Origin of the sequence: Paenibacillus pasadenensis DSM 19293 (genome assembly GCF_000422485.1) — a bacterium.
Lineage (GTDB): Bacteria > Bacillota > Bacilli > Paenibacillales > Paenibacillaceae > Paenibacillus_O > Paenibacillus_O pasadenensis.
Window position 1 is genome coordinate 1 of record NZ_AULW01000058.1, and the last position, 55,661, is coordinate 55,661.

Annotated in this window: 64 protein-coding genes, 1 rRNA gene and 1 other annotated feature (1 of these 66 running past the window's edge); of the genes, 60 read left to right on the forward strand and 5 right to left on the reverse strand. The window is 60.6% G+C overall.

The features are described from left to right. The first annotated feature begins 72 nt into the window (after positions 1–72). The 7 genes from rrf (at position 73) to clpC (ending at position 7,756) form a co-directional block, all read left to right on the forward strand. Positions 73–189: ribosomal RNA gene (rrf, locus tag H582_RS0108275) — 5S ribosomal RNA — on the forward strand. A 138-nt stretch (positions 190–327) separates the two neighbouring features. Further along, positions 328–1,440, forward strand: a complete 1,113-nt coding sequence (locus H582_RS0108280) for a threonine aldolase family protein (protein WP_028598162.1) — start codon at positions 328–330, stop codon at positions 1,438–1,440. Between the two features lie 154 nt (positions 1,441–1,594). Then, positions 1,595–2,809, forward strand: coding sequence for a GNAT family N-acetyltransferase (locus H582_RS0108285; RefSeq protein ID WP_028598163.1), 1,215 nt, complete (start codon positions 1,595–1,597; stop codon positions 2,807–2,809). A gap of 320 nt (positions 2,810–3,129) precedes the next feature. Beyond that, positions 3,130–3,594, forward strand: a complete 465-nt coding sequence (locus H582_RS0108290) for a CtsR family transcriptional regulator (RefSeq protein WP_028598164.1) — start codon at positions 3,130–3,132, stop codon at positions 3,592–3,594. A 24-nt stretch (positions 3,595–3,618) separates the two neighbouring features. Next, positions 3,619–4,152, forward strand: coding sequence for a protein-arginine kinase activator protein McsA (locus tag H582_RS0108295; RefSeq protein WP_028598165.1), 534 nt, complete (start codon positions 3,619–3,621; stop codon positions 4,150–4,152). A gap of 59 nt (positions 4,153–4,211) precedes the next feature. Further along, positions 4,212–5,297, forward strand: coding sequence for a protein-arginine kinase McsB (locus H582_RS0108300; protein WP_028598166.1), 1,086 nt, complete (start codon positions 4,212–4,214; stop codon positions 5,295–5,297). Further along, positions 5,294–7,756, forward strand: coding sequence for an ATP-dependent protease ATP-binding subunit ClpC (gene clpC / locus H582_RS0108305; protein WP_028598167.1), 2,463 nt, complete (start codon positions 5,294–5,296; stop codon positions 7,754–7,756). The genes H582_RS0108300 and clpC overlap by 4 nt, the downstream gene beginning before the upstream one ends. Before the next feature lie 159 nt (positions 7,757–7,915). Here the strand turns inward: clpC and H582_RS31705 are convergent, their stop codons facing one another. After that, a complete protein-coding gene (locus tag H582_RS31705) occupies positions 7,916–8,080 on the reverse strand; it encodes a hypothetical protein (protein WP_153782737.1) in 165 nt (54 codons plus the stop codon). A 345-nt stretch (positions 8,081–8,425) separates the two neighbouring features. Here H582_RS31705 and H582_RS0108315 point away from each other — a divergent pair, with 345 nt between their 5' ends. The 4 genes from H582_RS0108315 to H582_RS0108330 all read left to right on the forward strand — a co-directional run bounded on the left by H582_RS0108315 (position 8,426) and on the right by H582_RS0108330 (position 13,165). Continuing rightward, a complete protein-coding gene (locus H582_RS0108315; protein ID WP_240478974.1) occupies positions 8,426–9,544 on the forward strand; it encodes an ABC transporter substrate-binding protein in 1,119 nt (372 codons plus the stop codon). A gap of 33 nt (positions 9,545–9,577) precedes the next feature. Further along, the gene (locus H582_RS0108320; RefSeq protein ID WP_084136901.1) at positions 9,578–10,597 is read left to right on the forward strand and encodes an ABC transporter ATP-binding protein; all 1,020 of its coding nucleotides are present in this window, start codon (positions 9,578–9,580) and stop codon (positions 10,595–10,597) included. A gap of 122 nt (positions 10,598–10,719) precedes the next feature. Further along, entirely contained in the window at positions 10,720–11,733 is a 1,014-nt protein-coding gene (locus H582_RS26655) for an ABC transporter permease (protein ID WP_084136904.1), read from the forward strand. Positions 11,734–11,800: 67 nt separating this feature from the next. Then, positions 11,801–13,165 carry an LLM class flavin-dependent oxidoreductase gene (locus H582_RS0108330; RefSeq protein WP_028598170.1) on the forward strand — a complete coding sequence of 455 codons (1,365 nt, stop codon included), beginning with the start codon at positions 11,801–11,803 and terminating at the stop codon, positions 13,163–13,165. 227 nt (positions 13,166–13,392) lie between these two features. On the opposite strand, the gene H582_RS31710 is transcribed toward H582_RS0108330, so the two are convergent. The 3 genes from H582_RS31710 to H582_RS0108345 form a co-directional block, all read right to left on the reverse strand. Continuing rightward, entirely contained in the window at positions 13,393–13,551 is a 159-nt protein-coding gene (locus H582_RS31710) for a hypothetical protein (RefSeq protein WP_153782741.1), read from the reverse strand. 87 nt (positions 13,552–13,638) lie between these two features. After that, positions 13,639–14,811, reverse strand: coding sequence for a sensor histidine kinase (locus tag H582_RS0108340; protein ID WP_028598171.1), 1,173 nt, complete (start codon positions 14,809–14,811; stop codon positions 13,639–13,641). After that, entirely contained in the window at positions 14,808–15,524 is a 717-nt protein-coding gene (locus H582_RS0108345) for a response regulator transcription factor (protein WP_028598172.1), read from the reverse strand. The genes H582_RS0108340 and H582_RS0108345 overlap by 4 nt, the downstream gene beginning before the upstream one ends. A 130-nt stretch (positions 15,525–15,654) precedes the next feature. Between H582_RS0108345 and radA the strand changes: the two genes are divergently transcribed. The 3 genes from radA (at position 15,655) to pssA (ending at position 18,985) form a co-directional block, all read left to right on the forward strand. Beyond that, on the forward strand, positions 15,655–17,031 hold the full coding sequence (radA, locus tag H582_RS0108350) for a DNA repair protein RadA (protein WP_028598173.1): 1,377 nt from the start codon (positions 15,655–15,657) through the stop codon (positions 17,029–17,031). Between the two features lie 16 nt (positions 17,032–17,047). Beyond that, the gene (disA, locus tag H582_RS0108355; RefSeq protein ID WP_028598174.1) at positions 17,048–18,124 is read left to right on the forward strand and encodes a DNA integrity scanning diadenylate cyclase DisA; all 1,077 of its coding nucleotides are present in this window, start codon (positions 17,048–17,050) and stop codon (positions 18,122–18,124) included. 108 nt (positions 18,125–18,232) lie between these two features. Further along, entirely contained in the window at positions 18,233–18,985 is a 753-nt protein-coding gene (gene pssA, locus H582_RS0108360; protein ID WP_028598175.1) for a CDP-diacylglycerol--serine O-phosphatidyltransferase, read from the forward strand. A gap of 81 nt (positions 18,986–19,066) precedes the next feature. Here pssA and H582_RS0108365 read toward each other — a convergent pair whose 3' ends face one another. Further along, positions 19,067–19,462: a nucleoside triphosphate pyrophosphohydrolase family protein gene (locus tag H582_RS0108365; protein ID WP_028598176.1), complete on the reverse strand. Its 396-nt coding sequence runs from the start codon at positions 19,460–19,462 to the stop codon at positions 19,067–19,069. A gap of 225 nt (positions 19,463–19,687) precedes the next feature. Between H582_RS0108365 and H582_RS0108370 the strand changes: the two genes are divergently transcribed. The 46 genes from H582_RS0108370 to rplO all read left to right on the forward strand — a co-directional run. After that, the gene (locus H582_RS0108370; protein WP_028598177.1) at positions 19,688–20,797 is read left to right on the forward strand and encodes a PIN/TRAM domain-containing protein; all 1,110 of its coding nucleotides are present in this window, start codon (positions 19,688–19,690) and stop codon (positions 20,795–20,797) included. Between the two features lie 199 nt (positions 20,798–20,996). Continuing rightward, entirely contained in the window at positions 20,997–21,647 is a 651-nt protein-coding gene (gene ispD, locus H582_RS26660; RefSeq protein ID WP_052333087.1) for a 2-C-methyl-D-erythritol 4-phosphate cytidylyltransferase, read from the forward strand. Then, on the forward strand, positions 21,644–22,126 hold the full coding sequence (ispF, locus tag H582_RS0108380; protein WP_028598178.1) for a 2-C-methyl-D-erythritol 2,4-cyclodiphosphate synthase: 483 nt from the start codon (positions 21,644–21,646) through the stop codon (positions 22,124–22,126). Before ispD ends, ispF begins: the two co-directional genes overlap by 4 nt. Positions 22,127–22,168: 42 nt before the next feature. Then, the gene (gltX, locus tag H582_RS0108385; RefSeq protein ID WP_028598179.1) at positions 22,169–23,638 is read left to right on the forward strand and encodes a glutamate--tRNA ligase; all 1,470 of its coding nucleotides are present in this window, start codon (positions 22,169–22,171) and stop codon (positions 23,636–23,638) included. A gap of 455 nt (positions 23,639–24,093) precedes the next feature. Next, positions 24,094–24,807 (forward strand): serine O-acetyltransferase, encoded by a 714-nt coding sequence (gene cysE, locus H582_RS26665; protein WP_052333082.1) that lies wholly within the window; start codon positions 24,094–24,096, stop codon positions 24,805–24,807. Further along, positions 24,804–26,276 carry a cysteine--tRNA ligase gene (gene cysS, locus H582_RS0108395; RefSeq protein ID WP_028598180.1) on the forward strand — a complete coding sequence of 491 codons (1,473 nt, stop codon included), beginning with the start codon at positions 24,804–24,806 and terminating at the stop codon, positions 26,274–26,276. The genes cysE and cysS overlap by 4 nt, the downstream gene beginning before the upstream one ends. Then, positions 26,261–26,767, forward strand: a complete 507-nt coding sequence (locus tag H582_RS26670) for a Mini-ribonuclease 3 (protein WP_084136913.1) — start codon at positions 26,261–26,263, stop codon at positions 26,765–26,767. Before cysS ends, H582_RS26670 begins: the two co-directional genes overlap by 16 nt. Then, positions 26,757–27,530 (forward strand): 23S rRNA (guanosine(2251)-2'-O)-methyltransferase RlmB, encoded by a 774-nt coding sequence (gene rlmB / locus H582_RS0108405; RefSeq protein WP_052333083.1) that lies wholly within the window; start codon positions 26,757–26,759, stop codon positions 27,528–27,530. The genes H582_RS26670 and rlmB overlap by 11 nt, the downstream gene beginning before the upstream one ends. Before the next feature lie 6 nt (positions 27,531–27,536). After that, positions 27,537–28,058: an NYN domain-containing protein gene (locus H582_RS0108410; RefSeq protein ID WP_028598182.1), complete on the forward strand. Its 522-nt coding sequence runs from the start codon at positions 27,537–27,539 to the stop codon at positions 28,056–28,058. A gap of 230 nt (positions 28,059–28,288) precedes the next feature. After that, positions 28,289–28,939: an RNA polymerase sporulation sigma factor SigH gene (gene sigH, locus H582_RS0108415; RefSeq protein ID WP_028598183.1), complete on the forward strand. Its 651-nt coding sequence runs from the start codon at positions 28,289–28,291 to the stop codon at positions 28,937–28,939. Between the two features lie 331 nt (positions 28,940–29,270). Further along, complete coding sequence (gene rpmG / locus H582_RS30840) at positions 29,271–29,420, forward strand: 50S ribosomal protein L33 (protein ID WP_084136916.1); 150 nt, start codon at positions 29,271–29,273, stop codon at positions 29,418–29,420. Positions 29,421–29,438: 18 nt separating this feature from the next. Then, positions 29,439–29,648, forward strand: coding sequence for a preprotein translocase subunit SecE (gene secE / locus H582_RS0108420; protein ID WP_028598184.1), 210 nt, complete (start codon positions 29,439–29,441; stop codon positions 29,646–29,648). Between the two features lie 23 nt (positions 29,649–29,671). Continuing rightward, positions 29,672–30,205: a transcription termination/antitermination protein NusG gene (gene nusG, locus H582_RS0108425; RefSeq protein WP_028598185.1), complete on the forward strand. Its 534-nt coding sequence runs from the start codon at positions 29,672–29,674 to the stop codon at positions 30,203–30,205. Between the two features lie 94 nt (positions 30,206–30,299). Further along, positions 30,300–30,725, forward strand: coding sequence for a 50S ribosomal protein L11 (gene rplK / locus H582_RS0108430; protein WP_021878535.1), 426 nt, complete (start codon positions 30,300–30,302; stop codon positions 30,723–30,725). A gap of 113 nt (positions 30,726–30,838) precedes the next feature. After that, entirely contained in the window at positions 30,839–31,531 is a 693-nt protein-coding gene (gene rplA, locus H582_RS0108435; RefSeq protein ID WP_028598186.1) for a 50S ribosomal protein L1, read from the forward strand. Between the two features lie 13 nt (positions 31,532–31,544). Continuing rightward, positions 31,545–31,681, forward strand: a sequence feature (ribosomal protein L10 leader region). A gap of 62 nt (positions 31,682–31,743) precedes the next feature. After that, on the forward strand, positions 31,744–32,247 hold the full coding sequence (rplJ, locus tag H582_RS0108440) for a 50S ribosomal protein L10 (RefSeq protein ID WP_028598187.1): 504 nt from the start codon (positions 31,744–31,746) through the stop codon (positions 32,245–32,247). 75 nt (positions 32,248–32,322) lie between these two features. Next, entirely contained in the window at positions 32,323–32,685 is a 363-nt protein-coding gene (gene rplL / locus H582_RS0108445; protein ID WP_028598188.1) for a 50S ribosomal protein L7/L12, read from the forward strand. 89 nt (positions 32,686–32,774) lie between these two features. Beyond that, positions 32,775–33,377, forward strand: coding sequence for a class I SAM-dependent methyltransferase (locus tag H582_RS0108450; protein WP_028598189.1), 603 nt, complete (start codon positions 32,775–32,777; stop codon positions 33,375–33,377). Positions 33,378–33,810: 433 nt separating this feature from the next. Then, positions 33,811–37,356: a DNA-directed RNA polymerase subunit beta gene (gene rpoB / locus H582_RS0108455; RefSeq protein WP_028598190.1), complete on the forward strand. Its 3,546-nt coding sequence runs from the start codon at positions 33,811–33,813 to the stop codon at positions 37,354–37,356. A 31-nt stretch (positions 37,357–37,387) separates the two neighbouring features. Then, positions 37,388–41,011 (forward strand): DNA-directed RNA polymerase subunit beta', encoded by a 3,624-nt coding sequence (gene rpoC, locus H582_RS0108460; RefSeq protein ID WP_028598191.1) that lies wholly within the window; start codon positions 37,388–37,390, stop codon positions 41,009–41,011. Between the two features lie 180 nt (positions 41,012–41,191). Beyond that, a complete protein-coding gene (locus tag H582_RS0108465; protein WP_373864116.1) occupies positions 41,192–41,431 on the forward strand; it encodes a ribosomal L7Ae/L30e/S12e/Gadd45 family protein in 240 nt (79 codons plus the stop codon). 160 nt (positions 41,432–41,591) lie between these two features. Then, positions 41,592–42,011 carry a 30S ribosomal protein S12 gene (rpsL, locus tag H582_RS0108470; protein WP_028598193.1) on the forward strand — a complete coding sequence of 140 codons (420 nt, stop codon included), beginning with the start codon at positions 41,592–41,594 and terminating at the stop codon, positions 42,009–42,011. 50 nt (positions 42,012–42,061) lie between these two features. Then, the gene (gene rpsG, locus H582_RS0108475; RefSeq protein WP_028598194.1) at positions 42,062–42,532 is read left to right on the forward strand and encodes a 30S ribosomal protein S7; all 471 of its coding nucleotides are present in this window, start codon (positions 42,062–42,064) and stop codon (positions 42,530–42,532) included. A 38-nt stretch (positions 42,533–42,570) separates the two neighbouring features. Then, a complete protein-coding gene (gene fusA / locus H582_RS0108480) occupies positions 42,571–44,646 on the forward strand; it encodes an elongation factor G (protein WP_028598195.1) in 2,076 nt (691 codons plus the stop codon). Positions 44,647–44,749: 103 nt separating this feature from the next. Then, complete coding sequence (gene tuf, locus H582_RS0108485) at positions 44,750–45,940, forward strand: elongation factor Tu (RefSeq protein WP_028598196.1); 1,191 nt, start codon at positions 44,750–44,752, stop codon at positions 45,938–45,940. A 358-nt stretch (positions 45,941–46,298) separates the two neighbouring features. After that, entirely contained in the window at positions 46,299–46,607 is a 309-nt protein-coding gene (gene rpsJ, locus H582_RS0108490; protein WP_017692074.1) for a 30S ribosomal protein S10, read from the forward strand. A gap of 46 nt (positions 46,608–46,653) precedes the next feature. After that, positions 46,654–47,277: a 50S ribosomal protein L3 gene (rplC, locus tag H582_RS0108495; RefSeq protein ID WP_028598197.1), complete on the forward strand. Its 624-nt coding sequence runs from the start codon at positions 46,654–46,656 to the stop codon at positions 47,275–47,277. 29 nt (positions 47,278–47,306) lie between these two features. Then, positions 47,307–47,930, forward strand: a complete 624-nt coding sequence (rplD, locus tag H582_RS0108500; protein WP_028598198.1) for a 50S ribosomal protein L4 — start codon at positions 47,307–47,309, stop codon at positions 47,928–47,930. After that, entirely contained in the window at positions 47,930–48,220 is a 291-nt protein-coding gene (gene rplW / locus H582_RS0108505; RefSeq protein WP_028598199.1) for a 50S ribosomal protein L23, read from the forward strand. Before rplD ends, rplW begins: the two co-directional genes overlap by 1 nt. Positions 48,221–48,246: 26 nt before the next feature. Continuing rightward, entirely contained in the window at positions 48,247–49,077 is an 831-nt protein-coding gene (gene rplB / locus H582_RS0108510) for a 50S ribosomal protein L2 (RefSeq protein WP_028598200.1), read from the forward strand. A 73-nt stretch (positions 49,078–49,150) separates the two neighbouring features. Beyond that, positions 49,151–49,429 (forward strand): 30S ribosomal protein S19, encoded by a 279-nt coding sequence (gene rpsS / locus H582_RS0108515; RefSeq protein WP_021878327.1) that lies wholly within the window; start codon positions 49,151–49,153, stop codon positions 49,427–49,429. A 46-nt stretch (positions 49,430–49,475) separates the two neighbouring features. Next, complete coding sequence (gene rplV / locus H582_RS0108520) at positions 49,476–49,811, forward strand: 50S ribosomal protein L22 (protein ID WP_028598201.1); 336 nt, start codon at positions 49,476–49,478, stop codon at positions 49,809–49,811. A gap of 13 nt (positions 49,812–49,824) precedes the next feature. Then, complete coding sequence (rpsC, locus tag H582_RS0108525) at positions 49,825–50,490, forward strand: 30S ribosomal protein S3 (protein WP_028598202.1); 666 nt, start codon at positions 49,825–49,827, stop codon at positions 50,488–50,490. Positions 50,491–50,492: 2 nt separating this feature from the next. Then, a complete protein-coding gene (rplP, locus tag H582_RS0108530) occupies positions 50,493–50,927 on the forward strand; it encodes a 50S ribosomal protein L16 (protein WP_028598203.1) in 435 nt (144 codons plus the stop codon). Continuing rightward, complete coding sequence (gene rpmC, locus H582_RS0108535) at positions 50,917–51,117, forward strand: 50S ribosomal protein L29 (protein ID WP_028598204.1); 201 nt, start codon at positions 50,917–50,919, stop codon at positions 51,115–51,117. Before rplP ends, rpmC begins: the two co-directional genes overlap by 11 nt. A 47-nt stretch (positions 51,118–51,164) precedes the next feature. Beyond that, complete coding sequence (rpsQ, locus tag H582_RS0108540) at positions 51,165–51,428, forward strand: 30S ribosomal protein S17 (protein WP_028598205.1); 264 nt, start codon at positions 51,165–51,167, stop codon at positions 51,426–51,428. Between the two features lie 38 nt (positions 51,429–51,466). After that, positions 51,467–51,835: a 50S ribosomal protein L14 gene (gene rplN, locus H582_RS0108545; protein ID WP_028598206.1), complete on the forward strand. Its 369-nt coding sequence runs from the start codon at positions 51,467–51,469 to the stop codon at positions 51,833–51,835. Between the two features lie 37 nt (positions 51,836–51,872). After that, complete coding sequence (rplX, locus tag H582_RS0108550; RefSeq protein ID WP_084136920.1) at positions 51,873–52,226, forward strand: 50S ribosomal protein L24; 354 nt, start codon at positions 51,873–51,875, stop codon at positions 52,224–52,226. A gap of 31 nt (positions 52,227–52,257) precedes the next feature. Next, positions 52,258–52,800 carry a 50S ribosomal protein L5 gene (rplE, locus tag H582_RS0108555; protein ID WP_028598208.1) on the forward strand — a complete coding sequence of 181 codons (543 nt, stop codon included), beginning with the start codon at positions 52,258–52,260 and terminating at the stop codon, positions 52,798–52,800. 27 nt (positions 52,801–52,827) lie between these two features. Beyond that, complete coding sequence (locus H582_RS30845; RefSeq protein WP_084136923.1) at positions 52,828–53,013, forward strand: type Z 30S ribosomal protein S14; 186 nt, start codon at positions 52,828–52,830, stop codon at positions 53,011–53,013. Between the two features lie 32 nt (positions 53,014–53,045). Next, positions 53,046–53,444 carry a 30S ribosomal protein S8 gene (gene rpsH, locus H582_RS0108560; protein ID WP_028598209.1) on the forward strand — a complete coding sequence of 133 codons (399 nt, stop codon included), beginning with the start codon at positions 53,046–53,048 and terminating at the stop codon, positions 53,442–53,444. Positions 53,445–53,474: 30 nt separating this feature from the next. Continuing rightward, complete coding sequence (rplF, locus tag H582_RS0108565; protein WP_028598210.1) at positions 53,475–54,017, forward strand: 50S ribosomal protein L6; 543 nt, start codon at positions 53,475–53,477, stop codon at positions 54,015–54,017. A gap of 56 nt (positions 54,018–54,073) precedes the next feature. Then, the gene (gene rplR / locus H582_RS0108570; protein ID WP_028598211.1) at positions 54,074–54,442 is read left to right on the forward strand and encodes a 50S ribosomal protein L18; all 369 of its coding nucleotides are present in this window, start codon (positions 54,074–54,076) and stop codon (positions 54,440–54,442) included. Positions 54,443–54,468: 26 nt separating this feature from the next. After that, positions 54,469–54,969, forward strand: coding sequence for a 30S ribosomal protein S5 (rpsE, locus tag H582_RS0108575; protein WP_028598212.1), 501 nt, complete (start codon positions 54,469–54,471; stop codon positions 54,967–54,969). Between the two features lie 12 nt (positions 54,970–54,981). Beyond that, positions 54,982–55,161: a 50S ribosomal protein L30 gene (rpmD, locus tag H582_RS0108580; protein WP_028598213.1), complete on the forward strand. Its 180-nt coding sequence runs from the start codon at positions 54,982–54,984 to the stop codon at positions 55,159–55,161. Between the two features lie 62 nt (positions 55,162–55,223). Next, positions 55,224–55,661, forward strand: the 5' portion of a protein-coding gene (gene rplO, locus H582_RS0108585) for a 50S ribosomal protein L15 (RefSeq protein ID WP_028598214.1). 3 nt of this gene lie beyond the right edge of the window; only the first 438 of its 441 coding nucleotides appear in the window; it begins with the start codon at positions 55,224–55,226; its stop codon lies beyond the right edge, outside the window.

The window sequence follows — 55,661 nt, forward strand, 5'->3', positions numbered from 1 at the left end:
CAGCCGGTCAGCACGGCATTTCGTTCGATCCAGTTTTCAGGGCGCAAGCCTACGCCTTGAGCAAGCAGGACGTTTGGTGGCGATGGCGGAAGGGAACCACGCGTACCCATCCCGAACACGACCGTTAAGCCTTCCAGCGCCGATGGTACTTGGACCGCAGGGTCCTGGGAGAGTAGGACGTCGCCAAGCACTTGCAATCACGAGCCGCCGCATCTTCGGATGCGGCGGCTTTTTGCATTGGGTCGAAATGTAACCGCTATACTTGCTTCTTGCCGTCTGATTCTGGTATACCTGCATCAAGGGTTTCAATTTGAAAGGAGAGTCAGCATGGGAACAACGAACGGGCTTGCAGAGAGCTTCGCTCAGGCCGCGCATGTCGTCACCGGCAGCAGCAAGCGCTCGATGCGGATGCTGACGCAGGCTTTCGACGAGATGGACGTCGACCAGGCAAGCGACATGTACGGGAAAGGAGAGGTGATCGAAGCTTTCCAAACGAAGCTGGCGAAGCTGCTGGGCAAGGAAGCGGCGGTCTTTTTCCCAAGCGGTACGATGGCGCAGCAGATCGCCCTGCGGATCTGGTGCGATCGCAAAGGCATTCGCAAGGCGGCTTACCATCCGCTATGCCATCTGGAGATTCATGAGGAAAAAGGATTGCATGAGCTGCATGGCATCGAGCCGGTGCTGCTGGGCGATGCGGACCGGCTCATCACGCTGCAGGACGTGCAGGAGATGGGGAACGTCGGCTGCCTGCTGCTTGAGCTGCCGCAGCGGGAAATCGGCGGGCAGCTGCCTCCGTTTGAGGAGCTGGAGGCGATCTCGGCCTGGTGCCGGGAAAACGGCATTCCGCTTCATCTGGACGGGGCGCGCCTGTTTGAGATCGTTCCGTATTACGGACGCTCGGAGGCGGAGATCTGCCGCTTGTTCGACAGCGTGTACGTCTCTTTTTACAAAGGTCTCGGAGGCATCGCGGGCGCGGTGCTGGCCGGAGATACGCAGCTCGCGGCCGAGGCCAAGGTGTGGAAGCGCCGGCATGGCGGCGATCTAATCAGCCTCTATCCGTATATCGTCAGCTCCGACTACTATCTGGATCTACGTCGGCCGAGGATGAGCCGGTATTATGAGGGCGCCAAGGATCTGGCCCGCCGCCTGAACGGCGTGACGGGACTTCGCACCGTACCGGAGACGCCGGTGTCGAACATGTTCCATCTCCATGCGGAGCTGCCGGCGCAGCAGGCTGCCGATCTGTTCGAGCAGGCCGCTCGGGAGACGGGAGTAGCTTTGGTCGGATATGTCAAAGAAAAAACGGCCACCTCTTGCGTCAGCGAGCTGTCGATCGGAGACCGATACGAGGACGTGCCGCCGGAAAAGCTAGAGCAGGCGCTGTCGCTGCTCGATCTGCTGTTCCGGGAGGCCGGCTGCGAGGCTTCGGAGTCCAATTAACAGATGCGGGCTGCGCGGCGGGCTCCGAGTCGAAGGAACGGGCGACATGCCGTGTCCGGCGTGACCGGACACATATAGGCAGCGAAACGCAAGAGCCATATTCAGATGAGGCTCGTCGTAAGGAAGAACATGGACCAAAAAAGGAGGAGCGAGCATGGAAATTCGCAAGCTGCGTCCGGAGGAAATGGACGAGCATCTGAAGCTGAGCCAGTACGCCTTTCAATACGTCATGTCGCCGGAGGAGCTGGAGAGGGCGCATCGGACAAGAAAGCCTGAGCAGCTGTGGGTAGCGGTCGAGGAAGGGCGGATCCGCTCGCAAGTGCTTGTCCTGCCCTTGACGGCATACGTGCAGGGACGCAAGTTCGCCATGGGCGGAGTGGCGGCCGTCGCGAGCTGGCCGGAGGAGCGCCGGAAGGGCCATATCGCGCAGCTGCTGCGCCGTTCGCTGGAAGAGATGAAGGAGCGGGGGCAGACGCTGTCCATGCTCGCTCCGTTCAGCATCGGGTTCTATCGGCGCTTCGGCTGGGAGCTGTGCGCCGACCGGATCCGGTTTACGATCCCGAGGGACAAGCTGCCTCCGCGCAAGCTCACGCCGGGCTTTATCGAGCGGGTCGATCCGGCTCAGCCGGACATCCGGCAGTCTTTGCAGGAGCTTTACGAGGAGTATGCCTCCGGCTTTCAAATCGCGCTCTCCCGGGAGTCCGACTGGTGGGACGACTCGGTGCTGCGGCGCAAGTCGGGACATGCGGCGATTTACCGCTCCGAAGGCGGGGCGGCCGAAGGCTATGCGCTGTACCAGGTCAAGGAGCGCAAGCTGACCGTACATGAGCTTGTCTACTTGAGCGAGGAAGCGAGAGAGGGGCTTTGGACCTTTTTCGGCCAGCATGACTCGATGATCGACCAAGTCCAGTTCGAAAGCTACAAAGGTGACCCGCTGCCGTTCCTGCTGCCGGATCCGCGCATCGAGCAAGCCGTGCAACCCTACTTCATGGCGCGGATCGTCGATGCGGAGGCGTTCATCGAAGCGTATCCGTTCCTGCCGGGACCGGCAAGATCGTGGACGATGATCGTGGAGGATGAGCATGCGCCATGGAACGACGGCAGCTGGGAGCTGGCGGTCGACGAGCGGGGAAAAGGCTCGCTGCGCAAGCTCTCCGGACAGCCGGCGGACAACGGGGCGCCATTTGCCGAGAGCGCTGCGGCAGTTGCGCTGCGCGGCGGCATCGGCAGCTGGACGGCGCTGTTCACCGGCTACGCCGGTCCGCGGGAGCTCTTGGCGGCGGGCGGCCTGACGGGGCCGGCGGCGGAGCTGAAGGCTTTGGCCGAGCGCATGGAGCCGCGCATGCCGAATTTGATGGACTTTTTCTAGGTATAAAGAGGAACGACTTGTCCCAAGCTGGTAAAAGGCATGGGACAAGCCGGTTTTCCGCCGTGCGGCTTCCTTGCCTGGAGCGCTTGACGTTTCAGAGAAAAAGCGTATAATTAAGTCATAAGTCAAAGAAAGTCAAAGTCAGTTGCGGCGCCCCGCCTTTCCGGATCAGATTCCGGCGAGCTAGCGGAGCTTTCTCGTACCAGCGGATGTTTCGTCACGCTTTCAGGGGAATGCTACAGGGATGCAATTCGGGCATTGGCTTTTTGGCTTACCGCCATTTTTCATCGTACAGGTGCCAGCATAGGGAGGTTGGTGATATGCGAAATATTTCCGATGCCCTGGAGCAGCACTTGAAGCTGCTGCTGCAGGAAAGTCCCGACGGCGCGGTCGAGATCCAGCGCAACGAGCTTGCGGACCGGTTTTCCTGCGTGCCGTCCCAGATCAACTACGTCATCAGCACGCGCTTCACGCTCGAAAAGGGCTATCTTGTCGAGAGCAAGCGAGGAGGCGGAGGCTATATCCGCATCCAGCGCATCGAGCTGCCGGCGATGAAGGCGATTCATGGCCATATCCATCATACGATCGGCTCGCAGGTCGACCAAAATGCGGCAGACGGCCTGATCTACCAGCTGGAGGAAGCGACGATCATTTCGAGGCGCGAGGGCAATCTGCTGCGGGCGGCCGTCTGCAGAGAGACGATCGCCGTCAAGCTGCCGCAGCGCGACGAGCTGCGGGCCCGGCTGCTGAAGGCGATGCTGATCTCGCTTTTGGGTAAGGAATAGGGAGCGCAAGGAGGGGATGACGGCATGCTTTGTCAGGAATGCGGCAAAAGGCCGGCTACGCTTCATTTTACGAAAATCATCAACGGCGACAAGAACGAGTTCCATATTTGCGAATCCTGCGCCCGCGAGCGGGGAGAAGGGCTGCCCGGATCGCCGAACGGCTTTTCGATCCATAGCCTGCTGTCGGGGCTGATGGACTTCGATCCCGCCGGCAAAGGCAGCCTGCAGGGGCAGACGCCCGCTCCGCCGCCCCGCTGCGAGGAGTGCGGCTTGACCTATCCGCAGTTCAAGAAGCTCGGACGCTTCGGCTGCAGCTCGTGCTACAAGCATTTCGGAGATCGGCTCGATCCGCTGTTCAAGCGGGTGCACGGCAGCACGGCGCATGTGGGCAAGATTCCGCAGCGCTCGGGCGGACGGATCAAGACCCGGCGCGAAATCGACCGGCTGCGGCAGGAGATGCAGAGCTCGATCCAGAATGAAGAATTCGAGACGGCGGCCAAGCTCCGGGACGAGATTCGACTGCTGGAGAAGCAGCTGCAGAGCGCCGAGCCCGGCTGAGCGCATGGAGCAGAGGCGGATTCGATCTCGAATTCGCGAAGTCGAGAGGAGGATGGGATGTGGCAGCAGGCCGCTTTGCGCAAAACGCGCTGAGTGAATGGATGAAGGGCGAAGGCCCGGACTCCGATATCGTTTTCAGCAGCAGGGTGCGGGTGGCTCGCAACCTGAAGGGCTTTCCATTCCCGATCCTGGCTACGGGCCAGCATGCGGCGGAGGTCAAGAACAAGCTGATCGCCGTCGCCAAGGAAGGAAAGCTCGATGCCGTCGGCACGTTCGAGACGGTCGATCTGGCCGAGCTGAGCGAGCTGGAGCGCCGCGTGCTGGTGGAGAAGCATCTGATCAGCCCGGCGCTCGCCGGCGAGTCGAGAGCGGGAGCCGTCGTCGTCAGCGACAACGAGGCGATCAGCATCATGATTAACGAAGAAGACCATCTTCGCATTCAATGTCTATATCCGGGCTTCCAGGTGCAGGAGGCGTGGCGGCTTGCCAGCCGGATCGACGACATCTATGAAGAGGCAACGGAATATGCTTTCGACGAGAAGCGCGGCTTCTTGACGAGTTGTCCGACGAACGTCGGCACGGGCATCCGGGCGTCGGTCATGATGCATCTGCCGGCGCTCGTCATGACCCAGCAGATCAACCGCATTCTGTCGGCGATCACGCAGGTCGGCTTGGCGGTAAGGGGGCTGTACGGCGAAGGCAGCGAGGCGCTGGGCAACTTGTTCCAGATCTCGAACCAGATCACGCTCGGCCAGTCCGAGGACGAGATCATCGACAACCTGCACGGCGTCGTGCGTCAGATCATCGAGCATGAAAAGGCGGCGAGGCAGCGGCTGCTGCAGGAATCCAGGCTCCGCCTGGAGGACCGCGTGAAGCGCTCCTACGGCATCCTGTCGCATGCCGCGATCATGGATTCCAAGGAGTCCGCGCAGCGGCTGTCCGACGTGCGGCTCGGCATCGACCTGGGACTGATTGGCCACGTATCCCCGCAGGTTATGAATGAGTTGATGGTCATGACGCAGCCGGGCTTCCTGCAGCAGGCATTCGAGGAGAAAATGAATACGGAGCAGCGGGACATGCGGCGCGCGGAGCTTATCCGCGGGCAGCTGGCATCCCGATCCCAAGACGGAGGTGCTTACGAATGATGTTTGGACGATTCACGGAACGCGCGCAGAAGGTGCTGGCACTGGCCCAGGAAGAGGCGGTGCGGCTTGGACATAACAATATCGGCACGGAGCACATCCTGCTCGGCCTGATCCGCGAGGGCGAGGGCATCGCCGCCAAGGCGCTGATCGCGCTCGGCCTCGGTCTCGAGAAGATCCAGGACGAGGTGGAGTCGCTCATCGGACGCGGGCAGGAGCAGCCGAGCAACATCGCTTATACGCCGCGCGCCAAAAAGGTCATCGAGCTGTCGATGGACGAAGCCCGCAAGCTCGGCCATACGTACGTCGGCACGGAGCATATCCTGCTCGGCCTGATCCGCGAGGGCGAGGGCGTCGCCGCCCGCGTGCTGAACAACCTCGGCATCAGCCTCAACAAGGCGCGCCAGCAGGTGCTGCAGCTGCTCGGCAGCAGCGAGGCCGTCTCCAGCAATCACGGCGCTCCGGCGAACGTGAGCACGCCGACGCTGGACGGCCTGGCGCGCGACCTGACGGCATCCGCCCGCGAGAACAACCTCGATCCGGTCATCGGCCGCAGCAAGGAGATCGAGCGCGTCATCCAGGTGCTCAGCCGCCGCACGAAGAACAATCCCGTGCTGATCGGCGAGCCCGGCGTCGGCAAGACGGCGATCGCCGAGGGCCTCGCCCAGAAGATCGTCGCCAACGAGATTCCCGAAACGCTGCGCGACAAGCGCGTCATGACGCTCGATATGGGCTCGGTCGTAGCGGGCACGAAGTACCGCGGCGAGTTCGAGGACCGGTTGAAGAAAATCATGGATGAGATCCGCCAGGCCGGCAACATCGTGCTGTTCATCGACGAGCTGCACACGCTGATCGGCGCAGGCGGAGCGGAGGGCGCGATCGACGCCTCCAACATCCTCAAGCCGGCGCTGGCGCGCGGCGAGCTGCAGTGCATCGGCGCCACGACGCTGGACGAATACCGCAAGTACATCGAGAAGGACGCCGCGCTCGAGCGCCGCTTCCAGCCGATCACGGTCGACCAGCCGACGCCGGACGAGGCGATCCAGATCCTGCATGGCCTGCGCGACCGCTACGAGGCGCATCATCGCGTGAAAATTACCGACGAGGCGATCGAGGCGGCCGTCAAGCTGTCGGACCGCTACATCACGGACCGCTTCCTGCCGGACAAGGCGATCGACCTGATCGACGAGGCGAGCTCCAAGGTAAGGCTCCATACGTACACGATTCCGCCGGATCTCAAGCAGCTCGAAGGCCGGCTGGACGAAGTGCGCAAGGAGAAGGACGCCGCCGTGCAGAGCCAGGAGTTCGAAAAAGCGGCCGCGCTTCGCGATACCGAGCAGAAGATCCGCGAGGAGCTCGATACGACGAAGAACAGCTGGAAGGAAAAGCAGGGGCGCACCGATTCCGAAGTAACGCCGGACGACATCGCTCAGGTCGTCGCCGGCTGGACCGGCATCCCCGTCGTCAAGCTGGCGGAGGAGGAGACGCAGCGCTTGCTCAAGATGGAGGAGATCCTGCACGACCGCGTCATCGGGCAATCCGATGCGGTCAAGGCCGTCTCCCGCGCCGTGCGCCGCTCGCGCGCCGGACTCAAGGATCCGAAGCGCCCGATGGGCAGCTTCATCTTCCTCGGCCCGACGGGCGTCGGCAAGACGGAGCTCGCCCGCGCGCTGGCCGAGGCGATGTTCGGCGACGAGAACGCGGTCATTCGCATCGACATGTCGGAGTACATGGAGAAGCATTCGACGTCGCGTCTGGTCGGAGCGCCTCCGGGATACGTCGGTTATGAAGAGGGCGGCCAGCTGACCGAGAAGGTGCGCCGCAAGCCGTACTCCGTCGTCCTGCTCGACGAGATCGAGAAGGCGCATCCGGAAGTGTTCAACATTCTGCTGCAGGTGCTCGAGGACGGGCGTCTGACCGACTCCAAAGGCCGCGTCGTCGACTTCCGCAACACGCTTATCATCATGACGTCCAACGTCGGCGCCGATCAGATCAAGCGCAACTCGACGCTCGGCTTCACGGCGAGCCATGACGCGGGCCGCGAGTTCAACCAGATGAAGGACAAAGTGATGGGCGAGCTGAAAAAAAGCTTCCGTCCGGAGTTCCTGAACCGGATCGACGAGACGATCGTGTTCCACTCGCTCGATCAGGAGCATATCGCCCAGATCGTGACGCTCATGTCCGACGAGCTGCGCAAGCGGCTGCGCGAGCAGGAGGTGGACTTCGAGCTGACCGACAAGGCGAAGGAGTTCCTCGCCAAGGAAGGCTTCGATCCGGCGTATGGCGCACGCCCGCTGCGCCGCGCGATCCAGAAGCACATCGAGGACCGCCTGTCCGAGGAGCTGCTGATGGGCACGATCAAAAAAGGCTACATGCTCGTCATCGACGAGGAAGACGGCGGACTGACCGTCAAGCCTCATCCGGAGCATAAGCTTCCGGAGGAGGAGCCGGCCGCGAAATAAGCGGCGGCGAAGGCTGGCGGGGCCTGGCGCCCGGATCGCCGAAAGGCGCTTCGGGCGGAACAAGGTCAAGACGAATCGAAAAGGCCGCTCTCATTCCCGTTTCCGAGGAATGAGAGCGGCCTTTTTGGCGATCCTAGGGCAGAGGGGATCGGCGGTCCGCTAGACGAGGAACGGCAGCGCCAGCATGCCGAGGAAGCCTCCGCTGATGCTGAGCCAAAGCAGGGCGTAGCGGTCGCGCAGGACGCCTTTGCGAATGCAATGAAGCACCAGGCCGATAAAAAGAAGCGTCAGAGCGATAAGGGCGAGCTGAAGCAGATCGGACATGAGCGCATTCCTCCTGTTGCCGCTGCCGTGCGGGCACGGTCGGGCGGCCATTTGCTATCAGCATGGCCCAACGCAGAGCGAAATATTCGTATTGACGAAACGGAAAAGCGGTGCTATGATTCTTTTCATAGTAATTATATAGGAATTATAAACAATCGACCGGAGCAACCGGAGACGCAAGCCTGCAGCGCGAGAAGCCTGCCGCTATGCGTCTTTTTTGCTTATCGGAAGCGGAGCCGACCCTATGCTGAGGAGGCCTCCCGAGTACGGCTGCTTGGATGCGGCCGCGCCCGCGGAGGCTTTTGCCGTTTTCCGGCCGGTCTTGCGGGAGAGAGGAGCTTGGGGATGGAGCAGAAGCAAATGCAATGGAACGCGGCGGTTCAGGGAGCGGCTGTTGAAAAGAGGAACCGCAGAAGGAGCCGCACGGCTGCCGCGCTCGCCACGGTGCTGTCGGCCGCGGTGCTGCTGACCGGATGCGGCGGCAACGAGGAGAAGAAGGCTGTCGCCGCCGGCAAGGACGGAGAGCCGGAGACGCTGGAGCTGAGGTACCAGGGCTCGGTCGGATCGGTGACGTTTCCGGAGCTGGCCGAGGATCTCGGCTATCTGGCCCCGGTCAAGCTCAAGTGGATCGGCAATACGACGAGCGGCCCGCAGGACATCCAGACGGCGGCGACGGGCCAGTCCGACTTCGGCGGAGCGTTCAACGGCGCGATCATCAAGCTGATCTCGGCGGGCGCGCCGATCCGCTCGGTCATCAGCTACTACGGCATGGACGAATTGACGTACAACGGGTATTTCGTGCTGGAGGACAGCCCGATCCGCAGCGCCCGCGATTTGATCGGCAAGAAGGTCGGCATGAATACGCTCGGCGCCCATGCTGAATTCGTGCTCAAGGAGTACCTGAAGCGCGGAGGGCTCAGCGACGACGAGATCAAGCAGGTGACGATCGTCGCGCTGCCGCCGGTCAATACAGAGCAGTCGCTGCGCGCGGGGCAGATCGATGTCGCCGTGCTTGGCGGCATCCTGCGCGACCATGCGCTGGAGCGGGGCGGAGTGCGCAAGCTGTTCAGCGATTTCGAGCTGTTCGGGGCGCAGAGCGCAGGCACGATCGTTTTTACGAAAAAATTCATCGCAGACAATCCGAACACGGTGCGCAAATTCGTCGAAGGCACGTCCAAGGCGATCGAATGGGCGCGCACGCAGCCGAGGGAGACGGTCATCCAGCGCGCTCAGGACATCGTGGCGAAGCGCGGCCGGGAGGAGAGCGGAGACAACCTGAAGTTCTGGAAATCGACGAGCGTCGCCGGCAAGGGCGGCACGATCCGTCCGGAGGAGTTCGAGATCTGGCGCAAATGGCTGGAGGCGAGCGGCGACAAGAAGGCGGCCGGCGTGAAGCTCGAGGACCTGTACACGAACGAGTTCAATCCCTACGCGGAGGAAGACGAGAAGGACACCGGCAAGTAAAACGGCCCAAGCCGAAAAAGGAGAGGGATGCGGATGAGCGAACGGCGGGAAGACGGCAAGCGGGAGGCTCGGCAGGCGGAAGGGCAGGCGGAAGGGCAGGGCGAAGCGTCGGAAGCGGGAGCGAGAGGGGCGGCGGCGACAGCGGGACTGGACCGGGAAGCGGAGAGCCGAGGAGAGGAGAGCCGAGGAGCGAACGGAGCGTCCCCGACATCGGAACCGGTCCGGGAAGCGGCCAAGATCCGGTTTCAGGACGTGACGAAAAAGTTTCTCGTGCGCGAAGGCAAGGAGGTCAAGGAGTTCACGGCCGTCGACGGGCTCGATCTGGACGTGCGGCCGGGCGAGTTCATGGCGGTCGTCGGGCCGAGCGGATGCGGCAAGTCGACGCTGCTCGACCTGCTCGCCGGCCTGTCCCGCCCGACCTCGGGGCAGATCCTGCTCGACGGGCGGCCGGTGACGGGACCGGGCATGGACCGCGGCATCGTCTTCCAGCAATATGCGCTGTTTCCGTGGCGGACCGCGCAGGCGAACATCGAGTTCGGCCTGGAGGCGAAAGGAATCGGAGCCAGGGAGCGGCGCGAGCGGGCCCGTCACTATTTGGCCCTCGTCGGCTTGAGCGGCTTCGAGGGACGTTATCCGCATGAGCTGTCCGGCGGCATGAAGCAGCGGGTGGCGATCGCGCGCAGCCTTGCCTTCGATCCGGAGGTGCTGCTCATGGATGAGCCGTTCGCGGCGCTCGACGCGCAGACGCGCGAGAGCCTGCAGGCGGAGCTGCTCCGCATCTGGGAGCAGACGGGCAAGACGATCCTGTTCATCACCCACGGGATTGACGAGGCGGTCTATCTCGGCCAGCGGGTCGCCGTCATGACGGCGCGGCCGGGGCGCATCAAGCGGATCGTCGACATCCCGCTCGGGCGGCGCTCCGAGGAGGAGGATACGCGCTCCGCGGCGGCGTTCGGCGAGCTGCGACACGAGATCTGGAGCGAGCTGCGCGAGGAGGTGCGGCTCTCGCAGTCGCAGGACGGCGCGCCGACGGAGGAGCGCGCCGCCAGGTAGCCTCCGGCGGCCGAGTGCCGGAGGCTTGCCCAGAGCGGATTTTCGGGCGGACCGGCTGACGGAGGAGCGGATAAGGGCGCGGACCGCTGCGGACGCGCCGACAAGCGAAGGGAGCGATGGCAATGAGCGTGAACAAAGCGGCGGCAAGAAGCATCCCGTCCCGGGCTGCGACAGCGCCGGAAGGCGCTGCGGCTGCGGGCCGGGAGACGGCCGGGGCCGGACGCGCCGCTGCGGCGGATCGGCCTGCGGCCGAGAGGCTGGAGGCGAGCCGGAGGGGCGGGAGCAGAGCAGCGGCGACGGCCGAAAAGGCCGCGGCTGCGGTCGGAGCGTCCCGGCCTGCGGCGGCGCGGCGGGCGTCCGCATGGACGATCGGCAAGGCGGTGGCAAAGGCGCTGCGGGGCTCGGCGGCGATCGCCGCGCTGGCTCTCGTCTGGGAGACGGCTCCCCGCCTCGGTCTGGTGGATGCGACGTTCCTGCCTCCGCTGTCGGAGGTGCTGAGGGCGTGGGGAGAGCTGGCCGTCTCCGGCTCGCTGCTGGAAAACTTCCAGGCGAGCATCGTCCGGTCGGTCAGCGGGCTGCTGCTGGCGGTCGCGATCGCGATCCCGCTCGGGCTGGCGATCGGCTACTCGCGGACGGCGGCGCTGCTGCTCGGGCCGGTGCTGGAGCTGTTCCGCAACACGGCGGCGCTGGCGTTGCTGCCTGTATTCATCTTGATCCTCGGCATCGGAGAAACGTCGAAGATCTCGATCGTGCTGTTCGCCTGCACCTGGCCGATCCTGCTCAATACGGTGAGCGGCGTGCGCGGCGTCGATCCGCTGCTCGTCAAGTCGGCGCGCTCGCTCGGGCTACCGCCGTTCCAGCTGTTCTGGAAGGTCATCCTGCCGGCATCGCTGCCGTCGGTGTTCACGGGCATCCGGCTGGCGGGCGCCTCGTCGATTCTCGTGCTGATCGCCGCCGAGATGGTCGGGGCCAAGGCCGGGCTCGGCTACCTGATCAACTATACGCAGTACAACTTTCAGATTCCGGAGATGTACGCCGGCATCCTGACCATTTCCGCGCTCGGGCTGCTCATCAACCACGGGCTCGTGCTGCTGGAGCGCCGCTTCTCCGGCTGGAAGGCGAATGCCGAGCGCTGAATAAGCGGACGGGATGGACGGCCGGCGCGTCGTCATGCAAGCCATCGAACGAGGAGGAACGATAGATATGGCAAGAAAAGAAAAGCTGCGCCTCGGCGCATTCCTGATGATTCCGGGTCATCATGTCGCTTCGTGGAGATACGAGCACAGCAACGCCGAGGGCGTGCTGGACTACGGCTTCTACCGGCAGGCGGCGAAGACGGCGGAGCGCGGCAAGTTCGACATGGTGTTCCTGGCCGATGGCTATGCCGTCCACGAGCGCTTCCCGCAGGCGCTGGAGCAGGCGGTGCAGGTGCGGCTGGAGCCGCTGACGCTGCTGTCGGCGCTGGCCGCGGACACGGAGCGGATCGGGCTGGCCGGCACCGTGTCGACGACGTACAACGAGCCTTTTCACGTCGCGCGCAAGTTCGCCTCGCTCGACTACATCAGCCGCGGGCGGGCCGCCTGGAACGTGGTGACGAGCAATACCGAGGACGAGGCGCGCAACTTCAGCCGCGACAAGCATCTGCTGCATGAGCTGCGCTACGAGCGGGCCGAGGAATTCGTCGACGTCGTGCGCCGGCTGTGGGACGGCTGGGAGGACGGCGCGCTGCTGGCGGACAAGGAAGGAGCGCGCTTCGCCGACCGCTCGAAAATCCACCGGACCGACCATCAGGGCAAGTGGTTCCAGGTGCAGGGACCGCTCAACGTCGCCCGTCCGCCGCAGGGCCATCCGGTCGTCATCCAGGCCGGCGCCTCGGAGCCGGGCAAGGAGCTGGCCGCCCGCACGGCGGAGGTCATCTTCACCGCTTGGCAGACGCTGGAGGAGGCGCAGGCGTTCTACCGCGACGTGAAGGGCCGGCTCGCCCGCTACGGCCGGCAGCCGGCGGATTTGAAGATCATGCCGGGCGTCTTTCCGATCATCGGACGTACGGAGGAGGAGGCGCGCGAGAAAAAGGCCCGGTTCGAGGAGCTGATTCCGGTCGAGGCCGGCGTCGCGCTGCTGTCGGGGCTGATCAGCTTCGACCTGAGCCCGTACCCGGTCGACGGGCCGCTGCCGGAGCTGCCGCAGCTGGAGCAGGTGAACGGCGGCAAGAGCCGCTTCCTGCTGCTCAAGGATATCGCCGACCGCGACGGGCTGACGATCCGCCAGCTGTACCAGCGCATCGCCGGGGCGCGCGGCCATCGCGAGATTCTCGGCACGCCGGCGCAGATCGCCGACCAGCTGCAGGAATGGTTCGAGAACGAGGCGGCGGACGGCTTCAACATCATGCCTCCTTACCTGCCGGGCGGGCTGGAGGACTTCGTCGACCTCGTCGTGCCGGAGCTGCAGCGGCGCGGCCTGTTCCGGACGGAATACGAAGGCGAGACGCTGCGCGACCGCCTCGGCCTGCGGCGTCCGGACAACAGCTTCGCCGTCAAGTCGGCCGGCAGCAGCGCGAGCGCCGGCTGAGGCGAGCTGGCTTGCGGCCGGCTGGAGGGCCCCTGAAGGGGAGCTCTCCAGCCGGCCTTTTGGCGTGCGCTGCTGCTGGTCCAGCCCAGTCCAGCCCGCAGCCCGGCCAGCGTCGACCTGCATCGGCCAGCGTCGACCTGCATCGGCCGGCGTCGGCCAGCGTCGGGCGGCGGCTGACGGAAGCAGGCGCTGGTCGAGGCGCACGCCAAAGGGCCGATGAGGGCGCCTCAGCCCGGCAGCCACAGCGGAGAAAGGGCTCCAAGCAGCTGCGCGGCGGCGACGGCGGCCCAGAGCAGGCCGGCCGCGAGCGGACGGCGCCGGCTGCGCAGCTGCAGCGCCGCGCCGATCCCGAGCAGGATGGCGGAGAAGAGCAGAAAAGCTTGCATGCAGAAAACCTCCCGTCAAGAAGCGTCGATAGATCCAGTCTAATCGGCGCTTCTTAACGGGAGGCTTTTGAAGTTCTTAGGAAATTCTTAAAGCGGCAGGCGCACGATGAATTCGGTCCGGCGCTTCGAGCTGGCGGCCTCGATGACGCCGCCGTGCAGGTCGACGATGCTTTTGACGATGGCGAGGCCGAGGCCGCTGCCCCCGGTCTGGCGCGAGCGGGAGGCGTCGACGCGATAGAAGCGGTCGAACAGCCGCGGCAGATGGCTCGGCGGGATCGGCTCTCCGTAATTGCGGAAGACGACCTCGGCCATCAGCGCTGCGGTTTCGTTCGGCATCGCCGCCTGGTCCGCCGCTGCGTCAGCTTCTTCTTCATCCGGCGAAGCCGATCCGGCTGCCGGACGTACATAAATATCGACTGCGCCGCCGGAGGCTCCGTAGCGGATGGCGTTGGTCAGCAGATTTTCGAATACGCGCAGCAGCAGCTCCGGATCGGCCTGGACGAGCAGCGGCTGTCCGGACGGATGGACCCGGCAGGCCATGCCGGCTTCCTCCAGCAGCGGCTCGTACTCGTCGGCGAGCTGGCGCAGGAACGGATTCAAGTCGACCGGCTCCGCCTGCAGCGGCATCGACCCGCCCGCGACGCGCGTGTACTCGAACAGGTCGTCGATGAGCTTGCGCAGCACGAGCGCCTTGTCGTAGGCGATGTCGACGTACTGGCGCAGCTCCAGCTCGTCGCGGTAGCGGTCTTTCTGGATATATTCGAGAAAGCCGAGGATCGACGTGAGCGGCGTGCGCAGGTCGTGCGAGACGCCGGTGATGAGGTCGTTCTTGGCCTGCGCGGCCGACCGCTCCTCCTGCTGGGCGATGGCGAGCCGGCGAGCCATCTCGTTGACGCTGCGGGAGACGGCCCCGAGCTCGTCGGCGCTGTCGTCCTCGATGCGATGCGCCAGGTCGCCGCCGGCGATCTGCTGCAGCCCGTCCGTGATGGCGTCGAACCGCTGCAGGAAGCGGCGCGACATCCAGAAGAACAGGCCGAGGAACAGCGCCGTTCCGGCGGCGAGCATGATCGGCAAGGATCCGATGCCGTTGATGGCGGCGACGAGCAGGCGGGTAATGGGAAAGGAGCGGCTCGGGTTGTAGCGCAGCAGCAGCTCCGAGAGGAAATAGCCGAGCCAGACGAGCGCGGCCATCGCCGCCAGGCTGAGCGCGAAGCGCAGCAGCAGCTTCCACAGGAACGTCTGCAGCATGCGGGTCATCATCGGCCGAGCTTCTCCAGCTTGTAGCCGACGCCCCAGACGGTCTTGATGTAGCGCGGCTGCCTCGGGTCCGCCTCGATCTTCTCGCGCAGCTTGCGGATATGCACCATGACGGTGTTGGCCGACTCGTAGAACGGCTCCTGCCAGACGAGCTCGTACAGCTGCTCCATGCTGTAGACGCGGCCGGGGTGGCGCAGCAGCAGCTCCAGGATGCCGAACTCGCGCGGAGTGAGGCGGATCTCCTCGTCCTCGACGGTCACCTCGCGCGTCATCGTGTCGAGCGCGATGCCGTCATGGCGGAGCACCGTAGACGGCTGCGCCGCGGCGCCGGTCTCCGCCGGACGGAGCGCGGCATAGCGCCGCAGCTGGCTCTTGATGCGCGCGACGAGCTCGAGCGGGCTGAACGGCTTGGTCACATAGTCGTCGGCGCCGACGCTCAGGCCGTGGATCTTGTCGATCTCCTCGCTTTTGGCCGACAGGAAGATGATCGGCATCTGGCGGCGCTCGCGGATCGCGAGGCAGATCTCGATGCCGCTCGCGCCGGGCATCATGATGTCGAGCACGACGAGATCGACCGGCTCGCGCTCGATGATCGCCAGCGCCTCCTCCCCGCTTGAGGCGGTCCGCAGGCGCACCTTTTCCGATTGGAGATAGAGGCTGATGAGCTTGATGATCTCGGCTTCGTCGTCGATGATCAGCACCGTCTGCTCGTTCATAGGCGTTCGACTTCCTTTCGATCGGCCGCCTTTTCCGCGGCTCGATCAGCTTTTTTGCCCGTTCGCCTTTATGGAAGGGGCTTGAAATGGTAAACTTTGAAGGATACGTCATACGTTCAAGGAGCCTGATGTGGCCAAGGTAAAAATCAAGTTCGCCTGCACGTCGTGCGGCACGGAATCGCCCAAGTGGCTGGGCAAGTGCCCTGGCTGCGGCGAATGGAACACGATGGTAGAGGAAAAGGAAACGGTTGTCAAGACGGCCGGGGTCGGCTTGTCCGCCCCGATGTCCCGCGGGACGAAAGAAAAGCCGCGTTCCATCATAGATATCAATACGGGTCAGGAGCCCCGCATCGAGAGCACCATCGGCGAGCTGAACCGCGTGCTCGGCGGCGGCGTCGTGCCGGGCTCGCTCATCCTCGTCGGAGGCGATCCCGGCATCGGCAAGTCGACGCTGCTGCTGCAGGCATCCCATGCCTTGGCCGCGGCCGGACTCAAGGTGCTGTACATCTCGGGCGAGGAGTCGATCCGTCAGACCAAGCTGCGCGCCGACCGGCTCGGCGCGCTCGCCGAGTCGCTGTATGTACTGTGCGAGACCAATATGGAGCATATTAACGAGGCGATCGAGTCGGTTGGACCGGATTTCCTCGTCATCGACTCCATCCAGACCGTCTACGATCCGAGCGTGCCTTCGGCTCCGGGCAGCGTCGCCCAGGTGCGCGAATGCACGGCGCATTTCATGCGCTCGTCCAAGATCGGCGGCATCGCGACGGTGCTGGTCGGCCATGTGACCAAGGAAGGCGCCATCGCCGGTCCGCGCCTGCTGGAGCATATGGTGGACTGCGTCCTTTATTTCGAGGGAGAGCGGCATCATTCCTACCGGCTGCTGCGGGCGGTCAAAAACCGCTTCGGCTCGACCAACGAGATCGGCATCTTCGAAATGGGCGAGGACGGCCTGCGAGAGGTCGCCAATCCGTCCGAGCTGTTCCTGTCGGAGCGCCCGCTCGGCGTCTCCGGCTCGACCGTCGTCGCCAGCATGGAGGGGACGCGCCCGGTGCTCGTGGAGCTGCAGGCGCTCGTCGCGCCGACGCATTTTCCGTCGCCGCGGCGGATGTCCGCCGGCTTCGACCATCACCGGATGGCGCTCATCATCGCCGTGCTGGAGAAGCGGATGGGCCTGTTCCTGCAGACGCAGGACGCCTATCTCAACGCCGCCGGCGGGGTGCGGCTCGACGAGCCGGCCGTAGACCTGGCGGCGGCGGTCGCCATCGCCTCCAGCTTCAAGGACGCGCCGACGAAGCCGGACGACGTCATTTTCGGCGAGGTCGGCTTGACCGGCGAGGTGCGCGCCGTGTCGCGGGCGGAGCAGCGGGTCAAGGAAGCGCAGAAGCTCGGCTTCAAGCGGGTGATCCTGCCGGAAAAGAGCCTCAAGGGCTGGAAGCCGCCTGACGATATCAAGATCGTAGGCGTCAATACGGTTGCGGAAGCGCTCCGCGCGGCGCTTGAATAGGGGGACTACCATACCGATGAAGGAAACCAAAGAGAACGAGATCACAAACCAGCTGCTGCAGCTGGTCGCGCCCGGAACGGCGTTCCGCGACGGACTCGACAACGTGCTGCGGGCCAAGACCGGCGCGCTGCTCGTCGTCGGCTACAGCCCGGAGGTGATGGAGGTCGTCGACGGGGGCTTTTCGATCAACTGCGAGTTCTCGCCGAACTATCTCTACGAGCTCGCCAAGATGGACGGCGCGATCATCCTCAGCGAGGACCTGAAGCGCATCCTTTATGCCAATACCCAGCTCATCCCCGACTCGTCGATTCCGTCGATCGAGACGGGCATCCGCCACCGCACCGCGGAGCGGGTCGCCAAGCAGACCGGACGGCTTGTCGTCTCGATCTCGCAGCGGCGCAACATCATCACGCTGTACATGGGCAGCCTGCGCTATTCGCTCAAGGACATGGGCGTCATCCTGACGAAGGCCAACCAGGCGATCCAGACGCTCGAGAAGTACAAGGCGGTGCTCAAGCAGTCGTTCACGAACCTGTCGGCGCTGGAGTTCGAGGAGCTCGTGACGCTGCAGGAGGTCGCGCATGTCATCCATCGCGTCGAGATGGTGCTGCGCATCAAGATGGAGATCAAGCGCTACGTCAACGAGCTCGGCACGGAGGGCCGCCTCATCAGTATGCAGATGGAGGAGCTGATCGGCGGCGTCGAGGAGGACGCTTGGTTCCTGCTCAAGGACTATGCGCGCGACAACAGCGACGAGCGGCTGCGCGAGGTGCGCGCGGGGCTCAAGAAGCTGAGCAACGACGAGCTGATGGACGCCCCGCATGTGATCCGGCTGCTCGGCTATCCGCAGGGCGCCGCGATCGCCGACGAGGCGGTGCAGCCGCGCGGCTATCGCCAGATGTACCGCATCCCGAGGCTGCCTCTGGTCATCATGAACAACCTGATCGAGCGCTTCGGCAACCTGCCGAACATCGTCATGGCGACGATCGCCGAGCTCGACGAGGTGGACGGCATCGGCGAGGTGCGCGCCCGCGCGATCAAGGAAGGGCTGCGCCGCATCCAGGATCAAATGTTCATTGACAGGCAAATCTGATTCCCCTAGAATGGGGGAATGCCATGCGGCCTGAATGGATGAACGTGGAAAAATTTCCATGCCTGACTTCAAGCTTCGCCGGGCATAGTAGAGATGAGGTGGAAGCAAGTGTTCGCAAAGTCGTTGCCGAGCCTTTTTACGATAGGAAACCTGTTCCTCGGGATTGTGTCGATCATTCTCGTGTTCAATGATAAACCGGAGATGGCGGCGATGATGGTCATCATCGCCATGCTGCTCGACGGCGTGGACGGACGCGTCGCCCGCGCGCTGGGCGTGACGAGCGAGTTCGGCAAGGAGCTCGATTCCTTGTCGGACGTCATCTCCTTCGGCGTCGCGCCGGCCTTCATCATGTACGTCGTCGCCTTCCAGGAGCTGAACTCCGACGCGGCCTCATGGATCGTCACCGCGATCTTCCCGATCTGCGGCGCGCTCCGGCTGGCTCGCTTCAACGTCGTCAGCAACGTCGCGCCGGGCTATTTCATCGGCTTGCCGATTCCGGCCGCGGGCGGAATCCTGGCGACGCTGGCGCTGTTCCACAACGACATCCAGCCATGGGTGCTCATGGCGAGCACGCTCGGCCTGGCGCTGCTCATGGTCAGCACGGTCAAGTACCCGAACTTCAAGAAGATCGGCCTGCCCAAGAGCGCGATCTGGAGCATCCCGGTCGTCGTCGGCATCGCCGTCGTGCTGGGCATCGCGTTCCCGGACCAGCTGAGCAAGATCATCTTCGTGCCGCTGCTCCTGTACGCGCTCTACGGCCTAAAAAAAAACGTTAATGTCCAAGGACGTCTTCGCCGCCGCCGCCGCGCGCAGGGCGACGAGGACCTCGAGGAGCGTCGCCGCAAGCGGCGCAGCGTCTAGGATCGCGAGATCCTCGAACGAAAAAAAATCCAGGCATCCGCTGCAAGCGGACGGCCTGGATTTTTTGCTTTTCAAGCGGATCTAGGTGAGATTGAAGACGCCGAGCGTAGAGCACTTGTCGGATTCGGCCTTGACGACCTCGTCCAGGTCGATGTCCAGCAGGTTGCAGAGGGCGGACATGTAGAACAGGTTGCGGCCGAGCTCCGCCTTGAGCACGTCTCGGCAGTTCTCGCATACGGCGCCGTCCATGTGGGACTCGAGCAGCCGCTTGGCCGTCTCCAGCTCCGGCTCCTCGGAATAATGCTGCCTGGACGCCTGGATCTCGATGCAGCCGCATTCCGTGACGGCCTTGGCCACGGCGCGGTTCACCGCCGCTCCGGTCTGGCCGAACTTGGACAGCACGTCCAGCACGCTGCGGTGGCGCAATATCAGTTCCGATACCTGCTCCTGAAAATCGTGAAGCGTTGGTGCGCTCATCGTACCCACCTCTTTCGCGAAGGTTTCGTTTGAAGTAAAGGCTATCCCCATTATACAGCGCCTCCTTCCGAAAACAAAAAGCATTTGCCCATTATGAGAAATCCTTCATGACGTCAGGCAGCGGCTGCCGCCCTTCCTTTCCATGCGGCCGCGCGCCGTGCCGCTCGGGCGGTTTAGCCTTCGCCAGATTGGAACATACTGGCTAATGGAGGTGGCGACTAAGCTATGGTAAAACGTATTCTGCAATTACTCGGACTTGTATTTGGCGGCATGCTGGGCTCCCAGGCGGGCATCGGCGCCGGTGGCAGCCTCCCGGCTGGCATGGGCTACAGCGCCTTGGCCGGGAGCTACGGCTCCATGGGCTATTATCTGGGACTCGGGGTCGGCGCGTTCTGCGGCCTGCTGCTCGCGACTGCGCTCGCCGGGCAGGCGCAGCGGCTGCTCGGGGAAGGCGCGCGGCGAGCCGCCGAGCTGCCTGCGGCCGACCTGCTCGCCGGCGCGGCCGGACTGACCTGCGGCCTCGTGCTGTCGGCGCTGCTCTACCCGTCGGTCTCGCGCCTGCCGGAGTCGGCGGCGATGATCGCGCCCGCGCTGCTGACGCTCGGCCTCGGCTATGTCGGGTTGACGGTCGGCCTTCGCAAGAAGGAGGAGCTGACCGCCGGACTGACGGCGCTGCTGCAGCCGAAGGCGGCGCCGGAGCCGGAGAAGGTCGAGCCGGTCAACTTCGAAGAGCATAAGATCATGGACACGAGCGTCATCATCGACGGCCGGATCGCGGACATCTGCAAGACCGGCTTCATCGAGGGCACGCTCGTCATCCCGGAGTTCGTCCTGGAGGAGCTGCAGCATATCGCCGACTCGTCGGATCTGCTCAAGCGCAACCGCGGCCGCCGCGGCCTCGACATCCTGAACAAGATCCAGAAGGAGCTCGACGTCAAGGTGCTCATCTACGAGGGCGACTTCGAGGATGTGAGCGAGGTGGACAGCAAGCTCGTGAAGCTGGCGAAGCTGCTGCGCGGCAAGGTGCTGACCAATGACTTCAACCTCAACAAGGTGTGCGAGCTGCAGGGCGTGTCGGTGCTGAACATCAACGACCTCGCCAACGCCGTCAAGCCGGTCGTGCTGCCGGGCGAGGAGATCGTCGTGCAGATCATCAAGGACGGCAAGGAGCATGGACAAGGCGTCGCCTATCTCGACGACGGCACGATGATCGTTGTCGAGGGCGGACGCGACTACATCGGCATGACGATGGAGGTGCTCGTGACGAGCGTGCTGCAGACGTCGGCGGGAAGGATGATCTTCGCCAAGCCCAAGCTGTTGGAAAAAGCGCTGTAACGAGGTATGATAAGGAAATGAACGTTACAGCGGGATGTGAGCAAACATGAAGGACGGCAAGGAGCCGGCGAAGCGGGCTTCGGGGCTTCGTCCGCAGAGCGGGGCGGCCGCCGGCGAGGCTGCGGCTGAGGCTGGAGCGCCGGGCGCTTCGGAGCCGCGCTGGGGCGCGGTCGTCGTCGCCGCCGGCCGCGGCACGCGGATGGGCACGGCCGAGAGCAAGCAGTTTCTCGAGCTCGGCGGCAAGCCGCTGCTGATCCATTCGCTGGAGCTGCTGCAGGGGATGGACGAGGTCGCCGAGATCGTGCTCGTGACCGGAGCTTCGGATGTGGAGCGGTGCCGCGACTGGTGCCGCTCCTATCGCTTGTCCAAGGTGGCGGCGGTGCTGGAGGGCGGCAGCGAGCGGCAGCACAGCGTGCGGCTCGGACTGCGCGGTCTCGGGACGGAGTGGGCGCTCGTCCACGACGGGGTGCGGCCGCTCGTCACCGCTGCCGCCGTGCGGGCCTGCCTGCGACGGGCCGAGCAGACGGGAGCGGCCGTGCTGGCCGTGCCGGTCAAGGACACGATCAAGCAGGCGGACGAGCACGGAGTCATCGTCGCCACGCCGGACCGAAGCAGCTTGTGGGCGATCCAGACGCCGCAGGCTTTTCGCCGTGTCCGGCTGCTGGAGGCCCATGAGCAGGCGCTTGCGAGCGGCTTTCTCGGCACGGACGACGCGATGGCGGTAGAGCGGCTCGGCGATCCGGTGTCGGTCGTCGAGGGCGAATATACGAACATCAAGATCACGACGCCGGAGGATCTCCCGTACGCGGAGTTCCTGCTGGCGCGGCGGGAGAGGGGAGCGGAATCATGATTCGGATCGGACAAGGCTTTGACGTGCATCAGCTGGTGGAGGGACGTCCGTGCATCATCGGCGGCGTGACGATTCCGTTCGAAAAGGGGCTGCTCGGCCACTCCGACGCGGACGTGCTGCTGCATACGGTGGCGGACGCGCTGCTCGGCGCGCTTGCGCTCGGCGACATCGGCAAGCATTTTCCCGACACGGACCCCGCGTTCAAGGACGCGGACAGCCTGAAGCTGCTAGAGCAGGTGTGGGGGCTGATCAAGGAGCGGGGCTGGCGCCTCGGCAACCTCGACTGCACGATCATCGCCCAGGCGCCCAAGATGGCGCCGCATATTCCGGCGATGGTCGAGATCATCGCGCGCGCGCTCGAGGCGCAGCCGGATCAAGTCAACGTCAAGGCGACGACGACCGAGAAGCTCGGCTTCCCCGGACGCGGCGAGGGCATCGCCGCGCAGGCGGTTGTCTGCCTCGTGCAGGGTGTGCTATGATGGCACTTATTTTAAGAGGCTGAACGAAAAGGGGAAACCGACATGGCACAAAACGAAGTCCGCGTCCGCTACGCGCCGTCGCCGACGGGACATCTGCATATCGGCAACGCGCGCACCGCGCTGTTCAACTACCTGTACGCCCGCCGCCACGGCGGCAAGTTCATCGTGCGCATCGAGGATACGGACGTCAAGCGCAACGTGGCCGGCGGCGAGGAGAGCCAGCTCAAGTTCATGGCCTGGCTCGGCATTACCTGGGATGAGAGCGTCGATGTCGGCGGCGGCTATGGCCCGTATCGGCAGACGGAGCGGCTCGACATCTACCGCGAATACTGGCAGGACCTGCTGGACCGCGGCCTGGCGTACCGCTGCTACTGCACCGAGCAGGAGCTCGAGCAGGAGCGCGAGGAGCAGGCCGCGCGCGGCGAGACGCCGCGCTACTCGGGCCGCCACCGCGACCTGACGCCGGAGCAGCAGGCCGCCTTCGAGGCGGAAGGCCGCGTGGCGAGCATCCGCTTCCGCGTGCCGGAGAACCGGACCTACGAGTGGAACGATATGGTCAAAGGCACGATCCGCATCGACACGAGCGAGACGGGCGACTTCGTCATCGTCAAGAAGGACGGCATTCCGACGTACAACTTCGCGGTGGCGGTCGACGACCATCGGATGAAGATCTCCCATGTGCTGCGGGGCGAGGACCATATCTCCAACACGCCGCGCCAGCTCATGATCTACGAGGCGCTCGGCTGGGAGCCGCCGCTGTTCGCGCACATGACGCTGATCGTCAACGAGCAGCGCAAGAAGCTGAGCAAGCGCGACGAGTCGATCATCCAGTTCATCGAGCAGTACGAGCAGCTCGGCTACTTGCCGGAGACGCTGTTCAACTTCATCGCGCTGCTCGGCTGGTCGCCGGAGGGCGAGCAGGAGCTGTTCACGCGCGAGCAGCTCGTCGAGGCGTTCGACGCCGACCGGCTGAGCAAGAGCCCGGCGGTATTCGACACGAACAAGCTCGCCTGGATGAACGGCGAATACATCAAGCAGCTCGAGCTGCCGCGTCTCGTCGACCTGTGCCTGCCGCATCTGCAGCAGGCGGGCCGCGTCAGCGCCGAGCCGGACGCGCGCGAGCGCGAGTGGGCGGCCGACCTGATCGCCCTGTACCGCGAGAAGCTGCGCTGGGGCGCGGAGATCGTGCCGCTGACCGAGCTGTTCTTCCTCGAATCGTACGAGGACGAGGCGGAGGCGCGCGAGGTGCTGGCGGAGGAGACGGTGCCGCAGGTGCTGTCGGCGTTCCTCGCGGGCATCCAGACGATCGAGCCGGAGGCTTGGAGCGAGGAGGGCGTCAAGGCGCTCATCAAGTCCGTGCAGAAGGAGACCGGCTGCAAGGGCAAGGCGCTGTTCATGCCGATCCGCGCCGCCGTCACCGGCCAGACGCACGGTCCGGACCTGAACCGCACGATCGTGCTGCTCGGACGCGGCAAAGTGGAAAGCCGCCTGCGCGCGCGCCTGCAGGGCTGAGCCCGGAGCGGGCACCTTGCGCTTTGCCGCTTATGGAGTATACTAAAGGTAATTCAAGCACCGATACCGACCGGCTTTGAACAGGATCGGATCGCCATGCCCGGGATTGCAGAGAGGACCTCCGCCATGCAGCCGGCCCGCCCGTTTTCGCGGCGCCGCCGAGTGCAGCGGCGGCTGCGAGAGGTCCATCCCGGCGGCGAATCCGCTGCACCTGCGAGCCTTGCTCCGAGCCCGCTCCCTGCGGTCCGCCACGCGGCCGACACAGGCGAGCCGGGGGTAGGCGGCAACGTCCGGCCTTCGTTACAGGCCCGAGAGTCAGGATTGTCCGCGCCGCGGACGGTTCTGAACCGCAGAGTGGAACCGCGCCATCGACGCCTCTGCAGCCCTTGGGCTGCAGAGGCTTTTTTTCATCCTGACGCACGTCCTGTCGTCAAGGCTGAAGGGGGGCTAGAGACATGATTCGCCACATCAAATCCGATATTCGGGCCGTATTCGACAACGATCCCGCCGCGCGCAGCATTTTCGAGGTCGTCTTCACGTACTCGGGCCTGCACGCGATCTGGGCGCATCGGATCGCGCACGCGCTGTTCAAGCGCCGGCTGTTCACGCTGGCGCGCATCGTCTCGCAGGTGAGCCGGTTCATGACCGGCATCGAGATCCATCCCGGCGCCCGCGTCGGCGACCGGCTGTTCATCGACCACGGCATGGGCGTGGTCATCGGGGAAACCTGCGAGATCGGCGACGATGTCGTCATTTACCAGGGGGTCACGCTCGGGGGCACGGGCAAGGAGAAGGGCAAGCGCCATCCGACGATCGGCAGCAACGTCGTCATCGGCTCCGGCGCGAAGGTGCTCGGCTCGTTCCGGGTCGGCGACAACTGCAACATCGGGTCCAACTCGGTCGTGCTGAGAGAGGTGCCGGACAACAGCACCGTCGTCGGCAACCCCGGGCGCATCGTCAAGCGCAACGGCCTCAAGGTCGGGGATCGGCTGGACCATGCGAAGCTGCCCGATCCGGTCATCGAGATGTTCCGAAGCATGCAGAACGAGATCAATCTCCTGAGGACGCAAGTGAGCGAGCTGCGCGAGAGCGCGGCGGAGCGGGACGTCCGGGAGCATCATGAGCGGCAGGTCAGGCTGCCGGTAGGCGGAGGGGAGCAGCAGCGATGAGTCTGCAGATCTACAATACGATGAGCCGGAGGCAGGAAGAGTTCATCTCCCAGCAGCCGGGTAAAGTAAAGATGTACGTGTGCGGCCCGACCGTATACGACTATATCCATATCGGCAACGCGCGTCCGGCGATTTTTTTCGACGTCGTTCGCCGCTACCTGGAGGCGGTCGGCTATGAGGTCGACTACCTCGTCAACTTCACCGATGTCGACGACAAGCTGATCCGCAAGGCGGAGCAGCTCGGCACGACGGTGCCGGAGGTGGCCGAGCGCTTCATCGAGGCGTTCTACGAGGACACGGAGCGGCTGGGCGTACGCCGGGCGACGCGCAATCCGCGCGTCATGGAGCATATTCCGCAGATCGTCGCCTTCATCGGCGAGCTGGTCGACAAGGGCGCGGCATACCCGAGCGGCGGCGACGTCTATTTCCGCACCAAGTCGTTCGCCGCATACGGCCAGCTGTCCCATCAAAACCTCGAGGAGCTGCAGCTCGGCATCCGCATCGGCATCGACGAGCGCAAGGAGGACCCGCAGGACTTCGTGCTCTGGAAAGGCGCCAAGCCCGGCGAGATCAGCTGGGAAAGCCCTTGGGGAGCGGGACGGCCGGGCTGGCATATCGAGTGCTCGGCGATGGCCCGCGAATATTTGGGCGATACGCTGGACATCCACGGCGGCGGCCATGACTTGCAGTTCCCGCATCACGAATGCGAGTGCGCGCAGTCGGAGTCGCTGACGGGAAAGCCGCTGTCGCATTATTGGATGCACAACGGATTCATCAACATCGACAATCAGAAAATGTCGAAGTCGCTCGGCAACGGCATCACCGTGAACGAGCTGCTGAAGCGCATCAAGCCGGAGGCGATCCGCTACTTCATGCTGTCGGGCCATTACCGCGCGCCGCTCAACTTCAGCGACGACACGGTGGAGCAGGCGCTCGGCAGCGTGGTGCGCATCGCCAACTGCCGCGTCAACCTGGAGCATCGGCTCGGCGCCGTCGATCCGGACGGCTCCGGCGCAGCAGGCTGGCATGCGCGGCTGGACGCGCCGGTCGGCGCGCTGCGCTATGAGCCGCAGACGGGAGACGAGCCGTTCGACGGCCGGCTGCGGGGACTGCGCGACCGCTTCGCCGCCAAGCTGGACGACGACTTCAACACGCCGGACGCGATCACGGTCTGGTTCGAGCTCGTCGCCGAGGCGAATGCGCTGCTCAAGCTGCCGGTCGCCCCGGCCCCGGCGCTGCGCGCGCTGCTCGGCCTGATGGACGTCATGGACGGCGTGCTCGGCCTGCTGCCGCGGGCGGACGAGGCGGCGGGACTGCTGGACGCCGAGGTCGACGCGCTCATCGCCGAGCGCACGCAGGCGCGCGCGGACAAGAACTGGAAGCGCGCGGACGAGATCCGCGATCTGCTGGCGGAGCAGGGCATCCTGCTGGAGGATACGCCGCAGGGCATCCGATGGCGGCGCAAATGAGCGGCGGCATCGATCCGAAGGCGGCCGGCGCCGCTCCGCTCGGTGAGCAGACGTTCCAGCCGCTGTCTTATGAGGCGCCTTCCAAGCGGCCCGAGCTGCTGAACCCCGTCGTGCTCGCCTATGCCGGCGATGCGGTGTTCGAGCTGCTCGTCCGCCAGCATCTCGTCGCCGGAGACCGGCTCAAGCCGCAGCAGCTGCATCGCGCCGCGACCGGCATCGTCTCGGCCAAGGCGCAGCGCCGCTGGCTCGAGCTGTGGGCGCCGATGCTCGACGAGGAGGAGCAGGACATCGTGCGCCGCGCGCGCAACGCCAAGTCCGGCCAGCCTCCGCGCAACGCCGATCCTCACGACTATCGCCTGGCCACCGCCCTCGAAGGGCTGGTCGGCTATCTATACTATCAAGGCCGGACCGAGAGGCTCCGGGAATTGATGGCGGCCGTGTTCGCAGCGCTCGAGGCGGACCGCCAAAAGGAGAACATGAATGAGCACTGACAAACCGAATCAAGAAACCGAGCCGGCGCAGGACTGGATCGCCGGCAAGCACCCTGTGCTCGAGGCGCTCCGCTCCGGGCGCGAGCTCAACAAGATCTGGATCGCCGATACGGTGCAGAAGCCGTCGGTCGGTCCGATTCTCGCCGAAGCGAAAAACGCCGGCATCGTCGTACAGTTCGTCGACAAGCGCCGGCTCGACCAGCTTGGCCTCGGCGTCGCGCATCAGGGCGTCGTCGCCCAGGCGGCGGCGTACCGCTACGCGGAGGTGGACGAGCTGCTCTCGCGGGCCAAGGGGAGCGGCCGACCGCCGCTGCTGCTCATCCTCGACGAGATCGAGGACCCTCACAACCTGGGCTCGATCCTCCGTACGGCCGAATGCACGGGCGTGCACGGCGTCATCATTCCGAAGCGCCGCTCCGCCGGCCTGACCGCGACCGTGTGGAAGACCTCGGCCGGAGCGGCCGAGCATGTGCCGGTGGCGCGCGTGACCAACCTGGCGCAGACGATCGAGACGCTCAAGGAGGAGGGCATCTGGATCGCGGGCGCGGACGTCAGCGCGAGCCAGGACGTGTACCGGACCGACTTCAACCTGCCGCTCGCGCTCGTCATCGGCAACGAGGCGAAGGGCATGGGACGCCTCATCCGGGAGAAATGCGACTTCCTCGTGAAGCTGCCGATGCTCGGCCAGCTCAATTCCCTCAACGCCTCCGTCGCCGCCGGCGTGCTGATGTACGAGGTCGTGCGGCAGCGCGGGAGCGTCTAGTCCGCCGTGGCACGGCAGCCGGACGTCCTGCTGGTGGACGGCTACAACATCATCGGCGCCTGGCCGGAGCTGGAGCGCCTCAAGGAAGCGAACCTCGAGGAAGCGAGGGAGCGGCTGCTCCATCTGCTCGCCGATTACCAGGGCTTCACCGGCATGGAAGTTTATGTCGTGTTCGACGCCCATCAGGTGGCAGGCAGCCGTTCCGCCTACAAGCAGCATAAGATCACGGTCGTCTTCACCAAGGAAAAGGAGACGGCTGACGAATGCATCGAGCGCTTGTCCGGGGAGCTGCGCAAGCGCAGCCGGAGCATCTACGTCGCGACGTCGGACTCCGTCGAGCAGCATGTCGCCTTCGGCAAGGGCGCTCTCCGGCTGTCCGCGCGGGAGCTGCAGCTGGAGCTCGACCAGAACCGGCGGCAGATCGCCCGCTCGCTGAAGGACGATACGCCCAAAAGCCGCAATACGATCGACGGAAACCTCAGCCTGGACGCCCGGATGAAGCTCGAACGGATGAGGCGCGGAGAGTGACAATCGTCATTGCGTTAAAAACATGTAAATAAAATTGCCGCGGAGATAGCGGTTTCAATCCATTCGAGCCCGATTCCAACCACTTTTATCCATTATAGAACGCTCGTTTGCGTTGACGATGTCAAGAGACGTCTTGTATACTTGGCTTATTCTTTTTTGGGAAATATGACCGCCATCAAATGCTACCAATAGACTAGCTGTGCACGCTTTGCAGGCCGGAGGGATTGTTTGTGAGCATCGACCTCAGAGAATGGAGTACGCATGATTATGACTGCCGAACGGATGAGGACGTCGTCGAGGCGGTGCGCATAGGCGACAGCGAAGCGCTGGAATACCTGATCAACAAGTACCGGAACTTTGTCCGGGCCAAAGCCCGCTCGTACTTCCTCATCGGCGCCGACCGGGAGGATATCGTGCAGGAGGGCATGATCGGACTCTACAAGTCGATCCGCGACTTCCGCGGGGACAAGCTCGCTTCCTTCAAGGCGTTCGCCGAGCTGTGCATCACCCGGCAGATCATTACGGCCATCAAGACCGCGACCCGCCAGAAGCATATCCCGCTCAACTCCTATGTTTCTCTGGACAAGCCCATCTACGACGAGGATTCCGACCGTACGCTGCTGGACGTCATCTGCGGCACGCGGGTCAGCGATCCGGAGGAGCTCCTCATCAATCAGGAGGAGTTCGTCGGGCTGGAGGACAAGATGTCCGAGATTCTCAGCGATCTCGAGCGCAAGGTGCTCATGCTGTATCTCGACGGACGCTCGTACCAGGAGATCGCCGTCGATCTGGACCGTCACGTCAAGTCCATCGACAACGCCCTTCAACGGGTGAAGCGCAAGCTGGAGAAGTACTTGGAGCTGCGCGACGTCAGCATCTGAACCGCCGGCCCTCGAGCCGGCACGACCCTGCGGGGTCTTTTTTTGTTATAGAATTCTATGAGACTGTCGATACTGGTACGGCGAGGAACAGCTGCGGGCGGATTCGGAAGACCCGATGCTTTCATTTTCCGGTCCCGGAGCGAGCGCGGGCGAGAGGCGACTTCGCGCGCGCGGCGCGGCTTCCCGGCGCTGCCGGCCCCTAGGAATTGCGTTGACATGCAAGAATCCCGTATGATAAGGTACTTAGAGTGACTCGGATCAGGCCTGAGGCCTCTTTGAGTCCGTTCGCACGTTGTGCGGCATTCATTTATGCGATCGGGAGGTGACTTTAATGCGGGTTATCATTACCCTGGCTTGCACGAGCTGCAAGCAGCGGAATTACACCAACACCAAGAACAAGCGTAATCACCCCGACCGTATGGAGATGAGGAAGTTCTGCAAGTTCTGCAATGAACACACTCCTCACCGCGAGACAAGATAGTCATGGAGGTGGGACCAGATGGCTTTTCTTGCAAGGATCAAGCAGAACTTCGGGTCAACATTCGGTTTCTTCGCAGACAGCTGGGCTGAGCTTAAGAAAGTACGCTGGCCAAACCGTAAAGAGTTGACAAGCTATACGCTCGTCGTGCTCGTGACGATCGTGTTTGTGACGATTTACTTTTGGCTTCTTGACATCGGGATCTCGTCATTGGTTGAACTGATCGTTTAAGAAGGGTCCAAAGGTGGATTGGAATGGAAAAACGATGGTATGTGGTTCATACTTACTCGGGCTATGAGAACAAGGTGAAGGCCAACCTCGAGCGCCGCGTCGAATCCATGGGCATGGAGGACAAGATCTTCCGCGTGCTTGTTCCGATGGAAGAAGAGATCGTGAACAAGGACGGCAAGAAGAAGACCGTCATGCGCAAAGTCTACCCGGGCTACGTCCTGGTAGAGATGATCCAGACCGACGATTCGTGGTATGTCGTCCGCAATACGCCCGGCGTAACGGGATTCGTAGGCTCGACCGGATCCGGCTCCAAGCCGACGGCGCTGCTTCCTGAGGAAGTGGACGCGATCCTCAACCATATGGGGATGTCGGAACCGAAGCCGAAGATGGAGTTCGAGCTCAAGGAAACCGTGCGCGTGACCGTGGGTCCGTTCGCCAATTTTGTCGGAGTCATCGAAGAGATTCAGCTCGACAAAAACAAGCTCAAGGTGCATGTGAACATGTTCGGACGGGAAACCCCGGTTGAACTTGACTACACGCAGGTCGAGAAGGTATAATGAACCGGTTGTTTCCGGCTTTCCAGGGGTTCTCTGGAGGTCGGGGCGCGAGCGATCGCGCAGCGTTATAGTTGGATCGCAGGAGGTGTAACTCATGGCAAAAAAGGTCATCAAGCTGGTCAAGCTGCAAGTTCCGGCAGGCAAAGCCAACCCGGCTCCGCCAATCGGTCCTGCACTCGGTCAAGCAGGCGTCAACATCATGGCGTTCTGTAAGGAATTCAACGCGCGTACGGCGGATCAAGCCGGCCTGATCATTCCGGTCGTCATCACCGTATTCGAAGACCGTTCCTTCACGTTCGAGACGAAGACTCCTCCAGCTGCCGTACTGCTCCGCGTAGCAGCAGGCATCGAGAAGGGCTCCGGCGAGCCGAACAAGAAGAAGGTCGCTACGGTCAACCGTTCCAAGGTTCGCGAGATCGCGGAACAAAAAATGCAGGATCTCAACGCTGCATCCGTAGAAGCTGCAATGCGCATGGTCGAAGGTACCGCCCGCAGCATGGGCGTCACGATCGTCGACTAATCGCGTCCGGCGATCTCGGATCGCCGCCCTGAGCGGAACGATCGGTTTCGCTGTGGGAGGAGCGCCTGCTAGCAGCGCGTTCCGCTACTTACCACACAAGGAGGAAGTTCAACATGGCCAAGCATGGCAAGAAGTACCTGGAAGCCGCCAAGCTGATCGACAGCGAAGCGACTTACGAGCCGGCCGAAGCGATCGAGCTCGTGAAAAAAGCTGCAACCGCCAAATTCGACGAGTCCGTCGAAGTGGCAGTCCGCCTGGGCGTAGACCCGCGGAAACAAGACCAGGCCGTACGCGGTGTCGTCGTACTTCCGCACGGTACCGGCAAAACGAAGCGCGTCCTCGTATTCGCCAAAGGCGACAAAGCGAAGGAAGCCGAAGCTGCAGGCGCTGACTATGTCGGCGATGCGGACATGATCAACAAAATCCAGCAAGGCTGGTTCGAATTCGATGTCTGCGTGGCTACGCCTGACATGATGGCCGAAGTCGGAAAGCTCGGACGGATCCTCGGCGGCAAGGGCCTCATGCCTAACCCGAAAGCCGGTACGGTAACGTTCGACGTGACGAAGGCTGTTCAGGAGATCAAAGCCGGTAAGATCGAATACCGCCTTGACCGTGCAGGTCAAATCCATGCTCCAATCGGCAAGGTATCGTTCGATGCGGGAAAGCTGAACGAGAACCTCAAAGCGCTGCTTGACGCGCTGAACCGTGCGAAGCCGGCTTCGGCCAAAGGGGTTTACCTGAAAAACATCGCGGTATCTTCGACGATGGGACCTGGCGCTCGCGTCAACGTGTCCAACTTCCGCTAAGAGCTGCGATTCCAACTTCAGAACACGCATGCCTAAGACAGTAGGCGCCCTCCGGGCTTAATCTCCTACCGAGGTGTTATGATAAACGTTTCTCGGAAACGGACCATCATGGCCTTCGCTGTCTTGGCGGAGGCCTTTATTCATGCCCGGCATGATGAAGGTCGACCGATCGAAGGATGCACGAGATATTACTACGGGAGGTGTACACCAAAATGGCAAATGCAAAAGTAATCGAGTCCAAGCAGCAGCAGGTGGAAGAGATCTCCTCCAAGCTGAAAGCTAGCACGACGACGGTTGTGGCTGACTACCGCGGACTGAACGTGGCTCAAGTAACGGAACTGCGCAAGCAGCTTCGCGAAGCGGGCATCGAGTTCCAGGTTCTCAAAAACTCCCTCGTCCGCCGTGCGACGGAATCGGCTGAAATGGCCGCGCTGAACGAAGTTCTGACGGGCCCGACGGCAATCGCCTTCGGCGGCGACGACGTTGTCGCTCCGGCCAAGATTCTCAACGACTTCGCCAAAAAGAACGACGCCCTGAAACTGAAAGGCGGCGTGCTCGAAGGCCAAGTCGTAGGCGCGGACCAAATCAAGGCGCTGGCTGAGCTTCCGTCCCGCGACGGTCTCCTGTCCATGCTCCTCAGCGTCCTCCAAGCTCCTATGCGCAACTTTGCCCTCGCGGTCAAAGCAGTCGCAGAAAAGCAAGAGGCGGAAGCGTAAGCGAACGCAAATGCAAGCCGGCTTAGCCGGAATCGGATAGACCCAAAAAAATAAAACCCCAATGGAGGTTCACCCATGAGCAAAGAGCAAATTCTTGAAGCCATCAAAGGCATGAACGTTCTGGAACTGAACGATCTCGTTAAAGCAATCGAAGAAGAATTCGGCGTAACGGCTGCTGCACCTACGGTTGTAGCTGCTGGCGGCGGCGCTGCAGAAGTTGCCGAGCAATCCGAATTCGACGTTATCCTGACGAGCGCAGGCGCTTCCAAAATCAACGTCATCAAAGTCGTTCGCGAACTGACGGGCCTGGGCCTGAAAGAAGCGAAAGAAGTCGTTGACAACGCTCCAAAAGCAATCAAAGAAAAAGTATCCAAAGAAGACGCTGAAGCCGTTAAAGCGAAGCTTGAAGAAGCTGGCGCTGCGGTAGAAGTGAAGTAATAGCTGCCCCCGCGCAGCACGGAACCCCTTGGAACCTTTCCGGCTCCAAGGGGTTCTCTTTCTAATTAACGCGAAGGGAGCCATCCGGCATGGCGGAGCACTACTATTCCAAAACGCCCGATGCCAAGGAAAATCGGCAGCAGCATCAGACGACGCTGCGCGGCTTTTCGTTCCGGTTCTGGACGGACAACGGCGTGTTTTCCAAAGGGGGCATCGATTACGGGAGCCGCTTTCTCATCGAACAGATGCAGATCGGAGAAGCGGACCGGGTGCTGGACGTCGGCTGCGGCTATGGGCCGATCGGACTGACTGCCGCCCGGCTTGCGCCGAAGGGACAAGCGGTGCTGCTCGACATCAACGAGCGGGCGGTCGAGCTGGCGCGGGAAAATGCACGCAGCAATGAAATTGCGAACGTCGACATCCGGCAAAGCGATTTATACGAAGCGGCAGCCGGCTTGGAAAAGTTCGATGTCATCTTGACGAACCCGCCGATTCGCGCGGGCAAGGCGGTCGTGCACCGTATTTTCGAAGAAGGGGCGGAGCTGCTGAAGCCCGGCGGAAGCATGTGGGTCGTCATTCAGAAAAAACAGGGAGCCCCGTCGGCGGAAGCCAAGCTGCAGCAGCTTTTCGGCAAAGTCGTCGAGATCGGCAAGGACAAAGGCTTCCGCATTTTCAAGGCGATCAAGGGCTGACAGGCGCAAGCAGAAAGCGCGTGACTTGAAAAGAGACCCTATTCTCATTTTTCTTGACTCGCCCAAACGGTTGTGTTAATATTATAAAATGTCAGCATTAAAATAGGCGGAATCTCTTTAGTCCGCTAAAATGTCAAGAATTTTTTATTTGATGCCGCGCGCATACAAATCTGGTTTTTGACGTATAATGTTTAGATTTTGGGCAAAATTACATGATAGGAGACCGTCTCTCCTGCGGTGGCTCATCCGTGGAGAGGCCGAGGTTCCAGGCCGGAAGCATGCTCTTTTTTCGAACCCTATTCGATAAGGGCTTTTCTTTATTTACCACGCCGATCCTTGATTTCAAGCAGGAAGTCGATGGTGAACGGGCTGTGCGGTCTAGTCATGAGTGCGCTTATCAAGCTGAGAAGCAGACATGAGGGGTGAGGTTAAGTTGGCAGGACAACTTGTTCAGTATGGTCGACGCACGCGTAGGAGCTATAACCGGATTCACGAAGTGCTCGAGGTTCCGAACTTGATTGAAATCCAACAAAAGTCTTACGAGAAGTTTTTGGACAGCGATCTGCTGGAGCTCTTCCAGGACATTTCGCCGATCCAGGACTTCACGGGAAATCTTTCGTTGGAATTCATCGATTACAGTCTCGGAGAGCCGAAGTATTCGGTCGATGAGTCGAAAGAACGCGACGTTACGTATGCCGCGCCGCTGCGCGTTAAGGTAAGGCTCCTTAACAAGGAAACAGGCGAGGTCAAGGAACAGGAAGTGTTCATGGGCGATTTTCCGCTGATGACCGAGACGGGCACCTTCATCATCAATGGTGCGGAGCGCGTCATCGTCAGCCAATTGGTACGCTCACCCAGCGTCTACTTCAGCACGAAGGTCGACAAGAACGGCAAGCGCACCTACACGGCTACCGTCATTCCGAACCGGGGCGCCTGGCTGGAGCTCGAGACCGACGCCAAGGACATCATCTATGTGCGCATCGACCGTACCCGGAAAATTCCGGTAACGGTGCTTCTTCGCGCCCTCGGCTTCGGCACCGATGCCGAGATTCTGGACTTGCTCGGACAGGACGAGTACATCAAGAATACGCTGGACAAGGACAACACGGACTCGACGGAGAAAGCTCTGATCGAGATCTACGAGCGCCTTCGTCCGGGCGAGCCGCCGACGCTGGACAACGCCAAGAGCTTGCTCGTCGCGCGCTTCTTCGACCCGAAACGCTATGATCTGGCCAACGTCGGCCGGTACAAGATCAATAAAAAGCTTCATATCAAGAACCGCCTCTTCAATCAGCGCCTGGCGGAAACGCTTGTGGACACCTCGACTGGCGAGATTCTGGCCGAAGCCGGCCAGATGATCGACCGCCGCCTGCTCGACGAGCTGCTCCCTCATCTGGAGAACAAGCTCAGCAGCAAGGTGCACCAGGTCGCGGGCGGCGTCATGGATGCGAATAGTATCCCACTCCAGACGATCAGCGTATTCGCGCCGAACGAAGATGGCAAAATCATCAAAGTCATCTCCAACGACGTCATCGACAAATCCGTCAAGCACATCACGCCGGCGGACATCATTTCGTCGATCAACTATTTCATCAACCTGCTGCACGGCGTAGGCAGCACGGACGACATCGACCATCTCGGCAACCGCCGCCTCCGTTCCGTAGGCGAGCTGCTGCAGAACCAGTTCCGCATCGGCCTCTCCCGCATGGAGCGCGTCGTGCGCGAGCGCATGTCGATCCAGGACGCCAACGCCATCACGCCGCAGGCGCTCATCAATATTCGTCCGGTCATCGCGTCGATCAAGGAGTTCTTCGGCTCCTCGCAGCTGTCGCAGTTCATGGACCAGACGAACCCGCTGGCCGAGCTGACGCATAAGCGCCGTCTGTCCGCTCTCGGACCGGGCGGTCTGACACGCGAGCGCGCCGGCATGGAAGTCCGCGACGTCCACCATTCCCACTATGGCCGGATGTGCCCGATCGAGACGCCGGAGGGACCGAACATCGGTCTGATCAACTCCTTGTCCAGCTTCGCCCGCATCAACGAGTACGGCTTCATCGAGGCTCCGTACCGCTGGGTCGATCCGAAAACGGGCGTCGTCACCGAGCAGATCGCCTATCTGACGGCAGATGAAGAGGACAACTACGTCATCGCCCAGGCGAACGCGCTGCTCGGAGAAGACAGCCGGTTCATCGACGATCAGGTCATCGTCCGCTACAACAAGCAGGCCGACAACATCCTGACGATGCCGACCGAGCGCGTCGACTACATGGACGTCTCGCCGAAGCAGGTCGTTTCGGTCGCGACGGCGCTCATTCCGTTCCTCGAGAACGATGACTCCAACCGCGCGCTCATGGGCTCCAACATGCAGCGGCAAGCGGTGCCGCTCCTCATTCCGAAGGCGCCGCTCGTCGGCACCGGCATGGAGCACAAGTCGGCCAAGGACTCGGGCGTCTGCATCGTGTCCAAGCACGACGGCGTCATCGAGCGCGCCTCGGCCAATGAAATCTGGGTGCGCCGCGTCGAGAACGTCGACGGCAAGCAGGTGACGGGAGATCTCATCAAGCACAAGCTGCACAAGTTCACCCGCTCCAACCAAGGCACCTGCATCAACCAGCGTCCGCTCGCCCGCAAAGGCGATATCGTCAAAAAAGGCGACATCCTCGCGGACGGCCCGTCCACGGAGCAGGGCGAGCTCGCGCTCGGCCGCAACGTCGTCGTCGCGTTCATGACCTGGGAAGGCTACAACTACGAGGATGCGATCCTGCTCAGCGAGAAGCTGGTCAAGGAAGACGTATACACGTCCATCCACATTGAGGAATACGAGTCCGAAGCCCGCGACACGAAGCTCGGACCCGAAGAGATCACCCGCGACATCCCGAACGTCGGCGAAGAGGCGCTTAAAAACCTCGACGAGCGCGGCATCATCCGCGTCGGCGCGGAGATCAGCGCCGGAGACATCCTCGTCGGCAAGGTAACGCCTAAAGGCGTGACGGAGCTGACCGCGGAAGAGCGCCTGCTGCACGCCATCTTCGGCGAGAAGGCGCGCGAGGTCCGCGACACGAGCCTGCGCGTGCCGCACGGCACCGACGGCATCGTCGTCGACGTCAAGGTGTTCACCCGCGAGAACGGCGACGAGCTGCCGCCGGGCGTCAACCAGCTGGTGCGCGTCTACATCGCGCAGAAGCGGAAGATTTCCGAAGGCGACAAAATGGCCGGACGCCACGGCAACAAGGGCGTCATCGCCCGCATCCTGCCGGAAGAAGACATGCCGTTCCTGCCGGACGGCACGCCGGTCGAGGTCGTTCTCAACCCGCTGGGCGTTCCTTCCCGGATGAATATCGGCCAGGTGCTGGAAGTCCACCTCGGCATGGCGTGCAAGCGCCTCGGCATCCACGCGGCTACGCCGGTATTCGACGGAGCGCGCGAGTATGACGTCTTCGACACGATGGAAGAAGCCGGCATGCAGCGCAACGGCAAGACCGTCCTGTACGACGGGCGGACCGGCGAGCGCTTCGAGCGCGAAGTTACGGTCGGCGTCATGTACATGATCAAGCTGGCGCACATGGTCGACGACAAGATCCACGCCCGCTCCACGGGTCCTTACTCCCTCGTTACGCAGCAGCCGCTCGGCGGCAAGGCCCAGTTCGGCGGCCAGCGCTTCGGCGAGATGGAGGTATGGGCGCTGGAGGCATACGGCGCGGCGTATACCCTGCAGGAGATTCTGACGGTCAAGTCCGACGACGTCGTCGGCCGCGTCAAGACCTACGAGTCGATCGTCAAGGGCGAGAACGTGCCGGAGCCTGGCGTTCCGGAGTCGTTCAAGGTCCTCATCAAGGAGCTGCAGTCCCTCGGCATGGACGTCAAGATCCTCAACGAGAACGAGGACGAGATCGAGATGAAGGAAATCGACGACGAGGAAGAGGGCACGGGCGACAAGCTCAACCTGAACCTGGAAGGCGCCGAAGCAGGCGTGGAATAAGAGCCATACTTGAATGAAGGAGGGTTGCTCCTTGTTGGACGTGAACAACTTCGAGTACATGAAGATCGGCCTTGCATCGCCGGAAAAGATTCGCTCTTGGTCCCGCGGAGAAGTCAAGAAGCCCGAGACCATTAACTATAGGACGCTCAAGCCGGAGAAAGAAGGTCTCTTCTGCGAGAAGATCTTCGGACCGACCAAGGACTGGGAGTGCCATTGCGGCAAGTACAAGCGCGTGCGCTACAAAGGCGTCGTCTGCGACCGCTGCGGCGTAGAAGTCACTCGCGCCAAAGTCCGCCGCGAGCGGATGGGCCATATCGAGCTCGCCGCTCCGGTCTCCCATATCTGGTACTTCAAAGGCATCCCGAGCCGGATGGGGCTGGCGCTGGACATGTCGCCCCGCTCGCTCGAGGAAATCATCTACTTCGCCAGCTACGTCGTCACCGATCCGGGCGAGACGCCGCTGGAGAAGAAGCAGCTGCTCTCCGAAAAGGAATACCGCAGCTACCGCGAGAAGTACGGCTACGGCTTCCATGCCGGCATGGGCGCCGAGGCGGTCAAGAAGCTGCTCCAGGACATCGACGTGGAGCGCGAGCTCGACCAGCTGAAGGAAGAGCTGCGCACGGCCCAAGGCCAGCGCCGCAACCGCGCCATCAAGCGTCTTGAGGTCATCGAGGCGTTCCGCCATTCCGGCAACAAGCCGGATTGGATGATCCTCGACGTGCTCCCGGTCATTCCGCCGGAGCTCCGTCCGATGGTCCAGCTCGACGGCGGCCGCTTCGCGACCTCCGACCTCAACGACCTGTATCGCCGGGTCATCAACCGCAACAACCGTCTGAAGCGCCTGCTCGACCTTGGCGCGCCGGACATTATCGTACAGAACGAGAAGCGGATGCTGCAGGAAGCCGTCGATGCCCTCATCGACAACGGCCGCCGCGGCCGTCCGGTCACCGGACCGGGCAACCGTCCGCTGAAGTCCCTCAGCCACATGCTGAAGGGCAAGCAAGGCCGCTTCCGGCAAAACCTGCTCGGCAAGCGCGTCGACTACTCCGGCCGTTCGGTTATCGTCGTCGGCCCGAACCTGAAGATGTACCAATGCGGTCTTCCGAAGGAGATGGCGCTGGAGCTGTTCAAGCCTTTCGTCATGAAAGAGCTCGTGAACAAAGGCCTCGCGCATAACATCAAAAGTGCGAAGCGCAAGGTCGAGCGCGTCAGCGCCGAGGTGTGGGATGTGCTCGAGGAAGTCATCAAGGAGCATCCGGTCCTGCTGAACCGCGCTCCTACGCTTCACCGTCTGGGCATCCAGGCGTTCGAGCCGATCCTCGTCGAAGGCAAGGCGATCAAGCTGCATCCGCTCGTATGTACGGCCTACAACGCCGACTTCGACGGCGACCAGATGGCCGTCCACGTGCCGCTGTCCGCCGAGGCCCAAGCCGAAGCGCGCCTGCTCATGCTGGCTGCCGGCAACATCCTCAACCCGAAGGACGGCAAGCCGGTCGTCACGCCTTCGCAGGATATGGTCCTGGGCTCCTTCTATCTGACGATGGACAACAAGGAAGCTCTCGGCTCCGGCTCCGTGTTCGGCACGGTCAACGAAGCGATCTCCGCCTACCAGCGCGGCATTGTCTCGCTGCATGCGCGGATCTTCATTCCGGCGAAGGTGCTTCGCAAGGACGCCTTTACGGAAGAGCAGAACCGCTCGCTCATCTCGACGACGGTCGGCAAGGTCATCTTCAACGAGATCTTCCCGAGCTCGTTCCCGTACATCAACGAGGCGACCAAGACCAACTTGATGGACGGAACGCCGGATAAATACTTCGTCTACGAAAAAGGCGCGGATCTGAACACGTTCCTCGACAACGTGCCGCAGATGGGCGCCGTCGGCAAGGAATATCTCGGCCTGCTGATCGCCGAGTGCTTCCGCCTGTACCATACGACGCGCACGTCCATGATCCTCGACAAGATCAAGGAGCTCGGCTTCACCTACTCCACCCGCGCGGGCATCACGGTCGCCGTCTCCGACGTCATCGTGCCTCCGGAGAAGGTCGAGATTCTCAAGGAATCCGACGAGAAGGTCAAGATCGTCACGAATCAGTACCGCCGCGGCCTGATTACGAACGAAGAGCGCTACGACCGCGTCATCGAGATCTGGAGCAAGACCAAGGACCAGATTACGGACATCCTCATGAAATCGATGGACCGCTACAATTCCATCATGCTCATGGTCGATTCCAAGGCACGGGGCAACAAGTCGCAGATCACCCAGCTGGGCGGCATGCGCGGCCTGATGGCGAACCCGTCCGGCCGAATCATCGAGCTTCCGATCAAGTCCAACTTCCGCGAAGGCCTGACCGTCCTCGAGTACTACATCTCGACGCACGGCGCGCGTAAAGGTCTTGCCGATACGGCGCTTCGTACCGCCGACTCCGGCTACCTGACCCGCCGGCTCGTCGACGTCGCGCAGGACGTCATCGTCCGCGAGGACGATTGCGGCTCGGACAAAGGCATCACCGTCTCCAAGATCCAGGACGGCAAGGAAGTCATCGAGGACCTGTTCGACCGCATCGAGGGACGCTACTCGTTCGAGACCGTCCGCCATCCGGAGACCGGCGAAGTCATCGTTGCCCGCAACGACCTGATCGATGCTACGAAAGCCGATGCGATCGTGAACGCCGGCATCGAGAAGCTGCAGATCCGCTCCGTGCTGAGCTGCCGCGCCCGCCACGGCGTCTGCAAGATCTGCTACGGCCGCAACCTGGCGACCGGCAAGCATGTCGAGATCGGCGAAGCCGTCGGCATCATCGCGGCGCAATCGATCGGCGAGCCGGGAACCCAGCTCACGATGCGTACATTCCATACCGGCGGCGTTGCGGGCGACGACATCACGCAAGGTTTGCCGCGTATCCAGGAGCTGTTCGAGGCGCGCAACCCGAAAGGCCAGGCCATCATCAGCGAGCTCGACGGCGTCGTCAAAAGCATCCGCGAGACGAAGGACCGCCGCGAGATCGAAGTCCAAGGCGAAGCCGAGTCGAAAGTGTATCCGGTCAGCTACGGCTCGCGGATCCGCGTGATCGAGGGCCAGCATCTGGAAGCCGGCGACGAGCTTACGGACGGCTCCATCGATCCGAAGGAAATGCTGCGCATCAAAGGCATCCGCGGAGTGCAGAATTACATTCTGCAGGAAGTCCAACGCGTCTATCGGAACCAGGGCGTAGAAATCAACGACAAGCACGTCGAGGTCATGATCAAGCAGATGCTGCGCAAGATCCGCATCGTCGATGCGGGCGACACGAAGCTGCTGCCGGGAGCATTCGTCGACGTGCATGAATACGAGGCAGCCAACCGCGAGGTGCTTCTGTCCGGCCGCGAGCCGGCGGTCGCCAAGCCGGTGCTGCTCGGCATCACCAAAGCCTCGCTGGAGACGGACTCCTTCCTCTCCGCAGCTTCCTTCCAGGAGACGACCCGCGTCCTTACCGACGCCGCTATCAAAGGCAAGGTCGACCAGCTGCTTGGACTCAAGGAGAACGTCATCATCGGCAAGCTGATTCCGGCGGGTACGGGCATGAACCGTTACCGCAGCATCCGCTTCGTCGGCCAGGAGGACGAAATCCAAACGACCGGCGAGGAGCTCGGCGAGTCGGTCGCGGTCGAGTCCTAAGCCCAAGGCGGCAAGCTTCTCCAGAGCGGCAGCTGACCATGCCATGCGGTCAGCTGCCGCTGCTGCGAGGCTTGACATGCGGCGCGAAAGAATGGACGAGTCTTCTTGACATGGACATTCGACTAGTGGTAGTATATCGAAGTGTGCCTGTGACTGAACTCTTGTACATGGTTAGGGATGGTGAATCCTTTGGCTTACAAGATTGGCACGAAACAGACGACCAAGACGTTGGAATCGCGTCAAGCGATCGGCGTTTATGTGGCTCGGGATGCGGATCCTAAGCTCACTCGCGGCATTGTCGCGCAGAGCGAGAAGGACGGCGTGCCGGTCAGGTGGTTCGACAGCATGGCGGAGCTCGGCAAGGAATGCGGGATCGACGTCGGCGCTGCGATGGCCGCAGTCGTACTGGATGAAAAGTAGGAACGATGTTTTTGCCGGCAGGAAGATCGAGATTTCGGACGACTGCGCAGGCAAAAACTTTTGTTTGTCCAAAGATGAACCGCCTGGACCTGTGGGCTTAAATAATGAGCAGAATGCAGTTCAGCGTTTCATGAATTATGGGAAGGGGGTGGCAACCGACATGCCAACTATCAACCAACTGGTCCGCAAAGGCCGTCAAGCTAAAGTGGTCAAGTCCAAATCGCCAGCACTGCAACGGGGTTTCAACGCCCTGAAACGTGAGGCTACGGAAATCAGCGCTCCTCAAAAACGTGGTGTCTGCACCCGTGTAGGTACGATGACTCCGAAAAAACCGAACTCCGCGCTTCGTAAGTATGCCCGTGTTCGTCTGACGAACAAAGTAGAGGTAACGGCTTACATTCCGGGTATCGGTCACAACCTCCAGGAGCACAGCGTCGTGCTGATCCGCGGCGGACGTGTAAAAGACCTTCCAGGCGTACGCTATCACATCGTTCGCGGCGCGCTCGACACGGCAGGCGTGAACAACCGTAAGCAAGCTCGCTCCAAGTACGGCGCGAAGCGTCCGAAAGTGAAGAAATAAGATTCGATTCATTTATACCAATAAGTATGAGGGAAAGGGGGACTTGCTACATGCCACGCAAAGGTCCTGTAACAAAACGCGACGTACTGCCGGATCCGATTTACAACAGCAAGCTCGTTACGCGTCTCATTAACCGCATCATGATCGACGGCAAACGCGGTGTTGCTGCAACACTGCTGTACGATGCCTTCAAACTGATTCAAGAACGTTCCGGCAAAGATCCGATGGAAGTGTTCGAAGCAGCCCTGAAGAACATCATGCCTGTACTGGAAGTTAAAGCTCGCCGCGTAGGCGGCTCGAACTACCAAGTGCCGATCGAAGTGAAGCCTGAGCGCCGTACCGCTCTCGGTCTTCGCTGGCTCGTGAACTACTCCCGCAATCGCGGCGAGAGAACGATGGAAGAGCGTCTGGCTGCTGAAATTCTCGACGCATCCAACAACACGGGCGCTGCGGTTAAGAAGCGCGAAGATACGCACAAAATGGCAGAGGCGAACAAGGCGTTCGCTCACTACCGCTGGTAGAATCCTAAAGCAGTACCAATTTGAAAGGAGACATTCCAATGGCAAGAGAGTTCTCCTTGGCAAATACGCGTAACATCGGGATCATGGCGCATATTGATGCGGGCAAGACCACGACCACGGAACGGATCCTGTTCTACACAGGCCGTACCCACAAAATCGGCGAAGTGCATGAAGGCGCGGCGACGATGGACTGGATGGAGCAGGAACAAGAGCGCGGCATCACGATTACGTCTGCCGCGACGACTGCTCAGTGGAAGGGCAACCGCATCAATATCATCGACACCCCGGGACACGTTGACTTCACCGTTGAAGTCGAGCGTTCCCTGCGCGTATTGGACGGGGCGGTTGGTGTATTCAGTGCGAAAGAAGGCGTAGAACCTCAGTCCGAAACCGTATGGCGTCAGGCTGACCGTTACAACGTTCCTCGGATTGCTTACATCAACAAAATGGACATCATCGGCGCGGACTTCCTGAATGTCATCAAAGACATGCGGGAACGCCTGCAAGCCAATGCTGTTGCGATCCAACTGCCGATCGGCGCCGAGAACGATTTCGTCGGCGTGGTCGACCTGGTGGAACGCGTCGCCTACAAATACAAAGACGACCTCGGCAAAGATCCGGAGCAAGTCGAGATCCCAGCCGATCTGGTCGATCAAGCAGAAGTACTCCGTGCGGAACTGGTTGAGAGAGTGGCCGAGCTGGACGAAGAACTCATGATGAAGTATCTGGAAGGCGAAGAAATTTCCGTTCCAGAACTTAAAGCAGCGCTCCGCAAGGGCGTTGTCGAAGTGAAGATCTTCCCTGTCATCGCTGGCTCCTCTTACCGTAACAAAGGCGTGCAAATGATGCTGGATGCCGTAGTCGACTACCTGCCGGCTCCGATCGACGTTCCAGCGATCAAGGGCACCCTTGAAGACGGAACCGAGACGACTCGCGAGTCTTCCGACGAAGCGCCGTTCGCGGCTCTCGCATTCAAGATCATGACGGATCCGTTCGTCGGAAAACTGACCTTCTTCCGCGTTTACTCCGGCGTATTGAACTCCGGTTCCTACGTTGTCAACGCCACGAAGGACAAGCGCGAGCGGGTCGGCCGTATTCTTCAAATGCATGCGAACAGCCGTCAGGAGATCAGCTCGGTCTACGCCGGCGACATCGCCGCAGCCGTAGGCCTTAAAGATACGACGACGGGCGACACGCTTTGCGACGAGAAGAATCCGGTCATCCTTGAATCCATGAACTTCCCTGAGCCTGTCATCCAGCTCGCGGTCGAGCCGAAAACCAAGGCTGACCAAGACAAGATGGGCATCGCTCTGCAGAAGCTCTCGGAAGAGGATCCGACGTTCCGCGCTCATACGGACGAAGAAACGGGTCAAACGATCATCGCGGGCATGGGTGAGCTTCACCTGGAGATCCTCGTTGACCGCATGCTCCGTGAATTCAAAGTAGAGACGAACGTCGGCAAGCCGCAAGTCGCTTACCGTGAGACCTTCCGTCAAGCGGCTAAAGTCGAAGGCAAATTCGTTCGTCAATCCGGCGGCCGCGGTCAATTCGGCCACGTATGGATCGAATTCGAGCCGCTCGAGCCAGGCAGCGGTTTTGTCTTCGAGAACAAAGTCGTCGGCGGCGTCGTTCCTCGCGAATTCATCGGCCCGACTCAAGCGGGTATCGAAGAGGCCATGAAAAACGGTGTCCTCGCCGGCTTCCCGCTCGTCGACATCAAAGCTACGATCTTCGACGGTTCGTACCATGACGTCGACTCCTCGGAGATGGCGTTCAAGATCGCAGGCTCCATGGCCCTCAAAGCCGCGAAAGACAAATGTAAGCCTGTCATTCTCGAGCCGATCATGAAGGTCGAAGTCACGATTCCGGAAGAGTACATGGGCGACGTCATGGGCATGCTGAACTCCCGTCGCGGACGCATTGAAGGCATGGATTCGCGCGGTGGCGCGCAAATCGTACGTGCCAAGGTGCCTCTTGCCGAGATGTTCGGTTACTCCACGACTCTGCGTTCCGGTACTCAAGGACGCGGCGTGTTCTCCATGGAGCTGTCGCACTATGAAGAAGTTCCAAAATCGATCCAGGAAGAGATTGTCTCCAAGAGCAAATCGGAGTAATCTCAAGATAGGTTCGCTGTGACAGGCCGTGCCTGCCGCTCGAGCGGTGAACGGTCTGTCACCTAACATAAACTTTCCTGACCTTGAAGGAGGATTAAGTTCAATGGCAAAGGCTAAATTTGAACGTACTAAACCCCACGTTAACATTGGCACCATCGGTCACGTCGACCACGGCAAAACGACGCTGACGGCTGCCATCACGACGGTTCTTTCCAAAAAATACGGCGGCGCGGCAATCGCGTTCGACCAAATCGACAAAGCTCCAGAAGAGCGCGAGCGCGGCATCACGATCTCGACGGCACACGTCGAGTACGAGACGCCTAACCGCCACTACGCTCACGTTGACTGCCCAGGCCACGCCGACTATGTTAAAAACATGATCACCGGCGCAGCTCAAATGGACGGCGCGATCCTGGTTGTATCCGCAGCTGACGGCCCTATGCCGCAAACGCGCGAGCACATCCTGCTCTCCCGCCAAGTCGGCGTTCCTTACATCGTCGTATTCCTGAACAAATGCGACATGGTTGAAGACGAAGAGCTCCTCGAGCTGGTTGAGATGGAAGTTCGCGACCTCCTCAACGAGTACGAGTTCCCAGGCGACGACACGCCGATCATCCGCGGCGCTGCTCGTGAAGCCCTGCAAAACCCAGACGGTCCATGGGCTGATAAAATCATCGAGCTCTTCGAGCAAGTTGATACGTACATCCCGACTCCTGAGCGCGACACGGCGAAGCCTTTCCTGATGCCAGTCGAGGACGTGTTCACGATCACGGGCCGCGGTACGGTTGCAACTGGCCGTATCGACCGCGGTACGGTCAAAGTCTCCGACGAGGTCGAAATCATCGGTCTTGCTGAAGAATCCCGCAAATCCGTCGTTACGGGCGTTGAAATGTTCCGTAAGCTGATGGACTCCGCTCAAGCTGGCGACAACATCGGCGCCCTGCTTCGCGGCGTTGACCGTAAAGACATCGAGCGCGGACAAGTTCTGGCCAAGCCAGGCTCCGTTAAGCCGCACACGAACTTCACGGCTCAAATCTACGTCCTGACCAAAGAAGAGGGCGGACGCCACAAGCCTTTCTTCACGGGCTACCGTCCACAGTTCTACTTCCGCACGACGGACGTAACGGGCATCATCAACCTGCCGGAAGGTACGGAAATGGTTATGCCTGGCGACAACATCACCGTTACGGTTGAGCTGATCGCTCCAATCGCAATCGAAGAAGGCACGCGCTTCTCGATCCGCGAAGGCGGCCGTACGGTAGGCGCTGGCGCCGTAGCAACAATCCAAAAATAAGCTTTCTGCAGCGTCAGCTGCAGCTTGCAAAATCCCCTGCCTCTCAGGCAGGGGATTTTTGTTTGAACGATTGGATTCGATTCACTCCATTATTATAGAAGAAACACGATCCGATCGAAGGAATCGAGGATGGAGCGAAAACGGCTTCCGGCATGGGAAAGGCAATGCAGCGCGGCAAGCTGGCATTTCCATGTTGCAATCGCCCATCCAACGTGATAAACTATTGTCTGTTGGTCTGTGACGTTGCGATGATGCGGGAGGTTGCTGACACACCCGGCTCCTTTGCCATGGAGCGTGTGGGAGGAGTTCTCGCGGAGTATGTCCGATACTAAATTGGGCGATAGAAGGAGGGACTTATATGGCAAAGCAAAAGATTCGTATTCGCTTGAAAGCATACGATCACCGCATTCTTGACCAGTCTGCAGAGAAAATCGTGGAAACCGCAAAACGTTCCGGAGCAGGTGTTTCTGGACCGATTCCGCTTCCGACGGAAAAGCAAATCATCACCATTCTCCGTGCAGTACACAAGTACAAGGATTCGCGCGAGCAATTCGAGCAGCGTACGCACAAGCGTCTGATCGATATTGTGAACCCGACTCCGCAAACGGTTGATGCGCTGATGCGTCTGGACCTGCCGTCCGGTGTCGATATCGAAATCAAACTGTAAGTTATCCACAAGCGAAAGCTAAGTGAGAACGAAAAGAGGTGTCAACATGAAGGGTATCTTAGGCAAAAAGATCGGTATGACGCAAGTGTTCACAGCTGAAGGTAACGTCGTGCCAGTCACGGTTATCGAAGCCGGTCCATGCGTCATCCTGCAGAAGAAAGACCAAGAGAACGACGGCTACGAGGCGGTTCAACTCGGCTTCTCCGACAAAAAGGAGAAAAACGCGACGAAACCTGCTATCGGCCATGCGAAAAAAGCCAATACGGCTCCTAAGCGCTACATTCGTGAAATTCGCGGCATTAACCTGGGCGAATATGAAGTTGGCCAAGAAATTAAAGCCGACGTATTCACGGAAGGCGAATTCGTTGACGTAACTGGCGTATCCAAGGGCAAAGGCTTCCAAGGCGTAATCAAGCGCTGGGGACAAAGCCGCGGCCCGATGGCGCACGGTTCCCGCTACCACCGCGGACCTGGTTCGATGGGCTCGATCCAAGCGAACCGCGTTCCAAAAGGCAAGCGCCTGCCAGGCCATATGGGCCACGAGACGATTACGATTCAAAAGCTTGAAGTCGTACGCGTCGATGCAGAGCGCAATGTCCTGCTGGTTAAAGGCTCTATTCCGGGCCCTAGAAACAGCTTCGTAAAAATCAAACAAACGGTGAAGAAATAAGCACCGCCTGAAGAAAGGAGGAACAAGCTATGCCTAAAGTAGCTATCTTCAACGTGAGCGGCTCCCAAGTCGGCGACATCGAACTTTCCGAGCATGTCTTCGGCATCGAGCCTAACTCGCATGTCCTGCATAGCGCCGTTCTGCTTCAGCAAGCAGCCGAGCGCGCTGGCACGCACAAGACGAAAGGACGCTCCGAAGTACGCGGCGGCGGACGCAAGCCTTGGAAACAAAAAGGCACCGGCCGCGCTCGTCAGGGCTCGATCCGCTCCCCGCAATGGGTTGGCGGCGGCACTGTCTTCGGACCGACTCCGCGCAGCTACAGCTTCAAGCTGCCTAAGAAAGTTCGCCGTCTGGCGATTCGTTCGGCACTGTCTTCCAAAGTCATCGCAAGCGAGCTGATCGTTCTCGATCAACTGAGCTTCGAAGCTCCGAAGACGAAAGAGTTCAAAGCCGTGCTGAACAACCTCAAAGTCGGCCGCAAAGCGCTTGTCGTTACGGCTGAATTCGAGAACAACGTGGCTCTGTCCGCCCGCAATATTCCTGGAGTGAAGTTCGTCGCAGCTGATGGCATCAATGTTCTGGATGTGCTGTCGCACGACCAACTCATCATCACCAAGGATGCGGTCGAGAAAGTACAGGAGGTGCTTGCGTAATGAAGGATCCACGCGATATTATCAAGCGCCCGGTGATCACGGAACAAACGACTGAGCTCATGGGAGCAAAACGCTATGTGTTCGAAGTCGACATCCGTGCGAACAAAACCGAGATCAAATCTGCTGTCGAGCAGATCTTCAATGTAAAGGTCAGCAGCGTAAACACGCTGCGCGTGCCGGCTAAGCCGAAGCGCTACGGCCGTCATTCCGGTTACACGTCCGAGTGGAAGAAAGCCTTCGTTCAACTGAGCGAAGACAGCAAAGAGCTGGAATTCTTCGAGTCGGTCTAATCTGACGAGACAAGGAGGGAAACAAAGTGCCAATCAAGAAGTACAAACCGACTTCCCCGGCCCGTCGCGGCATGTCGGTCTCGACATTTGAAGAGATCACAACGAACGTACCGGAGAAATCGCTCCTGGCGCCGCTTTTCAAAAAAGCCGGCCGCAACAACCAGGGCAAAATTACGGTTCGCCACCACGGCGGCGGACATAAGCGCAAGTACCGCATCATCGACTTCAAGCGCAACAAGGATGGCATCGTAGGACGCGTAGCGACGATCGAGTATGATCCGAACCGCACCTCGAACATCGCGCTGATCCACTACGTCGATGGCGAGAAGCGCTACATCATCGCTCCTAAAGGCCTGAAAGTCGGCGACCAGATCGTTTCCGGTCCATCCGCCGACATCAAAGTGGGCAATGCGCTTCCACTGGAAAACATTCCGGTCGGTACGCTGATCCACAACATCGAAATGAAGCCTGGCAAAGGCGGACAACTCGTTCGCGCTGCCGGTACGGAAGCTCAGCTCCTCGGTAAAGAGGATGCATACGCGGTTATCCGTCTGACTTCCGGCGAGGTTCGCCGCATTCTGAAAACTTGCCGCGCTACGATCGGATCTGTTGGCAACGAGGATCACGAGCTCGTGAAAATCGGTAAAGCCGGCCGTTCCCGTTGGCTGGGCAAGCGTCCTGAAGTTCGCGGCGTCGTCATGAACCCGAACGATCACCCTCACGGTGGTGGTGAAGGCCGCGCTCCGATCGGACGCAAATCGCCTATGTCTCCTTGGGGCAAACCGACCCTCGGCGCCAAAACGCGGAAGAAGAAGAAAGCATCGAGCCAATATATTATTCGTCGCCGCACGAAATAATAATCGCTTGAGCGACTGCGCGTGACGTAAGTCTGCGTCACGCTAACGTCTCGAGGAAGGGAGGAACCACTTCATGGGTCGTAGTTTGAAAAAAGGTCCTTTCATCGATGGGTACCTGCTGAAAAAGGTTGAAGAACTCAACGCTGCGAACAAAAAGACGGTGATCAAAACTTGGTCCCGCCGTTCCACGATCTTCCCGCAATTCATCGGACACACGCTGGCTGTTTACGACGGCCGCAAGCACGTGCCGGTCTATGTGACGGAAGACATGGTCGGACATAAGTTCGGCGAATTCGCACCGACTCGTACCTACAAAGGTCACGACGACGACAAGAAAACGGGCAGACGCTAAGCCGCTGCCTTTCCATAATCAAGCTGTTTGAGAGGAGGTACCTGTCATGGCAGAAGCAAGAGCACATGCTAACCAAGTCCGCATCGCGCCACGCAAGGCTCAGCTCGTCGTTGATCTGATCCGCGGCAAGCAAGTCGGCGAAGCGATCGCGATCCTGCGCCACACTCCGCGCGCCGCGTCCCCGATCGTTGAGAAGCTGCTGAACTCGGCAATCGCCAACGCGGAGCACAACTACCAGCTGGACGTGAACAATCTGGTCGTATCCCAGGTATTCGTCAACCAAGGTCCGACGATGAAACGGTTCATGCCGCGCGCTATGGGACGTGCAAGCCGCATCAACAAGCGCACCAGCCACATTACGCTGGTCGTATCCGAAAAATAAGGAGGGATAACGAGTGGGTCAAAAGGTAAATCCGGTTGGTCTCCGGATCGGAGTCATCCGGGATTGGGAATCCAAATGGTACGCGGGTAAAGACTTCGGCACTCTTCTCATGGAAGATGTTCGAGTTCGCGAATTCCTTAAAGGAAAACTTAAAGACGCTGCTGTATCCCGCATCGAGATCGAGCGCGCGGCGAACCGCGTCAACGTCACGATCTACACGGCGAAGCCGGGTATGGTCATCGGCAAGGGCGGCTCCGAGGTGGAGAACCTCCGCAGCGAGCTGACTCGCATCACGGGCGGCAAAAAAGTCCACATCAACATCTCCGAAATCAAGCAAGCGGATCTGGACGCAACGCTCGTTGCCGAAAGCATCGCTCAACAGCTGGAGCGCCGGACTTCGTTCCGCCGCGCCATGAAACAAGCTCTGCAACGTTCCATGCGCGCAGGCGCAAAAGGAATCAAGACTTCGGTCAGCGGCCGTCTCGGCGGCGCAGAGATCGCTCGTCAAGAAGGATACAGCGAAGGCACCGTTCCGCTTCATACGCTGCGCGCCGACATCGACTACGGCACGGCTGAAGCCCATACGACTTACGGCCGCATCGGCGTAAAAGTGTGGATCTACCGCGGTGAAATCCTTCCTTCTAAAAAGAAAGCAGCCGTCCAGGAAGGAGGCAACTAATCATGTTGGTACCTAAACGCGTCAAACACCGCAAAGAACAACGCGGACATATGAAAGGTCGCGCTAAAGGCGGCACGGAAGTTCACTTCGGTGAATTCGGCCTGCAAGCGCTCGAACCGGGTTGGGTCACCAACCGTCAGATCGAGTCCGCTCGTATCGCTATGACCCGTTACATCAAGCGTGGCGGTAAGGTCTGGATCAAGATCTTCCCTTCCAAGCCGATCACCCAAAAGCCTCTCGAGGTGCGGATGGGTAGCGGTAAAGGTAACGTTGAGAAATGGGTTTCCGTCGTGAAGCCTGGCAAAGTGATGTTCGAGCTTGCCGGCGTATCCGAGGAAATCGCTCGCGAAGCAATGCGCCTTGCGGCCCACAAGCTCCCGGTTAAAACGAAGTTTGTGAAACGCGAAGAAGTGGGTGGTGAAGCAAATGAAAGCTAGTGAATTCCGCAACCTGACCACTGATGAGCTCAACCAAAAGGTTGCCGGCTTTAAAGAAGAGCTGTTCAACCTCCGCTTCCAACTGGCTACGGGCCAGCTGGACAACCCGACGCGCATCAGCGCCGTTCGGAAAGAAATCGCACGTGCCAAAACGGTACTGCGCCAAAGAGAACTGGGAATCAGCAGCTAATTCAGCCGCGTGCTTATACACGCCCAGCCTGAGGAAGGAGGATGAACATGAGCGAACGCAACAACCGCAAAGTTCAGATTGGCAAAGTGGTCAGCGACAAAATGGATAAAACGATCGTGGTGGCTGTAGAAACCTACAAAAAACATGATCTGTACCATAAACGCATCAAGTACACGAAGAAATTCAAAGCCCATGACGAGAACAACACCGCGAAAATCGGTGACACGGTTAAAATCATGGAAACTCGCCCGCTGTCGAAAGACAAGCGTTGGAGACTGGTCCAAGTCGTAGAAGAAGCCGTAATCCTCTAATACGATTCGACCATCAAGTTTGAAAGGAGGACATTTCAATGATTCAACCTTTTACACGCCTTGCGGTTGCTGACAACTCCGGCGCGAAAGAACTGATGTGCATCCGCGTACTGGGTGGTACGGGACGTCGTGTAGGACACATCGGTGATCTGATCGTTTGCTCGGTCAAACAAGCAACACCCGGTGGCGTTGTCAAAAAAGGCGATGTAGTCAAAGCGGTTATCGTTCGCACGAAGCGCACGGTTCGCCGCAAGGACGGTTCCTACATCGCATTCGACGAGAATGCAGCTGTTGTCGTGAAGGAAGACAAATCCCCTCGCGGTACCCGTATCTTCGGGCCAGTTGCGCGCGAACTTCGTGAAAAAGACTTCATGAAGATCGTATCGCTTGCACCGGAAGTTATCTAATCTAGCTGCGTGATTCAAGGAGCAGGAGGTGTAACACATGCCAAAGGTTAAAAAAGTTCTGGAATCCCACAACAACAAGCTGCACGTGAAAAAGGACGATACCGTTATCGTCATCACGGGCAAAGATAAAGGCAAAAAAGGCCGCGTCATCGCAGCTTACCCTCGTGAGAACCGCGTTCTGGTCGAAGGTGTGAACATGGTGAAGAAGCATTCGCGTCCTTCCCAAGCGAACCCTCAGGGCGGCATCATCGAGCAAGAGGCTCCGATCCATGTATCCAACGTGATGCACGTGGATCCGAAGAGCGGAAACGTAACCCGCATCGGCTACAAAGTGCTGGACAACGGCAAGAAAGTCCGCGTTGCGAAGCGTTCCGGCGAGGTTATCGACTAATTATTCTTTACGGAAAGGAGGACCCTTTACCATGGCAGCAAGAATGAAAGAGCGTTTCCTGAACGATGTGACTCCTGCTCTGATGCAGAAGTTCAACTACTCGACTGTAATGCAGGTGCCGAAGATCGAGAAAGTCGTCATCAACATGGGCGTAGGCGAAGCAGTCGCCAACTCCAAAGTGCTTGATACGGCCGTCGAAGATCTCCGCCTCATCTCCGGTCAAAAGCCGGTTATCACGCGCGCGAAGAAGTCGATCGCAGGCTTCAAGCTTCGTGAGAACATGCCGATCGGGGTTAAAGTAACGCTGCGCGGCGACCGCATGTACTACTTCCTCGACAAGCTGTTCAACACCGCGCTTCCGCGCGTACGCGACTTCCGCGGCGTATCGACCAAAGCTTTCGACGGTCGCGGCAACTACACCCTCGGTCTTAAAGAGCAGCTGATCTTCCCGGAGGTCGAATACGACAAAGTCGATAAAGTCCGCGGCATGGACGTCGTTATCGTAACGACGGCGAAGTCGGACGAAGAATCCCGTGAGCTGCTGACCCAACTGGGAATGCCGTTCGCGAAGTAATCGCCAATCAGGAGGTGTAATACCAAAGTGGCTAAAACTTCGATGAAAATAAAGCAACAACGCACGCCGAAGTTCAAGGTTCGTGCCTACACGCGCTGCGAGCGCTGCGGACGTCCTCACTCGGTTCTGCAGAAGTTTAAAATTTGCCGGATTTGTTTCCGTGAATTAGCATACAAAGGCCAGATTCCTGGCGTGAAGAAGGCCAGCTGGTAATCCGTCTTAGTTAGGGAAGGAGGTACACAAGAATGGTTATGTCTGATCCGATCGCAGATATGCTTACCCGTATCCGCAATGCGAATCTTGTCCGTCATGAAACCGTTGAAATGCCCGCTTCGAAAATCAAGAAGCAAATCGCTGATATTCTGAAGCGTGAGGGCTTCATTCGTGACGCTGAATATATCGAGGACAGCAAGCAAGGGATGATCCGTATTTTCTTGAAATACGGCTCCAACAACGAGCGCGTCATCACGGGCCTCAAGCGCATCAGCAAGCCTGGCCTGCGCGTCTACACGAAATCGGGCGAAATCCCGCGCGTACTCGGCGGTCTCGGCATCGCGATTATCTCCACGTCCAAGGGAGTTATGACCGACAAGGAAGCTCGTCAAGGCAAAGCTGGCGGCGAAGTCGTCTGCTACGTCTGGTAATCTAAAGCTACAGCGATAGGAGGTGCAACAATGTCCCGTATTGGTCGAAAACCCATTACTGTCCCTAGCGGAGTGAACGTCTCCCTGGACGATACGGTGATCACGGTAAAAGGACCGAAAGGTTCCCTTAGCCGTCCGGTCCATAAAGATATGAAAGTTAACCTGGAAGAGGGCACGATCCTCGTGGAGCGTCCTTCCGACAACAAGCTGCACCGCTCCTTGCACGGAACGACCCGCAGCATCATCGCGAACATGGTCAGCGGTGTAACGGATGGCTTCTCCAAAAACCTCGAGCTCGTCGGCGTCGGCTACCGTGCTTCGAAGCAAGGCGAGAAAGTCGTCCTGAACGTCGGCTACTCCCACCCGGTTGAAATCGTGCCTGCACAAGGCATCGAGTTCGAAGTCGTGGGCAACAACAAGATCACGGTTCGCGGCATCGACAAAGAGCTTGTCGGCGCGACAGCGGCTAAGATCCGTGCCGTACGCGAGCCAGAGCCTTACAAAGGCAAAGGCATCAAGTACGAAGGCGAGCGCATCATCCGCAAGGAAGGCAAGGCCGGCAAGAAAAAGTAAGCATGATCGCATGCTGACGATAGCAGCACCACGAACGAAGAAGGGAGGATCCCTCAATGATCACCAAAGGCGACAAAAACAAAGCCCGTCTGAAACGCCATCTGCGTGTCCGCAAGAAAATCAACGGCACGGTAGAGCGTCCTCGTCTGTCGGTATACCGTTCCTCCAAGCACATCTATGCTCAACTGATCGACGATGTGGCTGGCGTAACGATCGCATCGGCTTCCACGCTGGACAAAGAGCTTGCTGAGAAAGTGAGCAACGGCGGCAACGTGGAATCCGCAAAGCTGGTTGGAGAACTGATCGCGAAACGTGCCAAGGAAAAAGGCCACGAAGCGGTTGTCTTCGATCGCGGCGGCTACCTGTACCATGGACGGATTCAAGCACTGGCTGACGCAGCTCGCGAAGCTGGTCTCCAATTCTAATTTTCTGACAAGGGAGGTATATCGACTTGCGTATTGATGCAAATGCGCTGGGTGAACTGCAAGAGAAAGTGGTTCACATCAACCGCGTAGCGAAAGTAGTCAAAGGCGGACGCCGCTTCAGCTTCAGCGCTCTGGTCGTTGTCGGCGACGGCAAAGGCCATGTAGGCGCCGGCATCGGCAAAGCTCAAGAGGTTCCAGACGCGATCCGCAAAGGGATTGAAGATGCGAAGAAAAACATGATCTCGATCCCGCTCGTGAACACGACGATCCCGCACCAAGTGCTCGGTCACTTCGGCGCTGGTCAAGTTCTGCTCAAACCGGCTTCCCAAGGTACCGGCGTTATCGCTGGCGGCCCTGTGCGTGCCGTGCTCGAGCTGGCAGGAGTCGGCGACATCCTGACCAAATCCCTCGGTTCTTCCAATTCCATGAACATGGTCAACGCAACGCTCGAAGGGCTCTCCCGCCTGAAACGCGCTGAGGACGTTGCCAAGCTTCGCGGAAAAACGGTTGAAGAGCTGCTGGGTTAAGGAGGGAACACGATGGCTAAATTGCAAATCACCCTCGTCCGCAGTCTGATCGGCCGCAACGAGAAGCAACGCGCTACAGTCGCGTCGCTCGGTCTTCGCAAGATCCGCCAAACGGTTGTTCATAACGACAGCCCCGCGATTCGCGGTATGGTGACCCACGTGAGTCACCTGGTTAAAGTGGAAGAAGTATAAGAGACGATCAAGCATCGTCTATCCATAGATTTACAAAGAGCAACAAGGAGGTGCAACGAACGATGAAACTGCATGAACTCAAACCAGCTGAAGGTTCCCGCAAAGCTCCATACCGCAAAGGCCGCGGTATCGGCAGCGGCAACGGCAAAACCGCAGGCAAAGGCCACAAAGGTCAAAACGCACGTTCCGGCGGCGGCGTCCGTCCGGGCTTCGAAGGCGGTCAAAACCCGCTTTATCGTCGTCTGCCTAAGCGTGGTTTCAACAATCCTTTCCGCAAAGAGTACGCGATCGTCAACATCGAAGAGCTCAATGTATTTGAAGCTGGCTCCGAAGTTACTCCGGAAATTCTTGTCGCTAAAGGGATCGTAAAAAATCCTCAAGCCGGCATCAAGATCCTGGGCAACGGCGAAGTAACGGTTAAGCTGACGGTTAAAGCAAACAAGTTCTCTCAATCTGCGGTAGAGAAAATCCAGGCTGCCGGCGGTCAAACCGAGGTGATC

Coding starts and splice junctions, on each gene's coding strand:
- rplD (WP_028598198.1), top strand. CDS start 47,307: ATGCCTAAAGTAGCTATCTTCAACGTGAGCGGCTCCCAAGTCGGCGAC.
- H582_RS26655 (WP_084136904.1), top strand. CDS start 10,720: ATGAGCGTGAACAAAGCGGCGGCAAGAAGCATCCCGTCCCGGGCTGCG.
- rpmC (WP_028598204.1), top strand. CDS start 50,917: ATGAAAGCTAGTGAATTCCGCAACCTGACCACTGATGAGCTCAACCAA.
- ispF (WP_028598178.1), top strand. CDS start 21,644: ATGATTCGGATCGGACAAGGCTTTGACGTGCATCAGCTGGTGGAGGGA.
- rplN (WP_028598206.1), top strand. CDS start 51,467: ATGATTCAACCTTTTACACGCCTTGCGGTTGCTGACAACTCCGGCGCG.
- rpsS (WP_021878327.1), top strand. CDS start 49,151: ATGGGTCGTAGTTTGAAAAAAGGTCCTTTCATCGATGGGTACCTGCTG.
- rplE (WP_028598208.1), top strand. CDS start 52,258: ATGGCAGCAAGAATGAAAGAGCGTTTCCTGAACGATGTGACTCCTGCT.
- rplV (WP_028598201.1), top strand. CDS start 49,476: ATGGCAGAAGCAAGAGCACATGCTAACCAAGTCCGCATCGCGCCACGC.
- H582_RS0108340 (WP_028598171.1), bottom strand. CDS start 14,811: ATGATGACCCGCATGCTGCAGACGTTCCTGTGGAAGCTGCTGCTGCGC.
- rpsQ (WP_028598205.1), top strand. CDS start 51,165: ATGAGCGAACGCAACAACCGCAAAGTTCAGATTGGCAAAGTGGTCAGC.
- rplC (WP_028598197.1), top strand. CDS start 46,654: ATGAAGGGTATCTTAGGCAAAAAGATCGGTATGACGCAAGTGTTCACA.
- cysS (WP_028598180.1), top strand. CDS start 24,804: ATGAGTCTGCAGATCTACAATACGATGAGCCGGAGGCAGGAAGAGTTC.
- rplL (WP_028598188.1), top strand. CDS start 32,323: ATGAGCAAAGAGCAAATTCTTGAAGCCATCAAAGGCATGAACGTTCTG.
- H582_RS26670 (WP_084136913.1), top strand. CDS start 26,261: ATGGCGGCGCAAATGAGCGGCGGCATCGATCCGAAGGCGGCCGGCGCC.
- H582_RS0108345 (WP_028598172.1), bottom strand. CDS start 15,524: ATGAACGAGCAGACGGTGCTGATCATCGACGACGAAGCCGAGATCATC.
- gltX (WP_028598179.1), top strand. CDS start 22,169: ATGGCACAAAACGAAGTCCGCGTCCGCTACGCGCCGTCGCCGACGGGA.
- tuf (WP_028598196.1), top strand. CDS start 44,750: ATGGCAAAGGCTAAATTTGAACGTACTAAACCCCACGTTAACATTGGC.
- rpmG (WP_084136916.1), top strand. CDS start 29,271: ATGCGGGTTATCATTACCCTGGCTTGCACGAGCTGCAAGCAGCGGAAT.
- H582_RS0108370 (WP_028598177.1), top strand. CDS start 19,688: ATGGTAAAACGTATTCTGCAATTACTCGGACTTGTATTTGGCGGCATG.
- rlmB (WP_052333083.1), top strand. CDS start 26,757: ATGAGCACTGACAAACCGAATCAAGAAACCGAGCCGGCGCAGGACTGG.
- H582_RS0108320 (WP_084136901.1), top strand. CDS start 9,578: ATGAGCGAACGGCGGGAAGACGGCAAGCGGGAGGCTCGGCAGGCGGAA.
- H582_RS0108285 (WP_028598163.1), top strand. CDS start 1,595: ATGGAAATTCGCAAGCTGCGTCCGGAGGAAATGGACGAGCATCTGAAG.
- fusA (WP_028598195.1), top strand. CDS start 42,571: ATGGCAAGAGAGTTCTCCTTGGCAAATACGCGTAACATCGGGATCATG.
- rpsJ (WP_017692074.1), top strand. CDS start 46,299: ATGGCAAAGCAAAAGATTCGTATTCGCTTGAAAGCATACGATCACCGC.
- H582_RS0108330 (WP_028598170.1), top strand. CDS start 11,801: ATGGCAAGAAAAGAAAAGCTGCGCCTCGGCGCATTCCTGATGATTCCG.
- disA (WP_028598174.1), top strand. CDS start 17,048: ATGAAGGAAACCAAAGAGAACGAGATCACAAACCAGCTGCTGCAGCTG.
- rplA (WP_028598186.1), top strand. CDS start 30,839: ATGGCCAAGCATGGCAAGAAGTACCTGGAAGCCGCCAAGCTGATCGAC.
- H582_RS0108450 (WP_028598189.1), top strand. CDS start 32,775: ATGGCGGAGCACTACTATTCCAAAACGCCCGATGCCAAGGAAAATCGG.
- H582_RS0108280 (WP_028598162.1), top strand. CDS start 328: ATGGGAACAACGAACGGGCTTGCAGAGAGCTTCGCTCAGGCCGCGCAT.
- secE (WP_028598184.1), top strand. CDS start 29,439: ATGGCTTTTCTTGCAAGGATCAAGCAGAACTTCGGGTCAACATTCGGT.
- rplP (WP_028598203.1), top strand. CDS start 50,493: ATGTTGGTACCTAAACGCGTCAAACACCGCAAAGAACAACGCGGACAT.
- H582_RS31705 (WP_153782737.1), bottom strand. CDS start 8,080: ATGTCCGATCTGCTTCAGCTCGCCCTTATCGCTCTGACGCTTCTTTTT.
- ispD (WP_052333087.1), top strand. CDS start 20,997: ATGGGCACGGCCGAGAGCAAGCAGTTTCTCGAGCTCGGCGGCAAGCCG.
- rplW (WP_028598199.1), top strand. CDS start 47,930: ATGAAGGATCCACGCGATATTATCAAGCGCCCGGTGATCACGGAACAA.
- rpsG (WP_028598194.1), top strand. CDS start 42,062: ATGCCACGCAAAGGTCCTGTAACAAAACGCGACGTACTGCCGGATCCG.
- rplF (WP_028598210.1), top strand. CDS start 53,475: ATGTCCCGTATTGGTCGAAAACCCATTACTGTCCCTAGCGGAGTGAAC.
- rplR (WP_028598211.1), top strand. CDS start 54,074: ATGATCACCAAAGGCGACAAAAACAAAGCCCGTCTGAAACGCCATCTG.
- rplK (WP_021878535.1), top strand. CDS start 30,300: ATGGCAAAAAAGGTCATCAAGCTGGTCAAGCTGCAAGTTCCGGCAGGC.
- rpsL (WP_028598193.1), top strand. CDS start 41,592: ATGCCAACTATCAACCAACTGGTCCGCAAAGGCCGTCAAGCTAAAGTG.
- nusG (WP_028598185.1), top strand. CDS start 29,672: ATGGAAAAACGATGGTATGTGGTTCATACTTACTCGGGCTATGAGAAC.
- H582_RS0108365 (WP_028598176.1), bottom strand. CDS start 19,462: ATGAGCGCACCAACGCTTCACGATTTTCAGGAGCAGGTATCGGAACTG.
- rpsH (WP_028598209.1), top strand. CDS start 53,046: ATGGTTATGTCTGATCCGATCGCAGATATGCTTACCCGTATCCGCAAT.
- rpmD (WP_028598213.1), top strand. CDS start 54,982: ATGGCTAAATTGCAAATCACCCTCGTCCGCAGTCTGATCGGCCGCAAC.
- H582_RS0108290 (WP_028598164.1), top strand. CDS start 3,130: ATGCGAAATATTTCCGATGCCCTGGAGCAGCACTTGAAGCTGCTGCTG.
- rplJ (WP_028598187.1), top strand. CDS start 31,744: ATGGCAAATGCAAAAGTAATCGAGTCCAAGCAGCAGCAGGTGGAAGAG.
- H582_RS0108295 (WP_028598165.1), top strand. CDS start 3,619: ATGCTTTGTCAGGAATGCGGCAAAAGGCCGGCTACGCTTCATTTTACG.
- H582_RS0108315 (WP_240478974.1), top strand. CDS start 8,426: ATGGAGCAGAAGCAAATGCAATGGAACGCGGCGGTTCAGGGAGCGGCT.
- rplX (WP_084136920.1), top strand. CDS start 51,873: ATGCCAAAGGTTAAAAAAGTTCTGGAATCCCACAACAACAAGCTGCAC.
- H582_RS31710 (WP_153782741.1), bottom strand. CDS start 13,551: ATGCAAGCTTTTCTGCTCTTCTCCGCCATCCTGCTCGGGATCGGCGCG.
- clpC (WP_028598167.1), top strand. CDS start 5,294: ATGATGTTTGGACGATTCACGGAACGCGCGCAGAAGGTGCTGGCACTG.
- cysE (WP_052333082.1), top strand. CDS start 24,094: ATGATTCGCCACATCAAATCCGATATTCGGGCCGTATTCGACAACGAT.